Raw genomic sequence first — 53,716 nt, forward strand, 5'->3', positions numbered from 1 at the left:
TGTTGCAGAACTGTTGAAACGAGCGAACGCGATTATACCGCAGCGACCTTTTTTCCGCAGCGCACACAAACACCGCGCACGCAGCGAACACAGCCGTGAAGGCCGCTGGACGGGCGCGTGCGGCGCATGCGATGGCACCGTCGGCCTCGTCAAACATCGTGAAATCCTTTATGCTCAAACGCGATACCACTCCCGACGGCGGCGCCGTCCGGCCGGGCGCCTCGCCAAAGAGCGCAGCGCCACGAGCCGGTTCGAAGCCGCCGCTTGCGTTTCATGACCTCCAAGAAAATTCGCCACTATCTTCAGTTCAAGGATTTTTCGCTCGACGACTACGAGTACGTGCTCGAACGCGCGCGCATCCTGAAGCGCAAGTTCAAGAACTACGAGACCTATCATCCGCTGCACGACCGCACGCTCGCGATGATCTTCGAGAAGAGCTCCACGCGCACGCGCCTCTCGTTCGAAGCCGGCATCTTCCAGCTCGGCGGCCACGCGGTGTTCATGAACACGCGCGACACGCAACTCGGTCGCGGCGAGCCGATCGAGGATTCCGCGCAGGTCATCTCGCGCATGGTCGACATCATCATGATCCGCACCTTCGGCCAGGACATCATCGAGCGTTTCGCGGAAAGCTCGCGCGTGCCGGTCATCAACGGTCTCACCAACGAATACCATCCGTGCCAGGTGCTCGCGGACATCTTCACGTTCTACGAGCATCGCGGTCCGATTCACGGCAAGACCGTCGCGTGGGTCGGCGACGCGAACAACATGCTCTACACGTGGATCGAGGCCGCGCAGATTCTCGGCTTCAAGCTGCGGCTGTCGACGCCGGCAGGCTACAAGCTCGACGCCGCGCTGGTTTCGGAGGACAGCAAGCCGTTCTTCGAGGAATTCGACGATCCGAACGACGCCTGCACCGGCGCTCATCTGGTGACCACGGACGTGTGGACCAGCATGGGTTTCGAGGCGGAGAACGAAGCGCGCATGAAGGCGTTCGCGGACTATTGCGTCGATGCCGACATGATGGCGCGCGCCCAGCCCGACGCGCTGTTCATGCACTGCCTGCCCGCGCATCGCGGCGAGGAAGTGAGCGCGGACGTCATCGATGGTCCGCAGAGCGTCGTCTGGGATGAAGCGGAAAACCGTCTGCACGTGCAGAAGGCGCTGATGGAGTATCTGTTGCTCGGCAAGCTGAATCACTGAAGTCCAAAGCACGCTGAACGTAAAAAAACCCGCGCTGGCGGGTTTTTTCAATCTGCGAGCCACGCTTTTCAGAGCGTCACCGGTTCGATTTCCAGTTCCACGTCGAAGCGCGCCCGCACGTCGCGCTGAATGGCACCGGCCAGTTCGAGCACCTGCGCGCCCGTCGCGTCGCCGCGATTCACCAGCACGAGCGCCTGACGATTATGCACCGCCGCGCCGCCGATACCGCGCCCTTTCCACCCGCACTGGTCGATCAGCCAGCCCGCTGCGACCTTCACGCGGCCGTCGGCCTGCGGATAGGAGACGATGCCCGGCTCGCGCTGCTTGAGCGTGTCGAACGCCTGCGCGCTCACGACCGGATTCTTGAAGAAACTGCCCGCGTTGCCCAGCACAGTCCAGTCGGGCAGCTTGGCCCGCCGCACGGCGACCACGGCATCGAAAATGGCTTGCGCGTCGCAGGTCGAGGCGCCCTCGAGCACACGCGCGATGTCGGCGTAATCCGCGCGCGGCTGCCAGCGCTTCGGCAAGCGGAACACCACCGACGTAATCATGAAACGCCCGCGCCCTGCCCGCTTGAAGAAACTGTCGCGATAGCCGAACGCGCACTGGTCGCGATCGAACTCGACGCGCGTACCTGTATCCAGTTCCACGGCGCTGAGCCGCTCGAAGCGCTCGCCCATCTCCAGCCCGTATGCGCCGATGTTCTGAATCGGCGCGGCGCCGACCGTGCCCGGAATCAGCGCGAGATTTTCGAGTCCCGGCATGCCCTGCGCGAGCGTCCACGCAACGAAGCCATGCCAGTTCTCGCCCGCGCCGGCTTCGACTAGCCAAGTGCCGGCATCCTCGGCGATCACGCGCTTGCCCTCGATAGTCACAATCAGCGCAACGCCGTCGAAGTCGCGCGTCAGCACGAGATTGCTGCCGCCGCCGAGCACCAGTTGCGTCATCCCGGCGATACGGCCGTCGCGGCACAGCATCGACGCGGCTTCGACGCTGTCGATCTTCAGCGCATGGCGCGCGCGCACGTCGAAGCCGAACGTGTTGTGCGGGCGCAGCGAATAGGCGTTAAGAAGTTCGGGCGCGTGCGAGGCGTGAGGCATGGATGACCGCGTGGAAAATCGGGAGATTCAGGAGAATCGGCGCGGCCTTTGGGGAACTCGGCGCCGCGTCGGTAGAATGACGGGAGATCGAATTATAACCAATGCCATTATGCGAGCCGCGCCCAGCGCGCTTGCCTCAACGAAGGAGAAGGCACATGCCGTCGTTTGACGTCGTCAGCGAAGCAAACATGATCGAAGTGAAGAACGCCATCGAGCAGGCGAACAAGGAAATTTCCACGCGCTTCGACTTCAAGGGCTCGGATTCACGCGTCGAGCAGAAGGAGCGTGAACTCACGCTCTACGCCGACGACGACTTCAAACTCGGCCAGGTCAAGGACGTGCTGTTGAACAAGATGGCGAAGCGCGGCGTCGACGTGCGCTTCCTCGACTACGGCAAACAGGAAAAGATCGGCGGCGACAAGCTCAAGCAGGTCGTGACCGTGAAGAAAGGCGTGTCGGGCGATCTCGCGAAGAAGATCGTCAAGGTTGTGAAGGACAGCAAGATCAAGGTGCAGGCAAGCATTCAGGGCGACACGGTGCGCATACAGGGCACGAAGCGCGACGACCTGCAAAGCGCCATTGCACTGTTGAAGAAGGACGTGACGGATACGCCGCTCGACTTCAACAACTTCCGCGACTGACTTTTTGCGGGTTCGAGCTTTCGACAAAGCCGTTCCGGGTTGTACCGGAACGGCTTTTGTTTGATCGGCCGCTCTTTGACTTCCGATGCCTTCAAGTCCCCGTCGCGTAACGCCGGCAATGCTCCAGATAGCCGGCCTCGTGACTGCTTACCAGTTGAACGATGCTGTTCCAGAGCCACAACGGCGCGTCGATGGTTTTCGACCGGTTGCGTCGCAAGTCGGCTTGCCATTCCTTGCGCGTCGCCGCCTCCATTTGCCGCGCGTGCGCCTTCCCGACCACGGCGGCCAGATACTGCGCCACGTGCATCGCGTCGTCCTTGTTCAGTTGCTCGATTTCGAGCTTCATGTCCTGCGGCAGAAGTTCGCGAATGACCACGGCGCGATCGAGCAGACGCGCCGCCCGCATCCGGTCGCCGAGGAAAGGCGAGAGATGCCGCGCACCTTCGATGACGCGCAACGCGTTGTCGCGCGGCATCGTGACGTCCTTGTAGCGCGGAGCGGCCGCCTTCACGCCTTCCTTGATGTCGATGAGACACAGATCGTCGCCCTCGATGACGCCGCCATCCACATCGAGCAAGACCGCATAGCGCGTGCGGCCGAGTGAGCTACAGCCCTTGACCCAGTAGGCGGCGTCGAGCATCACGACGTCGCCGGCGTCATCGCGGCCGCGCAGGCCGGTCGCGAGACTGGCAATGTCCTTTTCCCGAAAGAGCGCTTCGATCTCGCGCCGTTCTACCTTGGTGAGCGGCCAGAACCGCTTGCCCAGCGGTATCGACGGATGAAGGTCTTCGATGCGCTCGCGCGCGAGGTTCTGCCACGAGCGCCGGACCGCCTCCTTCATCGTCAAGTGAACGGGTTCGGGACGCCGGGGCGCGATAGCCTGATTCGAGAAAGCTGATTCATAGCCGGCGGCCAGCGCCTCGATCATGCGGACGACATTCAGTCCGGACAGCGACGATCCTCGCGCGGCGGTTGCAAGCGACAGCCCGAGCCGCACCAGGTCATGAACCGGATTGCCGATGACGGTCTGATCCAGATCGCGAATCTGAATCTCGACTTTGCCTTTCGCGTTGGCGATCGGGCCCAGGTTGCCGGTGTGACAGTCGCCGCAGATCCAGACTGCGGGGCCATGCGGCAAGGCATCGCCGTTTGCCTCGATCACCCACTCGTAGAAGCGCTCCGTATTGCCCCTGACATAGGCGTGCGGGGAACGCGCCATCTTCCACCGACGTCGTTCCGTCAATACCGCCTGCCGGTCCTCGGCTGTGGGCAGCCCCTTCTTTGCTTTTGTGATTGTGCTCATGTGCCTTTGCGCTCGCGTTAGAACGCTCCGGGCGCAGAATGCGTGCCGCGGTCTTGCAGTCGTCTTACAGCGGGCATGCCGGATGCTCGTGTGCCTTGGACAACATAATCTTCAGACGATGCAGGCTAGGCTGGGCGCATCACGGCAAGCCACGCACTCGCACGGTCACGCAAGCATGGACAACTATTTCACGACACAGGAAGGCGCGATCCGACGGCTCGTCGGCATCAGGCGCGGCTCGGCGGGCACGGCCGAGCCGTCGATCATCGTCGGCAAGAGGAAGGACGGCGCCGAGGTCAACGGCATCGGCGAGGTCCTGTCCGCTGTGCGTGCAGGACGCATTGCGAGCTTCTTCTATTCGAGTCCGGCGGACAGGTACGTCGTCTTCGTCAGCTGACCAGTTGCGACGACTCCTTATTCCGCCCCTTCCGCCGCCTTCTTCTTGTCGCCGATACGGCTTTCCTTCCCCGCCAGCAGCTTCGAGATATTCGCGCGATGCCGCCAGATGAGAAGCAGGCTCATGGCCAGCACCGCGAGTGAAATACGGCTGGGACCGAACAGGAACACCTGGTAGAACGGCGCGAACACCGCCGCGACGAGCGCCGCCAGCGACGAATAGCGGAAGAAGAACGCAATGATGAGCCAGGTCAGCAGCGTGGCCAGACCGAGCACAGGATGAATGGCCAGCAGCACGCCCGCCGCCGTGGCCACGCCCTTGCCGCCCTGGAACCGGAAGAAGACCGGAAACAGATGCCCGAGGAACACGGCGATAGCCGCGAGCGCCGTGGCCGTGTTGATGACCGCCGGATCCCAGCCGAAGCTCGCGCCGAAATGCACGACGACCCACACCGGCAGCCAGCCCTTGAACGCATCGCCGATCAGCGTGAGGATCGCGGCCTTCTTGTTGCCGGTGCGCAGGACGTTGGTGGCGCCGGGGTTGCCGGAGCCGTAGGAACGCGGATCGGCAAGGCCCATTGCGTGGCTGACGACAACGGCAAATGAAATCGAGCCGATCAGATAGGACACGACGGCGACGATCAAAGGAATCATGGTGTCTTTTCGGTGGTGACGAGAGCGGAGTGCATTCTAATCGACGCTTGCGCACTGCACGGGCGTGGCATGCAGCAGGCGCGTCAGGACTTCCGGGGCGAGGCTGACGAGATAACCGCGCCGCCCGCCGTTCAGATAGATGCGATCCAGTTCGAGGATGCTGGCTTCGACATACACCGGCATGGCCTTCTTCGTGCCGAACGGCGACGTGCCGCCCACCAGGAACCCCGAATGGCGGTTCGCGACTTCCGGCTTGCACGGCTCGATGCGCTTCGCCCCCGTCTGCCGCGCGAGGTTCTTGGTGGACACCGTGCGGTCCCCGTGCATGAGCACGATGAGCGGCCTGGCGTGTTCGTCTTCCATCACCAGCGTCTTGACGACGCGATGCTCGTCCACGCCGAGCTGGCGCGCGGACTCCTCGGTGCCGCCGTGCTCGACGTACTCATACGGATGCTCGCCGAACGCGACCTGATGACGGCGCAGGAACTGCGTCGCGGGCGTTTCGGATACGTGTTTGCTTTTCGACATGGACGCATTGTAGCGGCGCGTCCGGCGCGTCACCATTGGCCGAATGGCCGAGTGTGCGCACCCCGGCAACTGTGGCACGATCGTTTTCCAGCACAAGGAGAATGCAATGATCCGCGACCCAGACATCCAGACCCTGCTCGAAGACACCATTCGCCGCTTCGTGCGCGAACAGCTCGTTCCGCGCGAGCGTGAAGTCGACGAAACCGACGAAATCCCTGCGGACCTCATCGGCGCCATGCGCGAGATCGGCCTGTTCGGGCTGACCATTCCCGAAGCCTACGGCGGTCTCGGCGTCACCATGGAAGAGGAAGTGCGCATCGCGTTCGAACTTGGGCAGACGTCGCCGGCGTTCCGCTCGGTGATCGGCACGAACAACGGCATCGGCTCCATCGGTATCGTGCTGGACGGCACCGAGGCGCAGAAGTCGCACTATCTGCCGAAGCTTGCTTCCGGGGAATGGATCGGCTCGTTCTGTCTCACTGAACCGGATGCCGGCTCGGACGCGGCCTCGCTCAAGACCAGCGCGCGCAAGGACGGCGAGTTCTACGTGCTCAACGGCACCAAGCGTTTCATCACCAACGCGCCCGAGGCCGGCCTGTACACCGTCATGGCGCGCACCGGCGACCCCCAGGAACACAAGGGCGCGAGCGGCATCTCGGCGTTCATCATCGAGCGCGGCACGCCGGGGCTCGCCATCGGCAAGCCGGATCGCAAGATGGGGCAGCGCGGCGCGCATACCGCCGACGTCATCTTCGAGGATTGCCGCGTGCCGGTGAGTCAGCTGATCGGCGGCGTGGAAGGCGTGGGCTTCAAGACGGCAATGAAGACGCTCGACAAAGGCCGCATCCATATCGCCGCCATTGCGGTGGGCGCGGCCCGGCGCATGCTGCGCGACGCCGTCGCCTATGCACAGGAGCGCCGCCAGTTCGGCCAGCCCATCGGGGAGTTCCAGCTGGTGCAAGGCATGCTCGCCGACAGCAAGGCCGAGCTTTACGCCGCCGAATGCATGGTGCTGGACGTGGCGCGCCGCCGCGACGAAGGACGCGACGTATCGGTGGAAGCGTCATGCGCAAAGTATTTTGCCACCGAGATGTGCGGACGCGTTGCGGACCGCGCGGTGCAGGTGCATGGCGGCGCGGGGTATGTCGCCGAGTACGCCATTGAACGCTTCTACCGCGACGTGCGGCTTTTCAGGCTGTATGAAGGCACGTCGCAGATCCAGCAGGTGATCATCGCGCGCGGACTCATGCGCGGCGCGGAAATCTGAAGCGCTTCCAAGGTTCGGGCCTACCCGCGCGGATGATGCTCGCGATGCAGCTTGTGCAGCCGCTCGCGCGCCACGTGCGTGTAGATCTGCGTCGTCGAGATGTCGGAGTGGCCGAGCAGCAGTTGCACGACGCGCAGGTCCGCGCCGTGGTTGAGCAGATGGGTGGCGAACGCGTGCCGCAAGGTGTGCGGCGACAGCGGTGCATGCACGCCGCCGTTCAGCGCGTGACGTTTGATGATGTTCCAGAACTGCTGGCGCGTCATGCCCTCGCCACGCGAGGTGACGAACAGCGCATCGGCGGCGCGCGGGCCGAGCAGCGCCGGGCGCGATTCGCGCAGATAACGCTCGATCCATTCGTGCGCCTGCTCGCCGAACGGAACCAGGCGTTCCTTCGAACCCTTGCCCATCACGCGCACCACGCCCTCGTTCAGGCCCAGTTCGACCGTCTTCAGCGTGACGAGCTCGGTCACGCGCAGGCCGCTCGCGTACATCAGTTCGAGCATGGTGCGGTCGCGCAGGCCGCGCGGCGTGTCGGTGTCGGGGGCATGGAGCAGCGCCTCGACCTGCGCTTCGTTCAAGGTGGAGGGAAAGCGCGGCGGCTGCTTGGCGGAGCGCAGCTTGAGCGTGGGATCCGCCGCGGTGCGGTGTTCGCGCATCGCCCACGCGTAGTAGCGGCGGAAGACCGACAGACGCCGGTTCGCCGAGGTCGCCTTGTCGCCGCGCCGGGCCGCCATGTAGCCGTTCAAGTCGTTCTCGACGGCGGCATCGACTGACGCCCCGCGCGTCTTGCCGAGCCATTCGGCAAAGAGCTTCAGGTCGCGCCGGTAGGCTTCGAGCGAATTTTTGGCAAGGCCGTGTTCGAGCCAGAGCGCGTCGCAGAACAGGTCGATGGCATCCAGGCTCGCGGCCAGCCCGGGCGCGTGGACCGCGTCGGTCGATGCGTCCGTTGCAGTCGTTGCGTCCTTTGCGCTGGATGCGTCCGCGGCGGCCGTGGCCCTGGTTGCCTTGGTTGCCTTGGTTGCCTTGGTTGCCTTGGTTGCCTTGGTTGCCTTGGTGGCGTCGCTTGCCTTGGTGGCGTCGCTTGCCTTGGTGGCGTCGCTTGCCTTGGTGGCGTCGCTTGCCTTGGTGGCGTCGCTTGCCTTGGTGGCGTCGCTTGCCTTAGTGGCGTCGCTTGCCTTGGTGGCGTCGCTTGCCTCGGTGGCGTCGCTTGGCTTGGTGGCGTCGCTTGCCTTGGTGTCCTCGCTTCCCTCGGTTGCCGTCGTTGCGCTCGTCATGCGATGGATACACCTTCATGCGCCAGCAGCCAGCGCTTCACGTTGCGATAGAAACCGTCGCCGGGATGATGCGCGAATCCGCCGATTCCGCTCGCCGCCACGACCCGGTGGCACGGTATCACGATCGGCAGCGGATTGGAGCCGCACGCCTGCCCGACCGCGCGCGGCACGCTGCCAATCTCCCGCGCCAGTTGCCCGTAGGTCCACACCTGTCCCGGCTCGATGCCGCTGATGCCCTGCCACACGCGCCGCTGAAACGCCGTCCCGCCGATACCGAGCGGCAATTGGAAGCGCATCGCCGGCGTATCGAAGTAACAACGAATCTGCCCGGCCGCTTCGCGCGCGAGCGGCCCGCGCGGCTCGACGCCATCCACTTCATCGGGCAAATAGACGATCTCGCGCACGCACGCTTCGTCGGCACGGATGCCCACCTTGCCGAACGGCGCGTCGATCACGGCATCGAATGGCTTCATGTCTGTCTCCCCTGTTGCCCTTGCCCGAGCGCCCACTGCACGTGCTCGCGAACCAGCGCGGAAGCATCGTTCACGCGCGCTTCCAGTGCGGCGATGATCGTTTCGCGCTCGCGAGCATCAAGCGCGGATGTGCCCAACGCATTGCCCATCGCCACCGCAATATTGCGCAGCCAGCGTTCGTGCCCGATGCGGCGAATCGCGCTGCCTTGCATGCGCGTGTCGAAATCGTCCGCGCTCCACGCGAACAGCTCGACGAGCGTCGCGCGATCCAGCCCGTGGCGCACGTCGAAATCCGCGACCGGCGCGGCCTGCGCGAACTTGTTCCACGGGCAGACCAGCTGACAGTCGTCGCACCCATAAACGCGGTTGCCAATCAACGGGCGCAGTTCTTCGGGAATGCTGCCATGCAGTTCGATCGTCAGATACGAGATGCAGCGCCGCGCATCCACGCGATACGGCGCGACGATCGCCCCCGTCGGACAGGCGTCGATGCAGCGCGTGCATTGCCCGCAGTGCGCGCCGTCGTGCTCGGGATCCGGATCCACGGGCAGCGGCACGTCCACGAAAATTTCGCCGAGAAAGAACAGCGAACCCGCGTCGCGATCGAGCAGCAAGGTGTGCTTGCCGCGCCAGCCGTTGCCCGCCTTCTGCGCCAGCGCCACCTCCAGCACCGGCGCGGAATCCGTGAACGCGCGATACCCGAAGGCGCCGATCTCCCCTTCAATGCGCTCGGCGAGCTGCTGGAGCCGCTGTCGCATGACCTTGTGATAATCGCGGCCGCGCGCGTAGATCGAGACCATCGCCTGGGTAGGCTGCGCGAGCCGCGACCATTCGATGGCACGCCAGTCGTTCTTCTGACCGTCGCCTGTCGCGACGCTTTCAGTACCCGTCTGCGTAAGCGTCGCGGCGGGCAGATAGGCCATGCGTGCGGTGATGACGCGTCGCGTGCCGGCCACAAGCTCGGCCGGCCGCGCGCGTTTCATCCCATGTTTGGCCATATAATCCATGTCGCCGTGATAGCCTGCTTCGAGCCAGTCAGCAAGGCCTTGCTCGGCATCCGCCAGGTCGATATCGCTGATGCCGACCGCACCGAATCCCAACTCGCGCCCCCAAGCCTTGATGCGCTGCGCGAGTTCCGCAAGCGCAGTCTCCTCCATGCGAGTCGAGGCGCGCGACACTGAGACGGACTCAGCGGCGGCGTCGCTGGACGCGGTCGTGATTTCAACGGAATGTTCCGGCAATCGGTTCATCACGATATTTTACGAGCAATGCCCGAAAGCCCCGACCGCATCACGCCTGATTCTTCTTCCGCGCTGCTCGAACGTCGCTTCGACCTGCGCGACGAAACGGCCACGCTCGCGTTCGGCGCGCGCTTCGCGCAGGCCATCGACGCTACCCGCCAGCTCATTTCGCCTGAACGTTTCGCGGGCCTGCAAGTCCAGTTGATCGGGGATCTGGGCGCGGGCAAGACCACGCTCGTGCGCGCGACCTTGCGCGCGCTCGGGCACGAGGGCCGCGTGAAGAGTCCGACCTACACGCTCGTCGAGCCGTACTCGCTCGCGACCCGCAGCGGTCCGCTCGACGTCTATCACTTCGATCTCTACCGCTTCGTCGATCCGGCCGAATGGGCCGATGCCGGCTTTCGCGAGTATTTCGACCGGGGCGCGGTGTGCCTCGTCGAGTGGCCGCAGCAGGCCGGCGGACTGCTCGGCGTGCCGGATCTCGTGTTCCAGCTATCGCTGCCGGGCGAGCATGATGCGCCCGGCGATTCGAACGAAGAAGAAGGCCGCGTGCTGACCGCGCGGGCGTTTAGCGAAACAGGAAAGACATGTCTCGAAAGATGTTGATCAAGCCGTTCCATTCGATCGAATCGAGCGCCACCGCGCCGCACAACTGGCGTCGCCGCCAGGTGCTGCGCGCAGGCGCTTCGACGCTCGTGCTCGCGCTCGTCGCGCCGAAGCTCGCGCATGCCAGCTCGGTGCTCGGCGTGCGCGTGTGGCCCGCGCGCGACTACACCCGCGTGACGATCGAATCGGACCAGCCGCTGCAAAATGCCAACCAGATGCTGCAGGGACCGGACCGGCTCGTCGTGGATCTCTCCGGCATCGATCTCGATCAGGCGCTGCGCGACCTCGTCTCGAAGATCGCGCCGAACGATCCGCAGATCCAGTCCGTGCGCATCGGGCAGTATCAGCCGCATGTGGTGCGCATGGTGTTCGACCTGAAGGGCTCGGTGAAGCCGCAGGTGTTCACGCTGGGGCCGATCGGCAGCTACAAGTACCGGCTCGTGTTCGACCTGTATCCGGCCGTCGCGCCGGACCCGCTGATGGAACTGCTCGCGCAAACCGAGCGCAAGCAGGAGGCGCTCGACCGCGCCAACCCGAATCCGTCCGCGCCGCCGCCCGCCACGTTGTCCGGCCCGACGACCGCGCAGAAGCCCGGCGCGTCCGATTCGACCGATGAGTTCTTCCAGAAATACGCGCAGAACGACGCCGCGCCCGCCGCACCGGCGATCCCCGTGCCCAGGCCCGCGCCGAAACCGCGCGTGCCGTCCGCGCCGCCGGTCATCGCCCAGAAGGACGACGACGATCAATACACCTTCTCCGCGCCGAAGCAGGGCGCCGGCACGACGCGCCTGCTGACCGTCGCGATCGATCCGGGACATGGCGGCGAGGATCCGGGCGCAATCGGCGGCCAGGGCACGTACGAGAAGCACATCGCCCTCGACATCGCGAAGAAGCTGCGCGCGAAAATCGACGCTCAGCCGAACATGCGCGCGATGATGACCCGCGACGCCGACTTCTTCGTGCCGCTCAACGTGCGCGTGCAGAAGGCCCAGCGCGTCTCCGCCGACCTGTTCGTGTCGATTCACGCCGACGCCTTCACCTCGCCCGACGCGCGCGGCTCGTCGGTGTTCGCGTTGTCGGACCATGGTGCGTCGAGCGCGGCTGCGCGCTGGATGGCGAACAAGGAAAACGCGTCGGACCAGGTGGGCGGCATCAACGTGAAGTCGCAGGATGCCAGCGTGAACCGCGCGCTGTTCGACATGTCGACGACCGCGCAGATCCGCGATTCCATGCGCTACGGAAGCTTCGTGCTGAACGAGATTGGCGGTATCAACAAGCTGCACAAGGGCTCGGTTGAACAGGCCGGCTTCGCCGTGCTGAAGGCGCCGGACATTCCGTCGATCCTCGTGGAAACGGCCTTCATCAGCAACCCGGACGAGGAAACGCGCCTCAACGACGACGCTTACCGTGACAAGATGGCCAGCGCCATTCTCAAGGGCATCAAGCGCTACTTCGCGGCCAATCCGCCGCTCGCGAAGAGCCGCATGACGTAAAACCCGTGCAAGGACTCGCTCAGCGCGCCGATGGCATGACGCGCTGAACGAGCCACTTGCCGAACACGTTCACCACGAGCCCCGCCATCACGAGCGCCGCGCCGGCGATCTGCGCGCCGCTCAGGTCTTCGCCGAGAAACACCGCCGCCGACACCAGTCCGATCACCGGCACGAGCAGCGAAAACGGCGCGACGCTCGCCGCCGGATAACGCGCGAGCAGCTTGCCCCACAGGCTATAGCCGACGATGGTCGCAACAAACGCGAGATAACCGATCGCGAGGACCGACACGAGCGGAATGGCGGCGAGACTGGATTCGATGCGCGCCGGTCCTTCGAAAATCAAGGACAGCGCGAGGAACGGCAACGGCGGAATCAGGCTGCCCCAGACGACCAGCGACAGCAAATCGACCTTGCCCATCGCCTTCGTGACGACGTTGCCGAGCGCCCACATCGCGGCGGCCGCGAGGGTGAAGAGGAAGCCGGTCAGGGTCATCGCGTGGCCGCCCTGGATGCCGATCAGCGCAAGGCCCGCTGCGGCGATCGCGAGCCCGACGAGATTGGCCGCGCGAATGCGCTCGCCGAGGAAGATCGCGGCGAAGAAAAGCGTGAAGAACGCCTGCGCCTGCAACACGAGCGAAGCAAGTCCAGCCGGCATGCCAACCGACATGCCATAGAACAGCAGCGCGAATTGTCCGAGCGAGATGGTGAGACCGTACGCGAAGAGCCAGCGCAGAGGGATTTGCGGGCGCTTGATGAAACACGCCGGCGTGGCGGCCAGTGCGAAACGCAGCGCGCCGAGCAGCATCGGCGGCACGCCGTGCAGGCCCAGCTTGATGACAACGAAGTTCACGCCCCACGCGAAAATGACCACCGTGGCGATCAGCAAGTCCCTTGGCGACATCGCCCTTCCCCTCGTGCCTGACGCAATGTTGTCGAGGCGCAAAGTGTAATCGAGCGACGCTTTATTGCGCTTGTCGGATCGTGCACGAAACAGCACGGCGCTCGTGCCGCCAAAGGAGCACGAGCGCCGGAACAGACTCGCAGCAGCGCGTGTTACTTGCTCTGGCCCGACTCGGCCGCAGCGTTGTTGCCGGTCGTTGCCTCAGGCGTCTTCTTGCCCGACGACGGATGCGCCATATGCTTGCGCGGCTTCTTGTGCTTGGTCATGCCGCTCGAGTTGTCCGTGGTCGCGGCGGTGGCGTCGTTGCCCATCGCCGCCGACGAATTGCCCGACGACGTCTGCGCGAATGCGCCGCCTGCGGCGGTCGCGGTGAAGACACCTGCGGCAATAGCCATCAACAGTTTGTTCTTGCTCATGTCTTTACTCCCCAGTCAGGTTGAATGACGTCGCGCGCGGCTGCGCGCCTGTTCGAGAACGCGACGGCAGAAGATGACAGCCCGGAAGCCGATCTGCGTCCCACGGCGCCGGCCGGTAGAATCGAAAGTTCCGCGAGCGCCATTCCGGCCCTCCCATCACCGCCGCTTCCGTCCATGCCCTCGACTCCGCGCACGCTGCTCAAGCCTCACCAACACGACGTCGGCGGCCTGACGGTGCGACGCGTGCTGCCCGCGTTGGCCGCCCGGACAGTCGGGCCGTTCATCTTCTTCGACCACATTGGTCCCGCAACGCTCGTGCCCGGCAAGGGACTCGACGTGCGTCCGCACCCGCATATCGGGCTTGCAACGGTCACCTATCTGTTCGAGGGCGCGATCATGCATCGCGACAGTGTTGGCTCGGTGCAGAAGATCGTGCCCGGCGACGTCAACTGGATGACCGCCGGACGCGGCATCGTCCATTCGGAACGCACGCCCGACGCGGAGCGCGCCGCCGGCCAGACGATGCACGGCATCCAGACGTGGGTAGCCCTGCCGGTGGCGAGCGAGGACGTGGAGCCGTCGTTCGAGCATCACAGCGCTGGCGCGCTGCCGCAGATCGAACGCGACGGCGTCACGCTGCGCGTGATTGCCGGCAGTGCGTTCGGCGTGACTGCGCCCACGCGGACCTTCTCGCCGACGCTCTACGTCGCCGCGCAGTTCGCCCCCGGCAGCGCGATCACGCTCGACACCGAGCACGAAGAACGCGGCATCTATCTGGTCAGCGGCGACCTGAGTCTCGACGGCGAAGCGCTGCCCGAGCAGCAGATGGCCGTGCTCGCACCCGGTGCCGACGTGCAGCTCACGAGCGCCGGCGGCGCCGTCGCGATGCTGCTGGGCGGCGCGCCGCTCGACGGTACGCGCTTCATCGAATGGAATTTCGTGTCGAGCGCGCGCGACAAGATTGCGGCGGCCAAGACGGCCTGGAGCGAGCAGCGCATGGGCCACGTGCCGGGCGAAAGCGAGTTCATTCCGTTGCCGCCGCAGCGCCGCGAGCCGCAAGCGCCGGAAGCCTGACGCGCAGCGGGACTTGAGAATCCGCGCATCGCCCCTATTTGATTGAGATTGCCTGCAGCACTTGGAGAACGCATGGAAACAACTCTCGCCACTTTCGAGAACGATGTCATCAACGCGTCGATGCTTGCGCCCGTGCTCGTCGATTTCTGGGCGCCGTGGTGCGGCCCGTGCAAGACGCTCGGACCGATGCTCGAAAAGCTCGAAGCCGAAGCCGCCGGGAAATGGAAGCTCGTCAAGGTGAACGTCGATGAGAACCAGGAGCTCGCCGGGCATTTTCAGGTGCGCAGCATTCCGCACGTGATCGCGTTCGCGGAAGGCCGTCCGGTCGACCAGTTCATCGGCGTGCTGCCGGAAGGCCAGCTGCGCGAGTTCCTGGACCGGCTCGTGCCGGCCGGTGCCGACGCCGAACGGCTCAGCGCGCAGGCCGCGTGGGCGGCGGGCAACCGCGAGTTCGCCATCGACACCATCAAGGCCGCGATCGCGCTCGATCCCGGCTATGACGACGCCCGCCTCGACCTGATCGAATGGCTGATCGCCGAGCGCCGTTACGACGAAGCGAAGGAAGAAGACAAGCTGCTGTCGCCGAAGACGACACAAGGCATCGACGCGCGCTACAACGCGCTGAAGACCGAACTGGACGCCGCCGACGCAGCCGCCGATCTCCCGCCCGCCGACGCGCTGTACGCCGCGGTCGCAGCCAACCCGGACGATCTCGACGCACGTTTCGCACTGGCCAACCGGCTGATCGCGGGCCGCGAATTCGACGGCGCGCTGGAGCATCTGCTGGAGATCGTCGTGCGCGACCGTGCCTTCATGGACGATGTCGGCCGCAAGACCATGCTCTCGGTCTTCGAACTGGCCGCGAATCAGCCGGATGTCGTTTCGCGCTGGCGGCGCAGGCTCAGCGCGGCGATGAATTGACCGTCCCGCCACTCAAAACGGCCAGCTCGATGCAGCTGGCCGTTTTGCTTTAAAAACGCGCGACGCTCAGCCCGCGCGTTTCGCCAGATCCCTCAGCACGCGCGCGGCGGCCGCGAATCCAAAGCTCGCCGTCACGCACACGCTCGAACCGAAGCCCGCGCAGTTGAGCCCGATCGGGCCCTGATGTCCGCCGCCGGTTTCCAGATGCTCGGCGCCCTCGCTCAGATCGCAGACGGGCGCTTCGGGATAGATCAGCGGCTCGTCCGAATACACCGCGTTCACCTTGAAACGCGCCTTCGGTCCGCGTGGAAATCCGTGCAGCTTGCGCAACTGGCCACGCACCTTGGACAGCAGCGGGTCCTGAATGGTCAGCGCGAGATCGTCGATCCGGATGCGCGTCGGGTCGAGTTGCCCGCCCGCCCCGCCCACCGTGATCAACGGCTGCCCATTCTTCACGCACCACGCGATCAGCGCGGTCTTCGTGCGCACGCTGTCGATGGCGTCGACCACGTAGTCGAAGCCGTTGCCGAGTACCGCATCGAAGTTGCCCGGCTCGATGAAGTCCTCGATCTCGCGCACTTCGCACGCAGGATCGATCAGCCGGATACGTTCGGCCATCGCCGTGACCTTGGCCTTGCCGTAGTTTCCATCGAGCGCATGAATCTGGCGGTTCGTATTGCTCTCGGCGACATTGTCCAGATCGATCAGCGTCAAGCGGCCAATCGCGCTGCGCGCCAGCGCCTCCGCCACCCACGAACCGACGCCGCCAATGCCGATCACCGCGACATGCGCGCGCTCGAACGCGGCCAGCGCGGGTGCGCCGTACAAGCGCGCAATGCCGCCGAAACGGCGCTCGCGGTCGGCGGCATCAGCGGGGAGAGAAGCGGGGGAAACGGAAGAAGCGTTCATATCGGACAAGGTAAAAGCACGCTGCATTGAAAGCAAATCTGAAGCCCGCAACAAGTCAGAACATGCCTGATGCTTGTGCTGCCTCAACGTTGACTTTCAAATGCCTGTCGGCGTTTCGTTCAGGGGTACGGATTCATGCAAAATACGGCCGGATTGCGTATTCTGCCTTATCGAAACCCGTGACGTGATAGCCGCTCACGATCCGCCCAGACCTCCGGAGTCGCGCCCGGGTAATCAGGGCAAGATCGTTTTACGTTGGCTATACTGTCGCGACTGTAGCGTTTGCATAAAAATGACGACTCTTGCAGATCTTCGCCAAAACTATTCGCGCGGTGCGCTGGACGCGGCCGACGTCGACTCGAACCCGGTCCGCCAGTTCGACACCTGGTTCGCACAAGCACTCGATGCGAAGTTGCCCGAACCGAACGCCATGACGCTCGCCACCGTCGACGCAGCGGGCCGGCCTTCCGCCCGCATCGTGCTCATCAAGGGCGTCGACGAACGCGGCTTCGTCTTCTTCACCAATTACGACAGCCGCAAGGGCCGCGAACTCGCCGCCAACTCCGCCGCGAGCCTGCTGTTCCACTGGATCGAACTCGAGCGCCAGGTGCGCATCGAGGGACGCGTCGAAAAGACCAGCGACGCGGAAAGCGATGCGTATTACGCCTCGCGTCCGCTCGGTTCACGGATCGGCGCGTGGGCCTCGCCGCAGAGCGAGCCGCTCGACAGCCGCGCGGAACTCGAAGCGCGCGAGCGCGAGATGATCGCCCGCTATGGCGACGCCCCGCCGCGTCCGCCGCACTGGGGCGGTTATCGCGTCGTGCCCGACACCATCGAATTCTGGCAGGGACGCCCCTCGCGCCTGCACGACCGCATCGTCTATACGCGGGATCGTGCGGACGACGCGTGGCGAATCACGAGACTCGCGCCCTGACGCGAGCACGACAGCAAGCGAGACGATAACGGCAACGAGCATGAAGGCGCACGCCTTCCCCTTGATTTTCTTAGCGCGGAGAAACAAGCATGTTCTGGGAGAAGAAGCTGACGCAATGGGTTGAGGAAGTGCGGGACCGGGCCAACCTGCCCGCGCGTCTCGTGCTGTGGGACGGCCAGCAGCATGACTTCGGCCAGTTCGCCGCGCCGCGCGTGACGCTGCATGTGAAGAGCGCGACGGCGCTGCAATACCTGCTCGAACCGACCCTCGACAATCTCGGTGAAGCCTATGTGAAGGGCAAGATCGACATCGAAGGGAAGCTGAGCGACATCATCAACATCAGCTATTCGCTCGCGAAGAACACGGTGACCAGCGCCAGCAAACTGGCCCGCGTGCGACGCTACTTCACGCACTCGAAGGCGTCGGACAAGAAGGCCATCCAGTACCACTACGACGTGTCGAACGAGTTCTACCAGCTCTGGCTCGACAAGAACATGGTCTATTCCTGCGCGTACTTCGAGAACGGCGACGAAGACATCGACACCGCGCAGCTCAAGAAGATCGACCACATCCTGACCAAGATCCAGGTGCAGCCGGGGCACACGCTGCTCGACATCGGCTGCGGCTGGGGCGCCCTCGTGATTCGCGCGGCGCAGAAGTTCGGCGCGAAGTGCGTGGGCGTCACGCTCTCGGAAAACCAGTTCAGGCTGGCAACCGAACGCGTCAAGGCGGCCGGTCTCGAAGACAGGGTCGAGATCCGCCTGCAGGATTACCGCGACATCCCGGGACAATTCGACCGCATCACGAGCGTCGGCATGTTCGAGCACGTCGGGCGCAAGAACCTGCCGGGCTACTTCGCGCGGATCCGCGAGTTGCTGGTCGACGACGGCGTCGCGATGAATCATGGCATCACCTCGTCGGACGCCGACAGCGGCGAGACTTCGCTCGGCGGCGGCGAGTTCATCGACAAATACGTGTTCCCGGACGGCGAGCTGCCGCACATCAGCCTCGCCTTGCAGACGATGCAGGAAGGCGGGCTGGAGGCGCTCGACGTCGAGAGCCTGCGCCGTCACTACGCGCACACGCTCGACGTCTGGGCCGAGCGCTTCGAGGCGAACGCCGAGGAAGCGAGGAAGCTCGTGGACGACGAGCATTTCCGCATCTGGCGCGTGTATCTGGCGGGCTGCGCGTATGCGTTCGAAAACGACGACGTGTCGATCTACCAGGTGATCTGCCGCAAGGCGGGACGCAGCGCGAAGACGCTGCCGTGGTCGCGGCGCTATATCTACGAGAAGGCGCTCTGAACCGCGATCTCACGCAGCATGACGCGGGCGGACCGGACGAGGAGACGCTCGACCTGTTCGGCGAGCCTGCGCCTGGGATGTCTGTGGTGAATGAAGCGCCAAAGTCACCCTCAAAGCTCAAGTCCACCCAAGCGCGCGGCGTCCTGCCCGCGCCGTCGCAGCCCGAACTCGAACTCCTCGCGCAGAGCCTTCCCGATTCGATCCATCTCGGCACCTCGACATGGTCGTTTCCGGGCTGGCGCGGCATCGTCTACGGCGACGACTACTCGAACACCAGGCTTTCACGCGACGGTCTCGCCGCGTATGGCGCGCATCCGCTGTTGCGAAGCGTATCGATCGACCGCTCGTTCTATGCGCCGCTGTCGCTCGCCGAATACGCACGCTATGCGTCGCAGGTGCCCGACCATTTCCGTTTCATCGTCAAGGCGCCCGCCTCCGTCACCGATGCCTTCGTGCGCGGCGAGCGCGGCGTGCCTGACGCGGACAATCCCGCGTTCCTGAATGCGCAGATCGCTATCGACGAGTTCGTGACGCCCTGCATCGGCGGACTCGGCGCGAAGGCCGGCGCGCTGGTGTTCCAGTTCTCGCCGCTGCCGGATGCGCTGGTGGTCGAGCCGGCGGTGTTCATCGACCGTCTCTCGGCGTTCCTGCAAGCGCTGCCGCCGCTCGAAGGCGACGCGTGCTACGCGGTGGAGATTCGCGACGCCGTCATGCTCACGCCGCGTTTCATCCGCGCGTTGCGGGAGGCGAAGGTGCGCTATTGCATCGGCGTGCACGCGCGCATGCCCGACGTGCGCCGTCAGGCGAAAGCGCTCGCACTGCTGGATGAAGACGGGATGGGACCGCTCGTGGTGCGCTGGAGCCTGCACAGCGGCTTCCGCTACGAACAGGCGAAGGCGAAGTACGAGCCGTTCGACCGGATCGTCGACGAGGATCTCGACACGCGCGAGGCTTTGGCCGAATTGGCCGCGCAATATGCGATCGCGGGCCAGCCGGTGGTGATCGCGGCGAACAACAAGGCGGAAGGCTCCGCGCCGCTCACGTGCTTCGAGCTGGCGCGGGGCATTGCGGCGGCGTGCGAACGAGTGCGCGCGTCGTAGGCGCGCTCACGCCTTTAGGCTTTGAGGCGATGCGCGAATTTCTTGCGGAACTTGGCGACCTTCGGCCCGACGACCGCCGCGCAATAGCCCTGCTCCGGATGCTGCGCGAAGAAGTTCTGGTGATAGGCCTCGGCCGGATAGTAGTTGCCGTCGAGCGCGCTGACTTCGGTGACGATCCTGCCGCCGTAGATGTCCTCGCGCTGGAGTTCCTCGATCACGTCTAGCGCAATCTTGCGCTGCTCGTCTGAATCCGTGAACACGACGGAGCGGTACTGCGTGCCGGTGTCGGCGCCCTGGCGGTTGAGCTGGGTCGGATCGTGGGTCGCGAAAAAGATTTCAAGCACTTCCCGATAGCCGATGACGGACGGATCGAACACGACCTTGACGACTTCGGCATGGCCGGTGTCGCCGCCGCAGACCTGTTCGTACGACGGATTCAGCGCCTTGCCGCCTGCGTAGCCCGATTCGACCGATACCACGCCCTGCACGGCCAGAAACACCGCTTCGGTACACCAGAAACAACCGCCGCCGAGCGTCGCGGTTTCGTATCCGGCCTGCTGATTCTGCTGAGTCATAAGGCGCAACTCCTCATCAAGTGCATGCGGCGCTTGCCGCGGATCATGCATATGGATGCGCCCGGCCGCTTCTTCAATGCATGCGCGGCCGGGATGCATTCATCGAGTTTATTGGGTTTGGACACGCGACGCTGGACAGCCTCACAGGCAGAAAACCTGCTTGCCTGGTACGGCCTTGAACGTCCGGCGACAGCCGATTCCGCTAGAATCGCAACACATCACCTGTTTTTACATGACTTCCGAAAAGTCTCACCGACTGAAGCGCGACGCGCGGCCGGCTCGGTAGCACACGGCAGACTCGACCGCCCCTCCGCACCATGACACGCGCCAAAGCCCCGAATTTCGACCCGTCAGCGTTTCGCGCCGCACTCGGCCAGTTCGCGACCGGTGTCACCGTCATCACGACGCTCACGCCGTCCGGCCAGCCCATCGGCATTACGGCCAGCTCGTTCAACTCCGTTTCCCTCGACCCGCCGCTCGTGCTGTGGAGCCTCGCGACCAAGTCGGCGTCCATGTCGGTCTTCCGCTCGAACAGTCACTACGTGGTCAACGTGCTGGCGGCGTCGCAACTGGACTTGTGCCGGCGCTTCGCGACGGTCAAGGGCGATCGTTTCGCAGGCGTATCGCATGCGGCCGGCGACACGGGCATGCCGGTGCTGGACGGGGCCATCGCCTGGTTCGAGTGTCACAACCGGAGTCGCTATGACGAAGGCGATCACGTGATCTTCGTCGGCGAAGTGGAACGTTGCGGCATGCGCGAAGACAACGACCCCGCCGCCCCGCTCGTGTTTCAGGCGGGTAGCTTCCATACGCTCGGACCGCTGGACTGATCCGGGACTTCGCCCGCTCAGGGCGTCCCTGAGGACACCGCGGAAGACGCCACCGAAGGCGCCCGCTCCACCCGCAATGCCGGCTGATCGATCAGCGCGACCGGCACGCCCGCGTCGTCTTTCATCGTTTGCAGCACGATGTTCGAACGGATGTCGATCACGCCAGGCGCCTTGTACAGCTTCGAGAGAATGAAGTCGGAATAGTGCTTGAGGTTGTGCGCGAGCACCCGCAGCACGTAGTGCGTGTCGCCGGTCACGACGAACGCGCCGACCACTTCCGGCCAGTCGCGCACGGCGGCGGCGAACTTCTCGTGCCAGTTTTCCTCGTCGTTGCGCATCGACACATGGACGAACGCTTCCAGTTCGATACCGAGGCGTTCGCGGTCGAGGCACGCGCGATAGCTCGCGATCACCCCTTCCTCTTCGAGCAGACGCATTCGGCGCAGGCACGCCGACGGCGAGAGCGAAATGCGCTCCGCCAGGTCCAGGTTGCTGATCCGTCCATCTTCCTGCAGTACCGCCAGAATTCGGCAATCCGTTGCATCGAGCGTGAAGCCGGTCATTTTTGAGTCCCCTAGGCCCGTTTCATCGAATTATGTTCTAAGCGCGACACTTTTGGGTATTTATTTCGCAAGCACCTTGCGAGACAACACGACTATGATTTGACGCATCTCCACGCTTTCTGCTAAGGCGCGTCATGACGCTGCTGGATATTTCCCCGCCCATCGAACCCGCTACGCCCGTCTGGCCGGGCGATACGCCCGTCGGCATCGAGCGCGTGTGGCGCATGGAAGCGGGCTCGCCGGTCAACGTCGCGCGGCTCACGCTGTCGCCGCACACCGGCGCGCACGCCGACGCGCCGCTCCACTACGACGAACACGGCGCGCCGATCGGCGCCGTCGCACTGGACACCTATCTCGGCGCGTGCCGGGTCGTGCATTGCGTAGGCGTCACGCCGCTCGTGCTGCCGGAGCATGTCGCCGGGCAGCTCGACGGCATACCGCCGCGGGTCCTGCTGCGCACCTACCGCAACGCGCCGCTCGACGCCTGGGACAGCGCCTTCACCGCGGTCGCGCCCGACACCATCGACCTGCTGGCCCGGCACGGCGTGAAGCTGATTGGCATCGATACGCCGTCGCTCGATCCGCAGGAATCGAAAACCATGGACGCGCACCGGCGCATCCGTGCGCATGGCATGGCGATCCTCGAAGGCCTGGTGCTCGATGCCGTCGCGCCGGGCGATTACGAACTGATCGCCCTGCCGCTCAAATTGTCCACGCTCGACGCGAGCCCGGTGCGCGCCGTCCTGCGTCCGCTGGCCTGATTCATAGTCATAGCCGATCTTTATTACAGAAATGGAATTTTCGATGCAACATCGTGACGAAGCTGCGGCGCTCGACCGCGACGACCCGCTGCATGGCCTGCGCGAACAGTTCGCCCTCGCCGACGGCGTGATCTATCTCGACGGCAATTCGCTGGGCGTACCGCCGAAGGCCGCTGCGGCGCGCGCGGCTGGCGTGATCGGCGCGGAATGGGGCGAAGGCCTGATCCGCAGCTGGAACACGGCCGGCTGGTTCGCGCTGCCGAAGCGCCTCGGCAACAAGCTCGCGCCGTTGATCGGCGCGGCCGAGGACGAAGTCGTCGTGACCGACACGATCTCGACGAATCTGTTCAAGGTCCTGTCCGCGGCGCTGAAGCTCGCGCACGAGCGCGATCCGAAACGCCGCGTGATCGTCTCCGAACGTTCGAACTTTCCGACTGACCTGTACATCGCGCAAGGTCTGATCGAACAACTGGACCGCGGCTACGAGCTGCGTCTGGTCGACGATCCGTCCGAGCTGCCCGCCGCCATCGACGAGCACACCGCGCTCGCGATGATCACGCACGTCAACTATCGCAGCGGCACCATGCACGACATGGCCGCGCTCACGCAGATGATCCAGCGCGCGGGCGCGCTGGCGGTGTGGGATCTGGCGCATTCGGCGGGGGCGGTGCCGGTCGACCTGAACGGTGTCGGCGCGGATTACGCGGTCGGTTGCACCTACAAGTATCTGAATGGCGGCCCGGGTTCGCCGGCCTTCGTCTGGGTGCCGAAGCGGCATCAGAACGCGTTTTCGCAGCCGCTGTCCGGCTGGTGGGGCCACAAGAGGCCGTTCGAAATGAACCCGGTCTATCGTCCGGACGACGGCATCGGGCGCTTCCTGTGCGGCACGCAGCCGATCGTGTCGATGGCGCTGGTCGAATGCGGTCTCGATGTCTTCCTGCAAACCGACATGCAGGCGCTGCGCCGTAAGTCGCTCGCGCTGAGCGATCTGTTCATTCAGCTGGTCGAGGCGCGCTGCGGTGAATTTCCGCTCTCGCTCGCCACGCCGCGTGACCACGCGCAACGCGGTTCGCAGGCGAGCTTCGAGCATCCGAACGGTTACGAGGTGATGCAGGCGCTGATCGCGCGGGGCGTGATCGGCGATTATCGCGAACCGCGGATTCTGCGTTTCGGCTTCACGCCGCTCTATACCCGCTTCGTCGACGTGTGGGATGCTGTGGAGATCCTGCGCGACGTGCTCGCGACCGAAAGCTGGCGGGCGCCCGAGTTCGCCGAGCGGGCGTCGGTGACCTGAGCGAGCAATCATCATGAACCCCACACAAGGCTGCCCGTTCGGGCATGGCGCGACTCACACGACCGACACGGACGACGCCGCCGGCGCCGATCAGAAGGAAGGCTGGCACGAAGCCAAGCTCGATTTCACCGACTCGATGAGCTACGGCGACTACCTCGGCCTCGATGCGATCCTGAGCGCACAGCATCCGCTCTCGCCGGATCACAACGAGATGCTGTTCATCGTGCAGCATCAGACGAGCGAGCTCTGGATGAAGCTCGCGCTCTACGAACTGCGCGCGGCGCTGGCGGCGGTGCATCGCGACGAACTGCCGCCCGCGTTCAAGATGCTCGCGCGCGTGTCGCGCATCTTCGAGCAGCTGGTGCAGGCGTGGAACGTACTCGCGACGATGACGCCCTCCGAATACACCGCGATGCGCCCGTACCTCGGGCAATCGTCGGGATTCCAGTCGCATCAGTACCGGCAGATCGAATTCATGCTCGGCAACAAGAACGAGCAGATGCTGAAGCCGCACGCGCATCGGCCGGACATTCACGCGCAGGTGCGGGAAGCGCTCGAAACGCCTTCCTTCTACGACGAAGTGATTCGCCTGCTGGCCCGGCGCGGCTTCGAGATCGATCCCGCGCGCCTGAACCGCGACTGGTCGCAGCCGACGACCCACGACGCGTCGGTCGAAGCGGCCTGGCTCGCGGTGTATCGCGATCCGTCGCAGTACTGGGATCTGTACGAGATGGCGGAAGAATTGGTCGACCTGGAAGACGCGTTCCGGCAATGGCGCTTCCGGCATGTGACGACGGTCGAGCGCATCATCGGTTTCAAGGGCGGCACGGGCGGCACGGCGGGCGCGTCCTATCTGCGCAAAATGCTCGACGTTGTGCTGTTTCCGGAGCTGTGGCACGTCCGGACGGTCTTGTAAGCGTTCAGGCCAGCCGCGCCGCCAGCGCCTTCAGACGCGGGCCGATGGTCTCGCGGAAATACGCCTCGCCCATCGATGACGCCGGCCCGCTGCTCGACAGCACCAGCCAACGCCCGTTACGCAGGTCGCGAAACGGCGCGGCGACGGCATTGACGTCGTCGTGCCATTCGCGGAACGAGTAGCAGCAGCCTTCGCGCGCAAATTCGTCGAGCGCGATGCGCGCGGCATCGACCTTGTCGGCGCCCTCGTTGCGGCCGAGCTCCTCCAGCAACGCCTCGCGCGCCGCCGGCTCCTGCACGGCGAGCCAGGCACGGCCCATCGAGCTTGTCAGCATCGACAGACGCGAGCCGGGCGCGAGGCCCAGCGTCAGCGCCGTCTCGCTGCGGATGGTGTCGAGATAGATCATGTCGAGCCCGTCGCGGCAGCCCAGCGATACCGCCGCGCCAATCTCCCTCGCCAGCGCCCGCAGGTGCGGACGCGCCAGTTCGAGCGTGTCCGACTCCGCCAGCAACGTGAAACCCAACGACAGCACGCCGGTGTCGAGCGCATATTTGCCGGCGGATTCGTCGAAACGCAGATAGCCGAGTATCGTCAGCGTGTAGGCTAGGCGGTTGACCGTTGCCTTCGGCAAGCCAGTGCGCTCGACGAAATCACGATTGCCGAGCAGCGTGTCGCCAGGACGGAACGCGCGCAGCAGATCGAGCCCGCGCGCCAGCGCAACGACAAACTTGCGCTCGTCGAGGTCTTCCGGCGTGACATGGCGCAATGAAGCGGCCGTGGAATTACGGGTGGAGTCGGCTGACATCGGATGCTAGACTCGGGACTGATTTGCAAAACATTGTTTCGCCTAGCGGAACGCATGTCAAGCGCGCGTGCTCGGGTTCTTGAATCGACAGTTGAGTCCGAGGCGACGCTTTTCACTGAAATCTGGAGATCGCACATGGCTGAAGCCGCCCGTTTCAACTGGGAAGATCCGCTGCTGCTGGATCAACAACTGAGCGAAGACGAACGCATGGTGCGTGATGCCGCACGCGCGTACGCGCAGGACAAGCTTCAGCCGCGCGTGATGCAGGCGTTCCGCGAGGAAAAGACGGATCCGTCGATCTTCCGCGAGATGGGCGAGCTCGGTCTGCTCGGACCGACCATTCCGGAACAGTACGGCGGCCCGGGCCTCAACTATGTGTGCTACGGCTTGATCGCGCGTGAAGTCGAGCGCGTGGATTCGGGCTATCGCTCGATGATGTCCGTGCAGTCGTCGCTCGTCATGGTGCCGATCAACACCTTCGGCAGCGACGCGCAGAAGGAAAAGTATCTGCCGAAACTGGCGCGCGGCGAGTGGATCGGCTGCTTCGGCCTGACCGAACCGAACGCCGGCTCCGACCCGGCCGGCATGACGACCCGCGCGAAAAAAGTGCAGGACGGCTATTCCCTTTCCGGCACGAAGATGTGGATCTCGAATTCGCCCATCGCGGACGTCTTCGTGGTCTGGGCCAAGCTGGAGGAAGACGGCCGTGACGACATCCGCGGCTTCATTCTCGAAAAGGGCTGGAAGGGACTGTCCGCTCCGGCGATCCACGGCAAGGTAGGACTGCGCGCGTCGATCACGGGTGAGATCGTGATGGACGAAGTGTTCGTGCCTGAAGAAAACCTGCTGCCGGACGTGCGCGGCCTGAAGGGTCCATTCACGTGCCTGAACTCGGCGCGGTATGGCATTTCATGGGGCGCGCTCGGCGCCGCCGAGGCGTGCTGGCATATGGCCCGGCAATACACGCTGGATCGCAAGCAGTTCGGCCGGCCGCTCGCCGCGAACCAGTTGATCCAGAAAAAGCTCGCCGACATGCAGACGGAAATCACGCTGGGTCTGCAAGGCGTGCTGCGTCTCGGGCGCATGAAAGACGAAGGCACGGCGGCGGTAGAGATCACGTCCATCATGAAGCGCAATTCGTGCGGCAAGGCGCTGGATATCGCCCGCCTTGCGCGCGACATGCTCGGCGGCAACGGCATCTCCGATGAATTCGGCGTCGCGCGGCATCTGGTGAATCTGGAAGTGGTGAACACCTATGAAGGCACGCACGATATTCACGCGCTGATTCTGGGACGCGCGCAGACGGGCATTCAAGCGTTTTTCTGACGGTCTGCGTGGCTTCGCTGACGTGAGAGAGCCGGCACTTGCCGGCTCTTCGCGTTTTGGAGCCGCAAGCCTTTGTAACTTTCGATGCACCGCTGAAACTTTTACGGGACAGATCGTATCAATTCGAGATGATGTCGAAGCTTTGACCAGCTACAGCGCCGCGGACCGCGTCAGCGAGCAGGTTGCGGAACTGGAATGAAACCTGCGTCACCTGGCCCGCGAGAGTCAGCCTCCTCGTCAGCGACCCCATCTTTGGTTACGATTCGCGTAGCCTCATCGATTGGAGCCTTTAATGTCAGAAATCAACAAGGAGCGATTCATGTCGGATATCAAAACCGTACTCGCTGACGCCGAAGACCTTTTGAAGCAAGCGGCTACCGCCACCGGTGAACGCGCCTCCGAGCTGCGCGAGACCGCGCTTGCCCGCCTCAAGCAGGCGAAGGAAAAAGCCGCCGACGCGCAAGTCGTGGTCATCGAGCGAGGCAAGAAAGCGGCACGCGCCACCGATGACTACGTGCATGAACATCCGTGGGCGTCCATCGGCATTGCGGCCGGCCTTGGCATGGTGATCGGCCTGCTCATCAATCGAAAGTAGAGGACGCGCGGGCCGGTCTCGCTGCCGAGGCAATGGCCCGTTGTTTGCTGAACGTGAATCCGTCGGGGCCCCAACTGGACTGAACCGTGCGCGCCTTGCCCGGGCGCGCGGCTCGACCGCTTCTCGACATTCGTACCGGTCGGCCGCTTCAAGCGGCGGACCGGAAGCACACCAAGCGGCACCAACGCGCTTCTCGCATTCAAGCCATGACGACAGAACGGCCACCGCAGCAATCGTCCCCCGGACCGTTGCGACGCATCATGACCTCCGCCTTCGCCATCTTCGAGACGCGCCTTGAACTGATCGGCATCGAGCTCCAGGAGGAGAAGGAACGTCTGATCGGCGTCCTGTTCCTCGGACTTACCGCCATGATGCTCGCGATGATGGCGCTCATCTCGCTGACGGTCCTGATCGCAATTTTCTTCTGGGACACCTACCGCTGGCAGGCGCTGGGCGGCATCACGCTGCTGTACGCGCTGATCGCCATCGCATGCGGCCTGCGGGCACGCAGCAACCTGCGCGACGCGCCGAACCTGTTCGACGACACACTCGCCGAGTTCCGCAAGGACCGCGACATGTTTCGCTGATCCCCGATCCGCGCACCTGAATCCGCCATGAGCCAACAAGACGACACCTTTAAGACGCCGAAGCGAGACAAGATGCAGAAGCTGCGCACGCCGCATATGCGCGCGCTGCGCAAGGAACTGCTGATTGCCCGCGCGGACGTCGAACGCATGGAAATGCGCCAGGCGACGCACGACCTGCGCTCGTCCATCACGCATTTCAGCTTTTTGCGCTTCCTGATTCCGGGCGGCGGCACCAGCCGCTGGAGCAAACGCGGCCGTGGCGCGTCGGCGGGCGGCGTCGGCGGGATGCTGGGATCGCTGCTCGGTTCGGCGAACGTCGGCGCGCTGTTCAAGCAGTATCCGATCATCGGCTCCGTCGCCTCGCTCGTGCTCACCAAGACGGTGCGGACCAAGCTCCTGAGCGGCGCCAAGCCGCTGCTCAAGTGGGGTGGCTTGGGACTTGCCGGCTGGGAAGCCTGGCGCATCTATCAGCAGATGAAGCCGAACACGCCTGAGACTTCGAACGACGCCGTCGATCCGACGGTATTCTGACTCGCCCCAGCGCACTACATTCTCCCCGCCCAGCAGGCAACCGACTGCGCCGTGTCCAGCGGCGTGGTCGCACCGGGCGCGTGATTCCAGCGCAGTCCGGTTGCATCGACGATGAAAACGCCGCACGTGTCATCCTGCATCGCACCGGAGGTGACCGGCGTGGCTTCGATCCCATAGCCGCCATTGGTGGCGTTTTCGGGCAGCACGCTGAGGCGGTAGACTGCCCTGCCGCTCGATGGCGCCTGATCGAAACCCGCGCTCAGGATGATGGCATCGCCGCTGGCCGCGACTTGCGCGAGCCGCGCCGTTTCGACGAACTGGACCGCCTTGAGCGCTGCGGTGGCGGCATCCACGCGATGCGCCTTGGTCACATGACTTCGATAAGCCGGTACGGCAAATGCCGCCATCACCGCGGCGACGGCGAGCGCGATCATCAATTCGAGCAGACTGAACGCTGCGGTTCTCCTTGATTCGACGGATTTCATGGGCGCCTCTCAGAACGGGCGAGCGACGACGCGCCGCCAATGCTGCGCGCTGACGTCCTCGGCGACGTCGATGCGCAACTGCAGCCACGTTTCCGAGTCCAGCGTGGCGCCGAAACCGCGCGCGGTGATCAGGTAGGAGACTTGGGCCGTGCCAGCCGGATGCGCCCACGCTTCGATCAGGCATTGCGGCGCGCGATAGGCATACGGCCAGGTGTCGAACGGCTTGACGGCGAGGGTCGCCGCGCCTTCGAACGAGGCCTTCGAGCGCCAGCGCGAAGGCTCGCTGTTCGTCGCCGGCAGAGCGGCCGCCAGCATGTCGCTGCAGCGGCGCAGTGCGCCGTCCGCCGCGTGAAATGCCTGGGCTCGGTCCCGCGTTGCAAGCGTCGAGCGCGCCGTGACGAGCGAGGTTTGCAGCCAGGCGCTCGCGGTGACCAGCATCATCGCGGCGAGCATCAGGACGATGGGCAACGTGGCGCCACGAGAACGGGCCCGGGAACGTGAGGGTGCTTTCATGGCTCAACCCGCATCGCGCGTGGACAGAAGCGGCGCATTGCGCAGCGCGACGCGCCGCCAGAAGGCTTGTCTCGCGCGACCGTCATCGCTGTAGGCGGGCGCGCCGTCGCAATCGACATGATTCACGCGGCGTTTCGCCTGTGCCGTGAAACCGCGCACGAGGACGCAGACATCCACGGCATAAACCTCCTTCCAGCGCGCGCGAGCGATACCCGAAGCGGCCAGCGCGGCGGACGCGCCCGGCAGCCAGTACAGGGCGCGAATGCGCTCGATGCCCTCGACGATCGGCTGCGCCTGCTTGCCGTTGCCTTCGCAATAAAGTTCCGGCTCGCCAGTGGAGGTGCTGGCCTTCGCATGGAAGCGATTGGTGGCGTAGGCGTCGGGGACCGCCTGGCCGAGGCAGTCGGTGGGCGCCCCGCCGGAAGTCGGCCATGTGGCAATGGCGTCGGCCGCGTAGCGGACCTGCACGCCGTCTGAGCGGCTCGCGAGCGTCTCGCAGGAAGCGGCCCCTTCCTCGCCGATCACGCGCCCTTGCGCACAACCGAAGAGGGGCGCGTCGAGCGCGGCGCGCGGGTCGAGGTCGCCGACGAATCCTGCCATCTGCAACTGCTGACCGAGCATATCCAGCGCGACCGACGCGGCTTCATGCATGCGCACAGCGTCTGCGGCACGCTCGAAAGCCGCACGCTGGGCGCGATAAAGCGAGAGACACGCGCTCACGATCGACAGGCCCAGCGCAAGTGCGATGCTCAGTTCGAGCAGCGTGTGTCCGGGTGAGCGTGAGCCTGTGAAACGGAGGCGCGGGTTCATCGTGCGAACGCCACGGCAATGCACGACGAGCGCGGCGGCGCCTGCGGCTCGGGACAGGCCTGCCCACCCTCCTCCGCGTGCCAGCTCACGGTGGCGACATGCACGCCGGCTGCGCGATCGAACACGGCGACATCGCCTGCGGGAAGCAGGGATGCCGCTCTCGTGCGCCATTGCGACAGGACTGCCGCGCTATCCGCCCCGCCCCGCATGCCTTCGGCAACGGAATCTGCAATCAATGCGGCGCGCTCGCGCAGCAGCGCCATGCGCTCGCCTCGTGCCAACGCGCTCTGCAGGCCGGTCAGCCCCAATGCGGTCACTGCTGTGAGCGAGAGCGCAATCATCACCTCGACGAGCGAGTCGCCCTGTTGAACACGCTTCATGCCGATGCTCCGCACGCGCCCTGCGTCATGCGGGCGCGCCCGCCCGCCGCGATGCGGATGCAGCGTCGCAACGCCGCGCTCGCGGATGGTTCGCCGCCGCGCGAAGCGAACTCGAAACTGCGAAACCCGCCGATGACCTGCCCCGAGGGCGGGGTGAACGACATGTCACTCGACGTTCCCGCGATGGAGACCGACGACATCGCCGCCTGCAGCCGCAACAACACCGGCGCACCCTCTCGTTCGACGAACAGCCCCCAGCCGCACGACCAGTCCACAGCGCCGCCCTCGCAGCTGCGCCCGGCCGCGAGGCAACGACGCGCGGCATCGATCCGGCACAGCGTGACGCGCACGCCACGCCGAATGGTTTCGGCGCGAGCGAGTGACAGCGTGGAAAAGAGCGCATGCGCGCGGGCATCGACCTGATCGCGGATCTGCCACGACACGAACGAAGGTGCGGCGAACATCGCAAGGATCGCCATGACGGCGAGCACGACGCACAGCTCGACGAGGGTGAAACCTGGAGGTACCCGGTGAAGCTTCTGGACCATCTGCATGCCTTATCGAGTGGAGTGAGCCGGAGAGCCCAATCTATCGACAAAACATGCTGGCCGCCATTAGCCGGATGGACGAGTGTTCACGCCGCCTGGCGCCCGGCACACTGCGCGGACGAACGGCTGGAAACCTGTCTGGGAGAAAGAGATGCGTGAAAAATCAGCGCTTGCGCGAAGTGGATTTCTTCGGCGCGGCGCGCCGGAATTCCTCGAGGACGTCTTCGAATTCGGAAACGTCTTCGAAACGCTTGTAAACGGAAGCGAAACGGACGTAGGCAATGGTGTCGAGCTGACGCAACTCGTTCATGACGAGTTCGCCGAGCCGCTCGCTCTGCACTTCACGCTCGCCGCTGCCGAGCAGCTGATACTCGATGCGCGCGACGGAAGCGTCCACCGCATCCGCCGCAACGGGCCGCTTTCTGAGCGCGAGCTGCATGCTGGAAACGATCTTGCGCCGGTCGAACTCCACGCGGCTGCCATCTTTCTTGACGACCGAAGGCAGCGCCAGCTCCACCCGTTCATACGTGGTGAAGCGCTTGTCGCACGCGGGACAGCGGCGCCGGCGCCGGATCGCCGCGCCGTCCTCCGACACGCGAGAATCCACGACCTGGGTGTCTTCGTGTCGGCAGAACGGGCAGCGCATGAGCGTCGGACTCGCAGATTAACGGTAGACCGGGAAACGCTTGGTCAGGTCGGACACTTGCGCGCGCACGCGCTCGAGGTTCGCCTGGTCTTCCGGGTTGTCGAGCACGTCGGCAATCAGATTGCCGACGATCTCGGCTTCCTTCGTGCCGAAGCCGCGCGTGGTCATGGCCGGCGAGCCGAGACGCACGCCGCTCGTGACGAACGGCTTTTCCGGATCGTTCGGGATGGCGTTCTTGTTGACCGTGATGCGCGCGGCGCCGAGCGCGGCTTCAGCAGCCTTGCCCGTGATGTTCTTCGCGCGCAGATCGACCAGCATCACGTGGCTTTCCGTGCGGCCCGAGACGATGCGCAGGCCACGCTTCACCAGCGTTTCCGCCAGCACGCGTGCATTCTCGACCACGGCTTGCTGATACGACTTGAACTCGGGCGAGAGCGCTTCCTTGAACGCAACGGCCTTTGCGGCAATCACGTGCATCAGCGGACCGCCCTGAATGCCCGGGAAAATCGCCGAGTTGATCTGCTTTTCGAACTCGGCCTTCATCAGGATCACGCCGCCGCGCGGGCCGCGCAAGCTCTTGTGTGTGGTCGTGGTGACGAAGTCCGCGTGCGGCACCGGGTTCGGATACACGCCGGCGGCAATCAGACCGGCATAGTGCGCCATGTCGACCATGAAGTAGGCGCCAACGCTCTCGGCGATCTTCGAAAGACGCTCGAAGTCGATCTTCAGCGCAAACGCCGAAGCGCCCGCGACGATCAGCTTCGGCTTGTGTTCCTTGGCAAGCGCTTCGGTCTTGTCGTAGTCGATGTCTTCGGCTTCGTTCAGGCCATAGCTCACGACGTTGAACCACTTGCCCGACATGTTCACGGGCGAGCCGTGCGTCAGGTGACCGCCTTCGGCGAGGCTCATGCCCATGATCGTGTCGCCCGGCTTGAGCACCGCGAAGAACACGCCCTGGTTGGCCTGCGAACCGGAGTTCGGCTGCACGTTTGCAGCCTCCGCGCCGAACAGTTGCTTCACGCGGTCGATGGCGAGCTGCTCCACCACATCCACGTACTCGCAGCCGCCGTAATAGCGCTTGCCCGGATAGCCTTCGGCGTATTTGTTGGTGAGTTGCGAACCCTGCGCGGCCATGACCGCCGGCGAGGTGTAGTTTTCCGACGCGATCAGCTCGATGTGATCTTCCTGGCGGCGGTTTTCCTGCTCGATCGCCTTGAGCAGTTCGGGATCGACGTTGGCGAGGGTACTTTCGGCTCTGTCAAACATACGTTTTCCGTGAGTTCAATACAGGTTGACCGGATCGCGCGCGCGCCATGTTCGAAGCGAACTTCGAAGCAGACGCAGGGGACGCTGAACACCGAGGATGTCCAGGCGCGACGGATGAGGGAAGAATCCGATTTCGCAAGGCGGACAGCCACCGGCAACGCAGCATTGGCGTGCGGATCTCAGCTGCCCAGGCGAACGGCAAAACGACGCTCCGCGCTTCCTGGTGGGTCGCTCCACCTTGAATCCGAAGATTCTATCGCCAGTCACGCGGGGTATGAGCGTTGTAGTGTAATGGGCGGCCCTGCTTTAGGCAACCAACTCCCCAAGGCCGCCGGATGGCGTGCGAGGGGCAATAAAGCACGATCGTTCGAACCCGCGATTGCTTGCCGCAATGCATCAATGGAAGTACCCTTTGCGCCGTTGCCGGACGCGCGTCCCTATCTGCTCCGGCTCTGCACAATCAAACTCATCCGGAGTCCGCCCATGATCGTCTTCGTTACCGGTGCATCCGCCGGCTTCGGCGCTGCCATTGCCCGCACTTTCGTCAAGGGCGGCCATCGTGTGATCGCCGCGGCGCGCCGCAAGGACAGGCTCGTCGCGCTGTCTAAGGAGCTCGGCGACGCCCTCCTGCCGCTCGAACTCGATGTCCGCGACGAAACCGCCGTCAGGAACGCCATTGCCTCTCTGCCCGACGCGTTCGCCCAGATCGACGTACTGGTCAACAATGCCGGCCTTGCGCTCGGCCTGGAGCCCGCCCAGCGCGCCAGTCTCGACGACTGGAAAAACATGATCGACACGAACTGCACGGGCCTCGTGACGATCACGCATGCGATCCTGCCCGGCATGGTCCAGCGCAATCGCGGGCACGTGTTCAACATGGGCTCGGTCGCGGGCACGTATCCCTATGCCGGCGGCAACGTCTACGGCGCGACCAAGGCGTTCGTGCGGCAATTCAGCCTGAACCTGCGCGCCGATGTCGCAGGCACCGCGCTGCGCGTCACCGACATCGAGCCGGGACTCGTGGGCGGCACCGAGTTCTCGAACGTGCGCTTCAAGGGCGACGATGCGAAGGCGGACACTGTATACAAGAACACGCAGGCGCTCACGCCCGAGGACATCGCCGACTCCATTTACTGGATCGCCACGCGTCCCGCGCATGTGAACGTCAACGCAATCGAGATCATGCCGATCGCGCAAAGCTTCGCACCGTTGCAAATTCACCGCGCCTGAATCGGGGATCTGCCTAAGGATTTGGCGGTGTCGCGTCCGCTTCCGGTAAAATGCCGCCGATGAATATTTGTCAAAAAGCGAGCCGGGGCGGTCTGACGCGCCACGGCGCGTGCAAGGCAGCACACAGGTGAGTGATCCGTTGACCTTCGAGTGGCCGATTCGGGTGTATTACGAGGACACCGACGCCGGCGGCATCGTCTTCTACGCGAACTACCTGAAGTTCTTCGAGCGGGCGCGCACCGAATGGCTGCGCGCGTGCGCCATCGACCAGCAGGTTCTCGCCGAGTCCGAAGGCATCGTGTTCGTCGTGAGGCGCACGGCCGTCGAATACGCGTCGCCGGCCCGGCTGGACGATGTCATCCGGGTCGAGAGCCGTATCGAACGACTCGGACGCGCGTCGGTGGATTTTCATCAGGAAGCGTGGCGCGACGGCGTGCTGCTCGCAACCGGCGACATTCGCGTCGCGTCGGTGGCGCGCGCCTCGATCCGTCCGGTCGCGATTCCCGAAGCGGTGCTCGACGGACTGAAGCGCGGCCCGCACGCAGCCGGGCGCTGCACCCTTCCTGACCGAATCTGACCTGACCCATGAACTTGTCGCACCTCCGGACGGTCGATGCACCGTGCAACAGAGGAAGCACTACTGAACACGAGCCGGCCACGACGCGGCTTTCGTTTTATTCACATTCGTTTCACGAAAGCATGACGATTTGACCGGACGCCCCGTTCGGGACGTTACAGCGGACCTTTATGAACAATACTCAAGACCTGTCGATCGTTTCTCTCGTCATTCACGCGAGCCTGCTCGCACAGGCCGTGATGGCGCTGCTCCTGCTGCTGTCGCTCCTGTCCTGGACTTTCATCTTCCGCAAATGGTTTGCCATTCGCCGCGCGCGTGCGCAGACCGAGCGTTTCGAGCGCGATTTCTGGTCGGGCGGCGACCTGCAGGCGCTTTATCAGAGCGCGGCCAACAATCGCCACACCATCGGGGCGCTGGAGCGTATCTTTGAATCCGGCATGCGCGAATTCCTGAAAGGCAAGGAGCGCCGCATCACCGATCCGGGCGCGATCCTCGACGGTTCCCGCCGCGCCATGCGCGCCGCCTTCCAGCGTGAAATGGACGTGCTCGAAGCGAATCTCGCGTTCCTCGCGTCGGTCGGTTCGGTGAGTCCGTATATCGGTCTGTTCGGCACGGTCTGGGGGATCATGAACTCGTTCCGCGGCTTGGCCAACGTGCAGCAGGCCACGCTCGCGAACGTGGCGCCCGGTATTGCCGAAGCGCTCGTCGCAACCGCCATCGGCCTGTTCGCCGCCATTCCGGCCGTCGTCGCCTACAACCGCTACGCGCATGACATCGACCGTCTGGCAATCCGCTTCGAGACCTTCATCGAAGAGTTCTCGAACATCCTGCAGCGTCAGGCGCACTGAAAAAGGAGTCCGCGATGGCAGGCCCGATTCGTTCCAGCATGCGCGGCAGTTCGCGCCGCGCCATGGCCGACATCAATGTCGTGCCGTACATCGACGTGATGCTCGTGCTGCTCGTCATCTTCATGGTGACGGCGCCGCTCGTTTCGCCTTCGATCATCAATCTGCCGACCGTCGGCAACGCGCAGCCGCAGGAACAGCAGCCGCCCGTCGTCATCAACATCAAGGCTGACGGCAGCATGAACGTCCGCTACAAGAACGACGACGGCGCCACGCAAGAGCAGAAGATGACCAAGGACGATCTCAACACGTTCGTGCTGAACCGGCAGGAGTCGCATCCTGATCAGCCCGTCGTGATCGCCGCCGACAAGACGGTGAAGTACGAGGTCGTCATGAACGTGATGTCCGATATGAAGTCGCGCGGCGTGAAGCGCGTCGGCTTGCTCGTCAAATCGCAATGACCGCTTCGCAGAACACGCATCAGCCCGCGCGCGGCGCGTCCGCGCGGCCTCTCCGCCCGCCGCGCGAGCGCGGCACGGGCCGCGCGTTCGCGCTGGCCGCGGTGATGCATCTGCTGCTCATCTGGCTGCTGTATCACGGCATCAACTGGCAGAACAACACGCCCGCCGGCGCCGAGGCCGAAATCTGGACCGAGCTCCCCGACACGCCCGCGCCGACACCCCGGCCTACCCCCACGCCGCCCGTCCCGCAAGTGAAGGCGCCGCCGGCGCCGCCGCCCGCGAAGGACGAAGACGCCGACATCGCGCTGCAGGAAAAGAAACGCAAGCAACAGGAAGCCGCCGCGCGCGAAGCGCAACTTGCCGAGCAGCGCCGCCAGCAGGAACAGGCTCAGCAGGAAGCCGAGGCGAAGCGCGCGCAACAGGCCGCGCAAGCCGCCGCCGCGGCCGCGCAACAGAAAGCGATGCAGGACAAGCAGAAGCAGATCGAGCAGCAGCGTCAGGCCGAACTGCAGAAGCAGCAGCAACAGAAGGCGCAGCAGGACAAGCAGCGTCAGCAGCAAGCCGAAGCGCAGAAGCAGGAACAGAAGCAGGAGCAGTTGAAGGAACAGCAGGAAGCCAAGGCGAAGGCTGACGCCCAAGCCAAGGCCAAGGCTGAAAGCGACGCGAAGGCCAAGGCCGCCGCCGATGCGAAAGCCAAGGCTGCGGCCGAAGCAAAAGCCAAGCTTGACGCGGAGCGCAAGTCGCGCCTCGCGCAGCTGCAGGGTCAGCTGGGCGGCGGTACGGCGTCGAGCGGCGACGGGCTCGCGAAGAGCGGCACCGGCAAGGGCGCGGGCGGCAATGCGACCTCGCCGGGCTATGCGGAGAAGGTGCAGCGCCGCGTGCGGCCGAACATCGTGTGGGCGGGTGAGACCGCCGGGCTGGAGACGGTCGTATCGGTGCGCTGCTCGGCGTCGGGCACGCTGCTGTCGGCGAGCATCACGCGCTCGAGCGGCAACGAGCAATGGGATCAGGCGGCATTGCGCGCGGTGCAACGATCGGATCCGATGCCTGTCGACACCGATGGCAAGGCCCCCGATCACTTCACGATAACGCTGCGCCCGGCTGGAAGCTGATGACGGAAGACACGCGATGCCTTGCCAACAGTAGACAAGGCGCGTTGAAAGCCTGCATTAAGCAGCGGGAACGAATCGTGCGACCGCGGGTCTGTTCTGCAGTCCGCGGACACTTGAAAACGCTTTTTTCTGGAACCTATACAGCATGAGTTTGATGACGAAGCTTGGCCTGAGAACGCTGGTCGCGTCCTGCCTGATCGCAGCCGGCACTGCCGCACACGCCCAGTTGAACGTACTCGTGACCGGCGTCGGCTCCACACAATTCCCGATCGCCACGGCCAACTTCGCGAACGAAGCGAGTTCGCCGCAGCAGGTCAGCGCCATCATCCGCCAGGATCTGCAGCGCAGCGGCAAGTTCACGAACATCGACGCGGGCAGCACGCCGGTTGCGGAAGGCGACTCCGTCGATCTCGGCGCCTGGAAGGCCAAAGGCGCGGATGCATTCGTATCGGGCAGCGTGAACAAGCTGCCGAACGGCCAATACGAAGTGCGCTTCCGTCTGTACGACACGGTCAAACAGCAGAACCTCGGCGGCCTGTCGCTCGTCAGCGCCGAAAGCGGCCTGCGCATGAGCGCGCACAAGATTGCCGACTACATCTACGCCAAGCTGCTGGGCGGCCGCGGTGTATTCGCCACGCGTCTGTCCTATGTCATCCAGACGGGCGGCCGCTACCAGTTGCAGATTTCCGATTCGGACGGTCAGGACGCGAAAATCGCCCTCTCCAGCCCCGAGCCGATCATCTCTCCGGCATGGTCGCCGGACGGCACGAAGGTCGCGTACGTGTCGTTCGAGCGCAAGAAGCCGGTGGTGTACATCCACGACCTGCCGACAGGACGTCGCGTGGTCGTGTCGAACCAGAAGGGCAACAACAGTGCCCCGGCGTGGTCGCCTGACGGCCGCAAGCTCGCGGTCGCGCTCTCGCGCACCGGCAACACGCAGATTTTCGAAGTCAATGCAGACGGCTCTGGCCTGCGCCGTCTGACCCAGGGCAGCTCGATCGACACCGAGCCGTTCTACTCTCCTGATGGCAACTCGATTTATTTCACGAGCGATCGCGGCGGCCAGCCGCAGATCTACAAGATGCCGGCGGCAGGTGAAAGCGCCGGCGCGGCCCAGCGGGTCACGTTCACCGGCTCGTACAACACGAGCCCGCGCGTGAGCCCGGACGGCAAGCAACTCGCGTACATTTCGCGCACTGGCGGCGGCTTCAAGCTGTACTTGCTGGACCTCGCGTCCGGCACGGCAACGGGGCTGACCGACACGACGCATGACGAATCGCCGAGCTTCGCGGCGAATGGTCAGTACATCCTCTACGCCACCCAAGTGAACGGACGTGGCGTGTTGGCAGCCGTATCGACCGATGGTCGCACGCGGCAAGTCTTGTCAGTACAGGGCGGTGCGGTGCGCGAGCCGTCCTGGGGTCCGTTCATGCAATAAGTCCAGCAATAACGTTCACATACAACGTTCAGCTACAACACAAGGAGAGGTACCATGATGTCGAAACTTCGTATCGGCCTGGCAGTTGCGATGGTCGGCGCATTGGCGGCTTGTCACTCGGGCGTGAAGCTCGATGAAGGCCAGAACAAGGGTGCAGTCGGCACGCAGCCGAACCCGACGGACGTGAAGCAGGTCAACATCGACCCGCTGAACGACCCGAACAGCCCGCTCGCCAAGCGCAGCATTTTCTTCGACTTCGACAGCTACGCCGTGAAGGACGACTATCAGCCGCTGCTGCAACAACACTCGTCGTATCTGAAGAGCCATCCGGAACGTCACGTCCTGATCCAGGGCAACACCGACGAACGCGGCACGAGCGAGTACAACCTGGCGCTCGGCCAGAAGCGTGCGGAAGCCGTGCGTCGCGCGATGTCGCTGATGGGCGTGGCCGACTCGCAGATGGAAGCCGTGAGCCTCGGCAAGGAAAAGCCGATGGCAACGGGCCACGACGAAGCGTCGTACGCGCAGAACCGCCGTGCGGATCTCGCATACCAGCAGTAATCACGTAACGTAACCTGTCACGGGTGAGTCGCACTATGTTGTATCGCTTTCCCTTGCTGCGCGCTGCCGCAGCCGCTTGCGTGGTGGGTTCGACGATGTTCGGCGTGCCTGCGCACGCCGGCGTCTTCGACGACAACGAAGCGCGCAAGGCCGTGCTCGACCTGCGCACGAAAGCCGACAGTCTGTCGAATCAGCTGCAGGCCGCGCAACGTACGATCCTCGATCAGCAGAACCGTCTCGACCAGTTGAATCAACAGGTCGCCACGGTTCGCGGACAGAACGAGGATCTGACCAACCAGGTCGTGACGCTGCAAAAGCAGCAGAAGGATTATTACGCCGATCTCGACTCGCGCCTCAAGAAATTCGAGCCGCAGCAGGAGACGATCGACGGCGTATCCGGTGCGGTGCAGCCTGGCGAGACGGAAGCGTTCAACGCGGCGTCGACTCAATTCCGTAGCGGCGATTACAAGAACGCCGCGGCGTCGTTCAAGACGTTCGTGGCGAAGTATCCGCAGAGCCCGTATCAGCCCACGGCGCAGTACTGGCTCGGCAACGCGCTCTATGCCCAGCGCGACTACAAGGGATCGACTGCGGTCTGGCAGAACCTGGTGAAGAGTTATCCGACGCATCCGCGAGCACCCGAAGCGCTGCTTGCGATCGCGAACAACCAGATCGAGCAAGGCCAGAAAGCGGCTGCGAAGCAGACGCTGCAGCAGATCATCTCGCAGTACTCCGGTACGGAAGTCGCGACGACGGCGCAGAGCAAGATGTCGCAGGTGAAGTGAGCCAAAGGTGAACCAGGCCTGCTGCACGGATGATGAGAACGCCTGCGGCAAGTCACGCTGCAGGCGTTTTTTCTGAGGCCATTGGCCGGTTTGCGATGCGGTTTGGTTGACAAAAAGCCAATTCGCAGATTATAATTTCGCCTCTTTTGGGTCGTTAGCTCAGCTGGTAGAGCAGCGGACTTTTAATCCGTTGGTCACAGGTTCGAATCCCGTACGGCCTACCAAAAGATTCGAAGGGCTCAGCGCACGCTGAGCCCTTTTCTTTTGTGCGATCTCTTCTGCCCGCCCTCACTCCCTCAGCATGCTCAACCGCGGCGTCATTTCCAGCTCGGTGACCGCGTCGAACATCGCATTCGCTTCGGCTAACGAACGATCCGCCGCTGCCTTGCGTTTCCGGTAGGTCAGAAGCTGTCTCACCCCTGCCGCATACACCATCGCGCCCAGCAGCGCCCATTGCCACGCGACGAACGCCATCAGCACGAGCGCCGTGCCCCAGAACACAACGGGCCCATGCTTCGGCTTGTCCGGCACGGTGCGCAACGCCACGCCGATACGCGCCACCGCCGTCTCCAGTCCTTCCACCGTGCCCACGCGCTCCGCAAGCCGGGCTTCGATTTCATACACGGCGCGCATCGACTTTTCCTTCGACGCCAACGACAGCGAACCGATATCCGACAGCAGGCTGATCGCCTCGTTGACCTGCGCAAAGCACGGCGTCAGAGCGGCGAATGTGGCTTCATGCTCGGGCAGGCGCATCGCCTTTCGAATCTCGAAACGGCTCACACAGATGCCGTGCGAGAAAAAATACTGCTGGACGGCACGCGCTGTCCGGCCTTTGAGCCGCTCCAGGAATTCCTCGTTGGCTTGATCGCGCTTGATCATGATGTCGCTCCTCAATAGCAAACCGGCTCCTCACTCATGAGCCGACCGGGCGCAGCTATTCTTTCCGCTTCTGTCGAGCGGCGTCACCAGAACAATCTGAATTCGACGCACAACGAGCAGAGCCGGAGCATCAGGACACAATCCGTCCCGGTGCTTCTTATAATCGAGCGCGGTTCCCAACTCGCCCAAACACTCGCGCAAGCACTCGCCCAAGCCATGACCAACAGCCTCGACGAAGCCATCCTCCGCGTGTTGCCAACCGAACGGGACGCCACCGCCTGGCTCCCAACACCGGAGATCCGCCGCCGTCTGGAGGAGCGCGGACACCGCGTCGGCTATACGAAGAAAGTGCAACGCCATCTGACGGCGCTCGAAGCGGACGGCCGCGTCGTCTCGATGCTCAACGGACGCGAACTGCTGTGGCAACGCAAGCCCTGGTTGCACGGCTTGCAGGAAGGCGTCGGACTGATGAGCGCATCGGAAGCCGTAGCGTTTCACATCCTCCAGCGCTTCGCCGGCAACAAGCTGCCGAACGCCGTGACGCGCGACATCGATCCGCTCTTCAAGGCCGCCGAAGCGCGGCTGTCGCAGGAGAAGGAGGACAGCCGCATCTATCGCGCGTGGGCGGACAAGATTGATTCCGTCGATGGCGCCTTCACGCTGATTCGCCCGAAGCTGCGTCCAGAGATCTTCCAGGCCGTCGCGACCGCGACCTTCTTCGAGCGCGAACTGCTCGTGCAATACCGGCCCGCCTATAAAAACGAAAGCGGCAGCCCGACCGATGAACCGAAGACCCGCACGCTCTGGCCGCTCGCGCTGGTGGAATCGGCGGGCGTGATGTACATGGTCGCGCAGGATCCGAAGCGCGCGCCGCGTCCGGAGAAGGGCGAAACCGAATGGATGCGCACGCTGTATCGGCTCGACCGGATTCGCTCGGTGACGGAATCCGGCGAGGCCTTCACGTATCCGGAGGACTTCAAGCTGCGCAAGTACATCGAGACGCAGCAGGTGTTCGATTTCCTCCCCGAGCCCGCCGTGCGTCTCGAACTCGCCTTCGAAGGCCACGCCGGCAATCAGCTGCGCGAATCGCCAATGTCGAAGGATCAGCAGATCGACACCTTGCCCGACGGCCGCACGAAAATCTCCGGCACTGTCACGCCGAGTCTGAAGCTGCGCTGGTGGCTGCGCGCCCTTGGTGCGGGCGTCGAGATTCTTGCGCCCCAGACTTTGCGCGATGAATTCGCGGAAGACTACCGCAAGCTCGCCAACCGTTATTCCGAAGGCACTGCGCCATGAACGACACCGCGCTGCTCGAACAAGCCGCCGCCTGGATCCGCGCCGCCGACGGTCTGCTCGTCACCGCCGGCGCCGGCATGGGCGTCGACTCGGGCTTGCCGGACTTTCGCGGACCGGAAGGCTTCTGGCGTGCGTATCCGGCACTGCGGCATCATGGCTTCTCGTTCGAGGACATGGCCAATCCCGATGGTTTCGTGCGCCATCCGCAACTGACCTGGGGCTTCTACGGGCATCGGCTGGCGCTGTATCGGGCAACGCAGCCGCATGAGGGCTTTCACGTGCTGAAGCGCTGGGCAGCACGCATGCCGCACGGCGCGTTCGTGTTCACGAGCAATGTGGACGGCCAGTTCCAGCGCGCGGGTTTCGCGCCGGAGCGCGTCGCCGAATGCCACGGCGCGATCGACACACTGCAATGCCTCGATGCCTGCACGCACGATCTCTGGTCCGCGGATGGCTTCGATCCCGTCGTCGATGAAGCGCGCTGTGAGCTCGTCAATGCGCCGCCGCGCTGTCCGCGTTGTGATGCGCTGGCGCGCCCGAACATCCTGATGTTCGGCGACTGGAACTGGATCGAGCGGCGCTCGGCGCAACAGGAACGCCGGCTGGCTGCGTGGCTGCATGGTGTCGAGCGGCTGGTGGTCGTCGAACTCGGCGCGGGACGTGCGCTGCCCACGGTCCGACGCTTCAGCGAACGCAACGGACCGCGCGTCATCCGCATCAATCCGCGTGAGCACGCCATTGCGCCGGACCGGGGTATCGGCATCGCGGACGGTGCGCGCGCCGCGCTGCTAAGCCTTGACGCCCTGCTGAAAGACGTGTGACGCAGGATATGCGTCAGCCCATGTAACGCACGTTGACCTGCGGCCCGAACACCTCGCGCACGATCTCCACAAGATGATCGTGATGGCTCAGAAAGATCACCTGAGTACGCTTCGCGAGTTGTGCGAGCACACGCAGACCGGCGCGGGCGCGGCCATCGTCGAAGTTGATGAAGAGATCGTCGGCGACGAACGGCAGCGAGGCCGCCCGTTCCCCATGTTCTTCCAGCGCCGCGAGCCGCAGCGCGAGATACAACTGGTCGCGCGTGCCCTCGCTCATTCCGCCGATCTCGACGTGCTCGCCGCTCACCCGCACCGCGGAGAGCGCCATCGGCTGGCGATCGTAGTCCACGACCAGCCGCGAGAAGTTGCCAAGCGTCAGTTCGGCGAAGATCGCACTGGCGCGCGACAGCATCGGGCCTTGACGGCGTTCGCGATAACGGTCGATGGCCCATTTCAGCAGCGTCGAGGCGGTTTCGACCTTGACGAACCGTTCGGCGGCCTCGGCCATGGATGCCAGCGCTTCCTGGCGTTTCGCCTCGGCGCGCGCGGCGTTGGCTTCGCCGGAGATGGCTGCGAGTTCGCGCCGTGCGGCCTCGAGCGCCGCCGCGATGTCGTGCGCCGCATTCACCGACTCCGACAACGCCGCCCCGATCCGCGACAGCTCCGCTTCCACGTTCGGCATGTCCGCGCCCTCCACTTCGGCAACGAGCTCGTCGAGCGTGAGGCCATCGCCGCCCTGGATGAGCGCGGCGCGCGCGTCGTCGGCGGCGGCCTTGAGCACGCCTTTCCTGTGCGATTGCGCGATCAGCGGCGCGAGCGCATCGGGCGTGTCCACCGCCGACAGTTCGTAGAGCGGCCGCAACGTGGCCTTCGCCTCCTCCACTTCGAGTCTCGCGTAACTCACCTGCGCATCCGCCGCCGCACGCTCCTTTTTCAGCCGTTCGCTGTCGAGCTGTGCGGCCACGGCCTGATCGAGCCGCGCCGACAATTCCGCTGCGATCCGCGGCGCGCCCGCAGCGGTCAGCGACGCGTCGAGTTCCTGCGCCAGTTGCGCTGCGTCGGCATCGAGCGCGGCAAGCGCGCGGCGCATGGCTTCAATCTGACCGCCACGAATGCCGTCCACTTGCGTCAGCTGCTCGCTGATCTGCTTCACGATGTCGAGCGCCGTTTCCGCCGCCGCCTGCGAATCCACGGCGCGTGCGAGGCCTGCCTTATCGAGCACCGCCGTCCAGTCCTGCTGCCAGCGCTCGAACGCTTCACGCGCCGCCTTCGCCGCGCCCTCGCGTGAGCCGCGTTCGGCCTGCGCTTCGTCGAGTTGCGCGTGGAGATTGCGCCGCGTCACGCCCGCTTCGTCGATGTCGGCGATGCGCGCCTCGGCGCTGTCGCACAGCGCATCAATACCGGCATGCAGGTCCTCCGCTGCGCCGGATGCATTCAACTGACGCGCGAGTTCATCGCGGCGTGCGGCGGCATCGGCGGCTTCGCGCGCCAGCTCCGCGCTGCGGGCGTGCAGCGCCTGTGCGGCCGTCAACACCGCATCGCGCGACGCCATCCACGCCGGCGCATCATCCAGCGGCATATCCGCGACGCCCGCCTGCGCGGCGAGCGCGCGCCAGTCGTCATCGAACTGCGTCAATGCCGTCGCGGCTTCGGCCACGCTTTCCTCGCGGCGCGCGAGCGTCGCTTCCGCGCTGACGATGCGCCGCTTGAGCGCCGTCAGTTGCGTCGCCTGCCCGACCGAGCCCAGCTGACGGTCCGCCAGTCCGTCCGATGCATGCACTGCCTGCTCGAAGCCCGGCGCGCCTGCGTCGAGCGCGACGTCGCCCGAGCGGATCGCGTGCCACGCGGCATCGCGCGTCGCACGGGCATCGCGCACTTCGGCGGCCGTCACGACGTCGTGTGTCTCGACCAGTTCGTCCAGCGCATGGCGAGCCGCGCGCAGATCATCGCGCGCCTCGTCCAGCCGATCCGCCGCGAGCGTCACACGCGATGCCCGCTCCTGTCGCTCGCGCCGCAACGTGGCGATGCGCTCCGGCGCGGGCAAGGTCATCGACTGCAACGCGTCGACCGGCCGCGTCCAGCGTCCGAGCGCGGCGAGGCCCGCGTCGAGCGACTGCTCGGCCTCGCGCTTTGCGTCTTCCAGACGCCGTTGCTCCGTACCCGAATCGCGATACTTCTGCGCAGCGCGCAAGGCCGCACGCAGAGCGGGCGACACCTCGCCATCGTCGATGCCCGCCAGCCGCGTCTTGAGCATGTCGATCTGCTTCGCGGCTTCGTCGGCGGCCTGCCCGGCGTTGCGCGCCGCATGTTGCAGTTCGCCACGCTCCAGCATCAGGCTCGATAAAGTCTGAAGCACCAGCGCGCCGGGCAGCGCGTGACGCGCGCCCGCTTCGTCCTGTGGCCAGCGGAGTTGCGCGCTGTGCTGCGCGACCTGGCGCAACCGAACGTCTACTTCGTTTTCCAGCCGCGCGATATCGCCGGCGTGATTCACCGTGCGCTCACGCGCGGCGTCGAGCGCACGAATGCGCGCCTGCGCCGCGAGCATCGTCCGGTCTGGCTGGATGGCGTCCGCCTGGGTCTGCAAGCGCGCCGCTTCAGCCACATGCAGTTCGACGGCCCGTTCGGCAGAAGCCAGCTGCGTCAGCGCATTTTGCAACGTCACCCCGGCGTTGGCCGGCAGTTCCCGGACCTCGCCCAGTTCGCGCAACTCGGCGCTCTTCTCGCGCCACACATTCAGATGCGGCGCCACGCGCCGCACGCGTTCGAGCCGGCCGCGCTGCACTTCGAGCGCCGCGCGCTGCGCATCCTGTTCGCGGCGCTTCTCCTCGGCCTCCTCGACGGCCCCCTGCGCGCGTCGCCATTGCGCCGTGCGCACGCTCGCCGTCTTCAGCTCGGCGCTGGCTTCGTCGAATTGCTTGAGACCGGCGTAATACGCACGATCGCCCGACTTGCGCTTGGCCCACAGCCGGTCCGCTTCGTCCGCGAGCCGCTGACGCACGTCGCCGAGACTCGCGATGCCCGCCGCCGACTGGAACAGCACCTGCCCGACATCGCTCGATGCATCGAGAATGGCGTCGCCGCCGCGCCGCAGCGCGTCGTGATTCAGGCAGTACATCTGCTCGAAGAAGTGCTTGTCGGCGGCGCCGAGGAACGGCGTGAGCGCGTCGGCGGCGAGCGGGTCACCGTTCGGCGCCGTGAGCGACGACTTGCGGCTCTTGGTCCGATGAAACGCAAACGCCGCGCCGTCCAGTTCGAGGGAAGCGCCGAGCCGCAGATCGCTCTGCGGATGCACGAAGGCGAGCGGCGAGCTGTGCGGCATGCCGAACAGCAACTCGGAGATGGCATTCCTGATGGTGGACTTGCCGGCCTCGTTCGGACCAACGACGAAATGAAAGTCATGCTCCGCCACCGGAAAATCCACCTCGTGTTCGGTGAATTTGCCGTAGCGGATGAGTTCGAGTCTACTGATGCGCATGGGCTTACTCCGCGTCCGCGAGTTGCGCGATGAGTCCGGAGCGCACCTCGCTCACGAGCGCCGCCAGCTCGCCGTTGCGCACCTGTTCAAGCTCGGGCACGGACTTCTGCAGTTCGCTCGGCGCCTGCGTCGCCAGCACGATCAGTCTTTCCTTGAGCATCTCCAGAAACTCCGGGTCGGATTCCGCTTCGATCAGGAGGCCGTGCAGGTCGGCGAGCGCGTCGCTGCGTCCGGCCGTAGGCACTTCCTGCAATAGCGGCCGGGTCGCGACTTTCACCTTCTCCAGCCAAAGCCGGTCATGGCTGATCGCTGCGATCTGCGCGAGCACTTCGGCGCGCAATTGCGTCGCGAGTCCGAACAGCTCGCCGTGCGCCTGGGTCGCACCGGTGATCGTCACGCGCACGGCATGCGGCACCGGCGACGCCGCGCCATCCGCCAGCGCTTCGAGCGCACGGCCGACCGCGCGCGCGACTTCATCGAGCGTCGCGGCCTGTGAGGCATCGACGCTCACCGCTTCCCAGCGCAGCACGTCGATGAACAGCCGCTCGACGCTCACCTCTTCCGCGTCCGACACCGTCACCAGCACGGCGCCGCGCCGCCCGGTCTCACGGATGTTGCGCCCTTGCAGATTGCCCGGAAACACGATGGTCGATGCGTCCTGCCAGATCGCATATTCATGCACGTGCCCGAGCGCCCAGTAGTGATACTGCTTCGCGTGCAGTTCCGCGACCGAGCACGGCGCGTAGTTCGCGTGCAGCGCCGCGCCTTCGAGCGCGGTATGCAGCACGCCGATGTTGAAGTAGCCCGCGACCGGCGCCGGATAGGCGGTGACGAGATTCGTCGTGACGGCCTTTTCCTTGAAGCTGTGGCCGTGCAGCGCGACCTTGAGCGCGTCGATGCGGAAGGTCTGCGGCTTTCGCGCCGAGAACGTGTGGACGTTGTCCGGCAACTGCAACTGGCTCGTCATCTCGCTTTCGGCGTCGTGATTGCCGAACAGCACATACACGGGAATGCCCGCGCGGCGCAGACGACCCATCTCGCGGCAGAAGAAGATGCCGGTGTTATGGTCGCGCCAGGTTCCGTCGTAGAGATCGCCGGCAATGATCATGAAGTCGACCTGCTCGTCCACCGCTACCGAAACAAGCTTCGAAAAGGCTTCGCGCGTGGCGTTGCGCAGCATGTCGGCGGGTGCGTCGGCGTAGGCGGACAGGCCGTGCAGAGGGCTGTCCAGATGGATGTCCGCCGCGTGTATGAAGCGCATGCGCTGTCTCCGTGATGAAAGGTTGCCACTGGCCCGCGGCGACCGGGCGGTCGATTCTGGCAGCCGCTCCGGACACATCGTGTCCAGCTTTGCCGTGAACGTTCGGGACGCCGGATGTCCCGCGCCGTCCGCACAATCAGCCGCTCGGAATCAACGCGACACGAGGCCAGAACGATGAACGAAACACTCGAACGACACGCCACGATCACGAGCCCGTACACGCCGGGCAATGTGGATGCCGCGATCAGGCATCTGGAACGCGTGCTCTCGGCGGAAGGCGCCAATTCGCTGTTCGGCCAGACTTACTGGCGCTGCCGCGTGCGCCAGGTGAGCGCAACGCGGGGACTGCAGCGCGAGCAACGTGCCAGGCTGGAACGCCTGATGAACCGGCTCGCCGATGCCGGCGCGCTTCAGTCCTGAATCCAGTCCTGATTTCAGGATTGCGCCCCGCGCGAGCGTTGCAGCGCCTGCGCCAGCGCGACGAATTCCGCGACCGGCACTTCCTCGGCGCGGCGGGTCAGATCGAAACCGAGCGCATCGAAATCGATCGACTCGCGGTAAGCGGACAGGTTGTTGCGCAAGACCTTGCGACGCTGTGCAAAGGCAGCCTTCACGACGTCCGAGAGCGCGTTCTCATCCACGTCGGGCAATTCGTGCGGCGCGAACGGAATCATGCGCACGATCGCGGAATTCACTTTCGGCGGCGGATTGAACGATTCGGGCGGCACGTCGAGCAGCTTGTCCATCACGTAGCGGTATTGCAGCATCACCGAAAGCCGGCCGTAGTCCTTGCTGGCGGGTTCGGCGATCATCCGGTCCACCACTTCGTCTTGCAACATGAAGTGCTGGTCGATCACCTGCGGCGCGAAACGCGTGAGATGAAACAGCAGCGGGCTTGAAATGTTGTACGGCAGATTGCCGACGATGCGCAGCGTGGGCTTGCCACTCTCCTCACCTTCGACACCAGCAAGCGCGCCGAAGTCGAATTCGAGGGCATCGGCGGAATGCACGACCAGACGCTCGCCAAAGCGCTTCTCCAGCCGCCCGATCAGATCGCGATCCAGTTCCACCGCATGCAGCGGCGACTCCGGCGTCGCCACTCTTTCGATCAGCGGTTCGGTCAGCGCGGCCAGTCCCGGCCCGATCTCGACCATGCGCTCGCCGCGGCGGGGCGCAATGGTGTCGACGATCGAGTCGATGATGCCCTGATCGACGAGGAAGTTCTGCCCGAAGCGCTTGCGCGCAAAATGGCCTTGATGTTTGGTCGGCATGTTCGTTTGAATGAAGCTCGCGCGGCGGCTTTCAGGCCGCGCGTTTGTGGCGCGCCATCGTGACGGCGGCGTCGATTGCGGCGATCATGCTGCCCGCGTCCGCGCGGCCCGTGCCGGCGAGATCGAGCGCGGTGCCGTGATCCACCGAAGTGCGGATGATCGGCAGGCCCAGCGTCACGTTGATGCCTTCGCCGAAGGTCGCGTATTTCAGCACCGGCAGGCCCTGGTCATGGAACATCGCCAGCACGCAGTCCGCGTCCTGCAGATAGCGCGGCTGGAACAGGGTGTCGGCGGGATACGGCCCCGGCGCGTCGATGCCAAGCGCACGGGCCTGTTCGAGCGCGGGCGCGATCACGTCGATTTCCTCGCGCCCCAGATAGCCGTTTTCGCCCGCGTGCGGGTTGAGGCCGGTGACGAGGATGCGCGGCGCGGCCAGGCCGAAATGCGCGCGCAGGTCGTGATGGATGATGCGCAAGGTCTCGACGAGGCCCTCCACGCTCAGCGCGGCCGACACGTCCTTCAGCGGCAGATGAGTGGTCGCCAGCGCGACCCGCAGCGGGCGCTCGCCCGACCCCGCCAGCATCATCACCACGCGCGGCGTGCGGGTGCGCTCCGCGAGATATTCGGTGTGGCCGGTGAAGGGCACGCCGGCGTCGTTGATCGTGCTCTTTTGCAGCGGCGCGGTGACGATGGCGTCGAAGCGGCCGGACACGGCGCCGTCGATGGCGGCATCGAGCAAACCGAGCACATAGCGCCCGTTGGCCGCGTTCAGCTTGCCCGCCTCGGCCGGTGCGGCCAGCGCGTGATGTTCCACTTCGACGGGTTCGCCCGCCGCCGGCCAGTCCGCGCCGGCACGCTCGGCAAGCAACGCGCGGTCGCCGAGCACCGTGAAGCGCGCCTGCGGCCAGCGCGTGCGGGCCTGCCCGAGCGCCGCCGCTGTCAGTTCCGGGCCGACGCCCCCCGGCTCGCCAGTCGTGATGGCGATGGCGAGCGGTCGGGTGTCGGCGGTGCTCATTGTGCTTACTGCTGCGCCTGGGCAGCGACGCCCTTGTACTGCACGTAGGCGGTGTCGCGGAGTTCGCGCAGCCAGTCGGAATAGGCCTGCTCCGCCTTGCGCTGGCCGATCGCCTGACGCGCGATGTCGAGCTGCTGCGTGGCCGAGCCTTCCGCTTCGCGACGGCCGAGCACCTGGATCAGGTGATAACCGTACTCGCTGCGCACCGGGTCGCTGACTGCGCCGTCCTGCAGGTTGTTCATCGCGCGCTCGAATTCGGGCACGGTTTCGCCCGGGCTGATCCAGCCGAGGTCGCCGCCCTGCGAGGCCGAGCCGTCCTGCGAATAGGTCCGCGCGAAGTTCGCGAAGTCGCCGCCCGCCAGCACTTGCTGCTTGATGTCGAGCAAACGCTGGCGCGCCGCCTGTTCCGACATGCCGTCCGTCACGCGCAGCAGGATGTGGCGCACGTGGGTCTGCGTGAGCTTCGGCGCGTCGGCGGCGGTGCCCTGGCTCGCGCGCCGGTCCACCAGCTTGATGACTTCGAAGCCGCCGCTGGTCCGCAGCAGCGTAGGCGCGACCTGACCCGGACGCAGCGTCGCCACCGCCGTCACGATGCCCGCCGGCAGCGAAGCCGGCGCACGGAAGCCGAGATCGCCGCCCTTGGAGGCGTCGGTATCCTGGGAGTTGTTCTTGGCGAGCTTGGCGAAGTCGTCGCCGTTGAGCGCCTGCTTCAGCACGGCGTCGGCCTTGCCCTGCGCCGCCGCGACGTCCGCCTCGGGCGCGTCCTGCGCGACCTTGAACATGATGTGCTGCAAATGCAGGTCGCTCGTGTTGCGGGCGCCCGGACCGCGCTGGCTGGCGATGTAGTTCGCCACTTCGCCGTCCGACACCGTGATCTTGCTGTCGACTTCCTTCTCGCGCAGCTTCGACAGCGTGAGCTCGGTGCGGGCGTCGCGCACGAAGGTGGTCCAGGGCACGCCCTGCGCCTCGATGCGCGAGCGGTAGACGTCGAGCGTCATCTGGTTCTGCTGGGCCAGGCGGGCGAGCGTGCGGTTCACGGTGGCGTCATCGATGTTGATGCCGTCGTCCTTCGCCTTCTGGAGCTGGATGCGTTCGAGCACCATCTGGTCGAGCACCTGGCGCTGCATCTGGTCCGCGGGCGGCACCGGCGCGTTCTGCTGCTGGAGACGCTTGGCGATCAGCGCGCTGCGCTCTTCGAGTTCGCGTTGCGTGATGACGCCGTCGTTCACGACCGCGACCACGGAATCCGCCACCTGCGCACTGCGGTTCGACAACGCCTGCGCGCCGGCCGGCGTACTCAGGATCAACGCAGCGGCGAGCGCGCCCGCCACGATGGCCGTCGATCTAAACAATTTCACGTTTGACACAGAGACTCCATCAAATTCCAGCTTCACCCGTTCGTGTGCTGCGTGTGTGGTGCGCGGCGCCATTGCCTGGCGCCACTTGCGTGCTGCTCGCGTGCTGCTTGCGTGTTTCCTGCCTGTTGCTCACCGCTCCGGCGTCACTCGTAGTCGCTGTAGCGGGCGAGCGGCGGCGCGGCCGGCGGCGGCGACTGATACCCCTGGACACTCGAGCGGAATGCGCTGACGAGACCGTTGTCGACGTTCGACAAGCCCTTGAACGTCAGTTGCGCCAGCACCCGCGTGCCCGCCGAAAGCTGGCCCGTGCTGTTGACGCCGTTGGCGTAGCGCTGCACGCCGAAGCCGAACGCCCAGCAGTCGGCATCGTACTGGAAGCCCACCAGCCCGTCGACGAGACGATGGCTCGCCATGTCGTAGTTGACGCGGCCGACCGCGTAGAGGCGGTTCGTGAGCGGCCATTCGCCGGACACCAGGATCTGGTTGATCGGCTCGTTCGACAAGGTGGTCTGGTTCGAACGCGTATAGCGGTAGCCGACGTTGATCACCTTGCGCGCGCCGGGACTGAACGCGAAACCAATGCTCGAACGCACGAGCTGGTTGTTGTCGACATTATATTGGAACGCGGTTTCCGAAGCGAAACCTGCCCCGAGCTTGATCGCCGCGCCCGCGATCAGGTCCGAGTGCTTGGCCTGGTCGGGCAGCTGGCCCGGCGTGATCGTGACGCGCTGGCTCTCGAAATAATACTGCTGCGCGATCACGAAACGCGCGCGTTCGTCGCCGGTCGCCGGGTTGATGAAGCGCGTGGTCAGGCCGGCGGTGATGCGGTTGGCGTCGGCGATGCGGTCGTTGCCGACGAAGGTGTTCGGCGTATAGATCTCGGCCAGTCCGAAGTCGGCTTCGGAAGTGTCGAAGATCGGCGCGAAATCCTGGTTGTGATACGGCGTATAGACGTAGTAGAGGCGCGGCTCCAGCGTCTGGATATAGTCCTGGCCGAACAGCCGCACCGAGCGCTCGAACACGAGCCCCGTGTCGAAGCTCAGGGTCGGGATCGACTCGGTGAAGTTCTTGGGCTGGCCCGCAACCGGCGGCGACGAACCCGCCACCTGTGACGTGGCAATGTGGCTCAGGTCATACGACGCGAAGTGCCACTGCACCTTCGGCGTGATGAAGTAGCCCGGCGCGTTGATGCCGTAGCTGAGGTACGGATTGAAGTACAGCCGATTGCCGTCGGTCGCGCCTTCCTGCGAGATCGTGAAGCGCGTGGCGTCCAGTTCCGCGCCGTAGTCGAAGCCGCCGACGTTGTACTTGTTGTACTGGACGTTGACCTGCGGCTCGCGCGCATACGGCGGAATGGACGGCTGCAGCGTCTGCCAGCGCTGCTCGCGAGCGAGCACCGTCCACGGGCCGTTGCTGTACGTAAGACCCGCTTCCTGCTGATACAGCAGTTGCGTGCCGTTCAGGAACTGGTTCGACGCATTGCCCAGGTCTTCGGGATACTGCGAGTCCGAAACCTTGTTGTAATTGACATAGCCGCCGAAGCCGTTGCCGAAGTTCTGCTGGTGCTGCCAGAAGATCGCGTAACGGTTGGTATGCGTCTCGCGGTCGTTCGGCAGATAGTTGACATCCAGCGAACCCGAATACGTGGGCGACAGGTAGCGGTAGTTCGCCTCGCCGAGCACGCCGCGGCGCGTCATGATGCGCGGCGTGATGGTGAGGTCGCGGTTCGGCGCGATGTTGAAGTAGTACGGGACCGTGACTTCGAAACCGGTCGTCGAACTGAGCGAGAACGTGGGCGGCAGCAGGCCGCTGCGGCGGTCGCCCGTCAGCGGGAACGACATCCACGGGCTCGCGAACACCGGCACGCCCTGGAAGAACAGCACGCCATTGTGCGCGATGCCCTCTTCCGCGCCGGTGTCGAAGTCGAACGACGTGCCCTTGATGTACCACGCCGGATCCGTCGAGCAGGCGCAGGCAGTATAGGTGCCGTGATCGACGCGCGCACGCTCGTTGTCGACCATGTCAATGCGCTCAGCGCTGCCGGAGCCGCCCGTCAGGTTGAAGTGGTACTTCGGGTTCGTCATGAACCCTTCGTTGGCCTCCACCTTCAGATGCGCTTCCGGACCGATGAACGACACGCCGTTGTTGATCAACCTGAC

57 protein-coding genes, 1 tRNA gene and 1 riboswitch (1 of these 59 running past the window's edge) are annotated in these 53,716 nt (G+C 64.9%); of the genes, 31 read left to right on the top strand and 27 right to left on the bottom strand.

Going from position 1 to position 53,716, the window contains the following annotated elements; genetic code table 11:
• The first annotated feature begins 273 nt into the window (after positions 1-273).
• Positions 274-1,203 carry an ornithine carbamoyltransferase gene (gene argF / locus QCE88_RS13720; RefSeq protein ID WP_309902690.1) on the top strand — a complete coding sequence of 310 codons (930 nt, stop codon included), beginning with the start codon at positions 274-276 and terminating at the stop codon, positions 1,201-1,203.
• A gap of 68 nt (positions 1,204-1,271) precedes the next feature.
• Here argF and murB read toward each other — a convergent pair whose 3' ends face one another.
• The gene (gene murB / locus QCE88_RS13725; protein WP_309902692.1) at positions 1,272-2,303 is read right to left on the bottom strand and encodes a UDP-N-acetylmuramate dehydrogenase; all 1,032 of its coding nucleotides are present in this window, start codon (positions 2,301-2,303) and stop codon (positions 1,272-1,274) included.
• A gap of 155 nt (positions 2,304-2,458) precedes the next feature.
• Between murB and QCE88_RS13730 the strand changes: the two genes are divergently transcribed.
• Positions 2,459-2,944, top strand: a complete 486-nt coding sequence (locus QCE88_RS13730; RefSeq protein WP_309902695.1) for a YajQ family cyclic di-GMP-binding protein — start codon at positions 2,459-2,461, stop codon at positions 2,942-2,944.
• 91 nt (positions 2,945-3,035) lie between these two features.
• Here QCE88_RS13730 and QCE88_RS13735 read toward each other — a convergent pair whose 3' ends face one another.
• A complete protein-coding gene (locus QCE88_RS13735; protein ID WP_309902697.1) occupies positions 3,036-4,247 on the bottom strand; it encodes a DUF2252 family protein in 1,212 nt (403 codons plus the stop codon).
• A 175-nt stretch (positions 4,248-4,422) separates the two neighbouring features.
• On the opposite strand from QCE88_RS13735, the gene QCE88_RS13740 reads away from it, so the two are divergent.
• The gene (locus tag QCE88_RS13740) at positions 4,423-4,644 is read left to right on the top strand and encodes a hypothetical protein (protein WP_309902699.1); all 222 of its coding nucleotides are present in this window, start codon (positions 4,423-4,425) and stop codon (positions 4,642-4,644) included.
• Between the two features lie 17 nt (positions 4,645-4,661).
• Here the strand turns inward: QCE88_RS13740 and plsY are convergent, their stop codons facing one another.
• Both plsY and ybaK read right to left on the bottom strand, forming a co-directional pair.
• Positions 4,662-5,297: a glycerol-3-phosphate 1-O-acyltransferase PlsY gene (gene plsY / locus QCE88_RS13745; protein ID WP_309902702.1), complete on the bottom strand. Its 636-nt coding sequence runs from the start codon at positions 5,295-5,297 to the stop codon at positions 4,662-4,664.
• Positions 5,298-5,333: 36 nt separating this feature from the next.
• Positions 5,334-5,825, bottom strand: a complete 492-nt coding sequence (ybaK, locus tag QCE88_RS13750) for a Cys-tRNA(Pro) deacylase (RefSeq protein WP_309902704.1) — start codon at positions 5,823-5,825, stop codon at positions 5,334-5,336.
• Between the two features lie 106 nt (positions 5,826-5,931).
• Between ybaK and QCE88_RS13755 the strand changes: the two genes are divergently transcribed.
• Complete coding sequence (locus tag QCE88_RS13755; protein ID WP_309902706.1) at positions 5,932-7,092, top strand: acyl-CoA dehydrogenase family protein; 1,161 nt, start codon at positions 5,932-5,934, stop codon at positions 7,090-7,092.
• A gap of 20 nt (positions 7,093-7,112) precedes the next feature.
• Here the strand turns inward: QCE88_RS13755 and xerD are convergent, their stop codons facing one another.
• The 3 genes from xerD to queG all read right to left on the bottom strand — a co-directional run bounded on the left by xerD (position 7,113) and on the right by queG (position 10,089).
• Positions 7,113-8,003 (bottom strand): site-specific tyrosine recombinase XerD, encoded by an 891-nt coding sequence (gene xerD / locus QCE88_RS13760; protein ID WP_309903588.1) that lies wholly within the window; start codon positions 8,001-8,003, stop codon positions 7,113-7,115.
• Between the two features lie 359 nt (positions 8,004-8,362).
• Positions 8,363-8,839 carry a methylated-DNA--[protein]-cysteine S-methyltransferase gene (locus tag QCE88_RS13765; RefSeq protein ID WP_309902707.1) on the bottom strand — a complete coding sequence of 159 codons (477 nt, stop codon included), beginning with the start codon at positions 8,837-8,839 and terminating at the stop codon, positions 8,363-8,365.
• On the bottom strand, positions 8,836-10,089 hold the full coding sequence (gene queG / locus QCE88_RS13770; protein WP_409018091.1) for a tRNA epoxyqueuosine(34) reductase QueG: 1,254 nt from the start codon (positions 10,087-10,089) through the stop codon (positions 8,836-8,838). Before queG ends, QCE88_RS13765 begins: the two co-directional genes overlap by 4 nt.
• An 18-nt stretch (positions 10,090-10,107) precedes the next feature.
• Between queG and tsaE the strand changes: the two genes are divergently transcribed.
• Positions 10,108-10,686, top strand: a complete 579-nt coding sequence (gene tsaE / locus QCE88_RS13775; RefSeq protein WP_309902711.1) for a tRNA (adenosine(37)-N6)-threonylcarbamoyltransferase complex ATPase subunit type 1 TsaE — start codon at positions 10,108-10,110, stop codon at positions 10,684-10,686.
• A complete protein-coding gene (locus QCE88_RS13780; protein ID WP_309902714.1) occupies positions 10,668-12,179 on the top strand; it encodes an N-acetylmuramoyl-L-alanine amidase in 1,512 nt (503 codons plus the stop codon). Before tsaE ends, QCE88_RS13780 begins: the two co-directional genes overlap by 19 nt.
• A gap of 19 nt (positions 12,180-12,198) precedes the next feature.
• Here QCE88_RS13780 and QCE88_RS13785 read toward each other — a convergent pair whose 3' ends face one another.
• Positions 12,199-13,080 carry an EamA family transporter gene (locus QCE88_RS13785; RefSeq protein ID WP_309902716.1) on the bottom strand — a complete coding sequence of 294 codons (882 nt, stop codon included), beginning with the start codon at positions 13,078-13,080 and terminating at the stop codon, positions 12,199-12,201.
• A 152-nt stretch (positions 13,081-13,232) separates the two neighbouring features.
• Positions 13,233-13,496 (bottom strand): hypothetical protein, encoded by a 264-nt coding sequence (locus QCE88_RS13790; RefSeq protein ID WP_309902717.1) that lies wholly within the window; start codon positions 13,494-13,496, stop codon positions 13,233-13,235.
• Positions 13,497-13,670: 174 nt separating this feature from the next.
• Between QCE88_RS13790 and QCE88_RS13795 the strand changes: the two genes are divergently transcribed.
• Positions 13,671-14,570: a pirin family protein gene (locus QCE88_RS13795; protein ID WP_309902719.1), complete on the top strand. Its 900-nt coding sequence runs from the start codon at positions 13,671-13,673 to the stop codon at positions 14,568-14,570.
• A gap of 72 nt (positions 14,571-14,642) precedes the next feature.
• Positions 14,643-15,491 carry a thioredoxin gene (trxA, locus tag QCE88_RS13800; RefSeq protein ID WP_309902721.1) on the top strand — a complete coding sequence of 283 codons (849 nt, stop codon included), beginning with the start codon at positions 14,643-14,645 and terminating at the stop codon, positions 15,489-15,491.
• Positions 15,492-15,557: 66 nt separating this feature from the next.
• On the opposite strand, the gene QCE88_RS13805 is transcribed toward trxA, so the two are convergent.
• Positions 15,558-16,400, bottom strand: coding sequence for a tRNA threonylcarbamoyladenosine dehydratase (locus tag QCE88_RS13805; protein ID WP_309903590.1), 843 nt, complete (start codon positions 16,398-16,400; stop codon positions 15,558-15,560).
• A 292-nt stretch (positions 16,401-16,692) separates the two neighbouring features.
• Between QCE88_RS13805 and pdxH the strand changes: the two genes are divergently transcribed.
• The 3 genes from pdxH to QCE88_RS13820 all read left to right on the top strand — a co-directional run bounded on the left by pdxH (position 16,693) and on the right by QCE88_RS13820 (position 19,738).
• Entirely contained in the window at positions 16,693-17,334 is a 642-nt protein-coding gene (gene pdxH / locus QCE88_RS13810) for a pyridoxamine 5'-phosphate oxidase (protein ID WP_309902723.1), read from the top strand.
• A gap of 89 nt (positions 17,335-17,423) precedes the next feature.
• On the top strand, positions 17,424-18,638 hold the full coding sequence (locus QCE88_RS13815) for a cyclopropane-fatty-acyl-phospholipid synthase family protein (protein WP_309902725.1): 1,215 nt from the start codon (positions 17,424-17,426) through the stop codon (positions 18,636-18,638).
• A 77-nt stretch (positions 18,639-18,715) separates the two neighbouring features.
• Complete coding sequence (locus tag QCE88_RS13820; protein WP_309903593.1) at positions 18,716-19,738, top strand: DUF72 domain-containing protein; 1,023 nt, start codon at positions 18,716-18,718, stop codon at positions 19,736-19,738.
• Positions 19,739-19,752: 14 nt separating this feature from the next.
• On the opposite strand, the gene msrA is transcribed toward QCE88_RS13820, so the two are convergent.
• Positions 19,753-20,313: a peptide-methionine (S)-S-oxide reductase MsrA gene (msrA, locus tag QCE88_RS13825; protein ID WP_309902728.1), complete on the bottom strand. Its 561-nt coding sequence runs from the start codon at positions 20,311-20,313 to the stop codon at positions 19,753-19,755.
• Between the two features lie 317 nt (positions 20,314-20,630).
• On the opposite strand from msrA, the gene QCE88_RS13830 reads away from it, so the two are divergent.
• A complete protein-coding gene (locus QCE88_RS13830; protein WP_309902731.1) occupies positions 20,631-21,143 on the top strand; it encodes a flavin reductase family protein in 513 nt (170 codons plus the stop codon).
• A gap of 17 nt (positions 21,144-21,160) precedes the next feature.
• Here QCE88_RS13830 and QCE88_RS13835 read toward each other — a convergent pair whose 3' ends face one another.
• Positions 21,161-21,706, bottom strand: coding sequence for an Lrp/AsnC family transcriptional regulator (locus QCE88_RS13835; protein ID WP_309902733.1), 546 nt, complete (start codon positions 21,704-21,706; stop codon positions 21,161-21,163).
• Between the two features lie 134 nt (positions 21,707-21,840).
• Here QCE88_RS13835 and kynB point away from each other — a divergent pair, with 134 nt between their 5' ends.
• From kynB to kynA, 3 genes are read left to right on the top strand one after another with little or no spacing between them, the layout of a single operon-like run.
• Positions 21,841-22,467: an arylformamidase gene (gene kynB / locus QCE88_RS13840; protein ID WP_309902735.1), complete on the top strand. Its 627-nt coding sequence runs from the start codon at positions 21,841-21,843 to the stop codon at positions 22,465-22,467.
• 43 nt (positions 22,468-22,510) lie between these two features.
• Positions 22,511-23,761 carry a kynureninase gene (kynU, locus tag QCE88_RS13845; RefSeq protein WP_309902737.1) on the top strand — a complete coding sequence of 417 codons (1,251 nt, stop codon included), beginning with the start codon at positions 22,511-22,513 and terminating at the stop codon, positions 23,759-23,761.
• Positions 23,762-23,774: 13 nt separating this feature from the next.
• The gene (kynA, locus tag QCE88_RS13850) at positions 23,775-24,677 is read left to right on the top strand and encodes a tryptophan 2,3-dioxygenase (protein WP_309902739.1); all 903 of its coding nucleotides are present in this window, start codon (positions 23,775-23,777) and stop codon (positions 24,675-24,677) included.
• A gap of 4 nt (positions 24,678-24,681) precedes the next feature.
• Here kynA and QCE88_RS13855 read toward each other — a convergent pair whose 3' ends face one another.
• Positions 24,682-25,482: an IclR family transcriptional regulator gene (locus QCE88_RS13855; RefSeq protein ID WP_309902742.1), complete on the bottom strand. Its 801-nt coding sequence runs from the start codon at positions 25,480-25,482 to the stop codon at positions 24,682-24,684.
• A 135-nt stretch (positions 25,483-25,617) separates the two neighbouring features.
• On the opposite strand from QCE88_RS13855, the gene QCE88_RS13860 reads away from it, so the two are divergent.
• The 4 genes from QCE88_RS13860 to QCE88_RS13875 all read left to right on the top strand — a co-directional run bounded on the left by QCE88_RS13860 (position 25,618) and on the right by QCE88_RS13875 (position 28,521).
• Positions 25,618-26,808, top strand: a complete 1,191-nt coding sequence (locus QCE88_RS13860) for an acyl-CoA dehydrogenase (protein WP_309902744.1) — start codon at positions 25,618-25,620, stop codon at positions 26,806-26,808.
• A 292-nt stretch (positions 26,809-27,100) separates the two neighbouring features.
• The gene (locus QCE88_RS13865; protein ID WP_309809675.1) at positions 27,101-27,403 is read left to right on the top strand and encodes a DUF883 family protein; all 303 of its coding nucleotides are present in this window, start codon (positions 27,101-27,103) and stop codon (positions 27,401-27,403) included.
• 206 nt (positions 27,404-27,609) lie between these two features.
• Positions 27,610-27,990, top strand: a complete 381-nt coding sequence (locus QCE88_RS13870; RefSeq protein ID WP_309833239.1) for a phage holin family protein — start codon at positions 27,610-27,612, stop codon at positions 27,988-27,990.
• A 27-nt stretch (positions 27,991-28,017) separates the two neighbouring features.
• Positions 28,018-28,521, top strand: a complete 504-nt coding sequence (locus QCE88_RS13875) for a DUF3318 domain-containing protein (RefSeq protein WP_309902746.1) — start codon at positions 28,018-28,020, stop codon at positions 28,519-28,521.
• A gap of 14 nt (positions 28,522-28,535) precedes the next feature.
• Here the strand turns inward: QCE88_RS13875 and QCE88_RS13880 are convergent, their stop codons facing one another.
• From QCE88_RS13880 to glyA, 7 genes are all read right to left on the bottom strand, one after another.
• A complete protein-coding gene (locus tag QCE88_RS13880) occupies positions 28,536-29,006 on the bottom strand; it encodes a type IV pilin protein (RefSeq protein ID WP_309902748.1) in 471 nt (156 codons plus the stop codon).
• Positions 29,007-29,015: 9 nt separating this feature from the next.
• On the bottom strand, positions 29,016-29,459 hold the full coding sequence (locus QCE88_RS13885) for a pilus assembly PilX N-terminal domain-containing protein (protein ID WP_309902750.1): 444 nt from the start codon (positions 29,457-29,459) through the stop codon (positions 29,016-29,018).
• Between the two features lie 63 nt (positions 29,460-29,522).
• The gene (locus QCE88_RS13890; RefSeq protein WP_309902752.1) at positions 29,523-30,329 is read right to left on the bottom strand and encodes a PilW family protein; all 807 of its coding nucleotides are present in this window, start codon (positions 30,327-30,329) and stop codon (positions 29,523-29,525) included.
• Positions 30,326-30,709 (bottom strand): prepilin-type cleavage/methylation domain-containing protein, encoded by a 384-nt coding sequence (locus QCE88_RS13895; protein WP_309902754.1) that lies wholly within the window; start codon positions 30,707-30,709, stop codon positions 30,326-30,328. The genes QCE88_RS13890 and QCE88_RS13895 overlap by 4 nt, the downstream gene beginning before the upstream one ends.
• On the bottom strand, positions 30,706-31,263 hold the full coding sequence (locus tag QCE88_RS13900; RefSeq protein WP_309902756.1) for a GspH/FimT family pseudopilin: 558 nt from the start codon (positions 31,261-31,263) through the stop codon (positions 30,706-30,708). Before QCE88_RS13900 ends, QCE88_RS13895 begins: the two co-directional genes overlap by 4 nt.
• Positions 31,264-31,420: 157 nt before the next feature.
• Positions 31,421-31,903 carry a transcriptional regulator NrdR gene (gene nrdR / locus QCE88_RS13905; RefSeq protein ID WP_309833259.1) on the bottom strand — a complete coding sequence of 161 codons (483 nt, stop codon included), beginning with the start codon at positions 31,901-31,903 and terminating at the stop codon, positions 31,421-31,423.
• A gap of 18 nt (positions 31,904-31,921) precedes the next feature.
• Entirely contained in the window at positions 31,922-33,169 is a 1,248-nt protein-coding gene (gene glyA / locus QCE88_RS13910; protein ID WP_309902759.1) for a serine hydroxymethyltransferase, read from the bottom strand.
• Between the two features lie 178 nt (positions 33,170-33,347).
• Positions 33,348-33,446: riboswitch (ZMP/ZTP riboswitch) on the bottom strand.
• A 206-nt stretch (positions 33,447-33,652) separates the two neighbouring features.
• Between glyA and ydfG the strand changes: the two genes are divergently transcribed.
• The 9 genes from ydfG (at position 33,653) to QCE88_RS13955 (ending at position 40,402) form a co-directional block, all read left to right on the top strand.
• Positions 33,653-34,399 carry a bifunctional NADP-dependent 3-hydroxy acid dehydrogenase/3-hydroxypropionate dehydrogenase YdfG gene (ydfG, locus tag QCE88_RS13915; protein ID WP_309902761.1) on the top strand — a complete coding sequence of 249 codons (747 nt, stop codon included), beginning with the start codon at positions 33,653-33,655 and terminating at the stop codon, positions 34,397-34,399.
• Positions 34,400-34,526: 127 nt separating this feature from the next.
• Complete coding sequence (ybgC, locus tag QCE88_RS13920; protein ID WP_309902764.1) at positions 34,527-34,976, top strand: tol-pal system-associated acyl-CoA thioesterase; 450 nt, start codon at positions 34,527-34,529, stop codon at positions 34,974-34,976.
• Between the two features lie 170 nt (positions 34,977-35,146).
• The gene (gene tolQ / locus QCE88_RS13925) at positions 35,147-35,824 is read left to right on the top strand and encodes a protein TolQ (RefSeq protein WP_016346195.1); all 678 of its coding nucleotides are present in this window, start codon (positions 35,147-35,149) and stop codon (positions 35,822-35,824) included.
• 14 nt (positions 35,825-35,838) lie between these two features.
• Positions 35,839-36,282 carry a protein TolR gene (tolR, locus tag QCE88_RS13930; RefSeq protein WP_309809701.1) on the top strand — a complete coding sequence of 148 codons (444 nt, stop codon included), beginning with the start codon at positions 35,839-35,841 and terminating at the stop codon, positions 36,280-36,282.
• Positions 36,279-37,394, top strand: a complete 1,116-nt coding sequence (tolA, locus tag QCE88_RS13935) for a cell envelope integrity protein TolA (RefSeq protein WP_309902766.1) — start codon at positions 36,279-36,281, stop codon at positions 37,392-37,394. Before tolR ends, tolA begins: the two co-directional genes overlap by 4 nt.
• 145 nt (positions 37,395-37,539) lie before the next feature.
• Positions 37,540-38,832, top strand: coding sequence for a Tol-Pal system beta propeller repeat protein TolB (gene tolB, locus QCE88_RS13940; RefSeq protein WP_309902768.1), 1,293 nt, complete (start codon positions 37,540-37,542; stop codon positions 38,830-38,832).
• Between the two features lie 54 nt (positions 38,833-38,886).
• Positions 38,887-39,393 carry a peptidoglycan-associated lipoprotein Pal gene (pal, locus tag QCE88_RS13945; RefSeq protein ID WP_309809705.1) on the top strand — a complete coding sequence of 169 codons (507 nt, stop codon included), beginning with the start codon at positions 38,887-38,889 and terminating at the stop codon, positions 39,391-39,393.
• Between the two features lie 35 nt (positions 39,394-39,428).
• On the top strand, positions 39,429-40,178 hold the full coding sequence (gene ybgF / locus QCE88_RS13950) for a tol-pal system protein YbgF (RefSeq protein WP_309833276.1): 750 nt from the start codon (positions 39,429-39,431) through the stop codon (positions 40,176-40,178).
• 148 nt (positions 40,179-40,326) lie between these two features.
• Positions 40,327-40,402, top strand: a tRNA-Lys gene (locus QCE88_RS13955).
• Between the two features lie 64 nt (positions 40,403-40,466).
• Here QCE88_RS13955 and QCE88_RS13960 read toward each other — a convergent pair.
• The gene (locus QCE88_RS13960) at positions 40,467-41,060 is read right to left on the bottom strand and encodes a hypothetical protein (protein ID WP_309902770.1); all 594 of its coding nucleotides are present in this window, start codon (positions 41,058-41,060) and stop codon (positions 40,467-40,469) included.
• Between the two features lie 216 nt (positions 41,061-41,276).
• Here QCE88_RS13960 and QCE88_RS13965 point away from each other — a divergent pair, with 216 nt between their 5' ends.
• Positions 41,277-42,356: a WYL domain-containing protein gene (locus tag QCE88_RS13965; RefSeq protein WP_309903595.1), complete on the top strand. Its 1,080-nt coding sequence runs from the start codon at positions 41,277-41,279 to the stop codon at positions 42,354-42,356.
• The gene (locus QCE88_RS13970; RefSeq protein ID WP_309902772.1) at positions 42,353-43,177 is read left to right on the top strand and encodes a Sir2 family NAD-dependent protein deacetylase; all 825 of its coding nucleotides are present in this window, start codon (positions 42,353-42,355) and stop codon (positions 43,175-43,177) included. The genes QCE88_RS13965 and QCE88_RS13970 overlap by 4 nt, the downstream gene beginning before the upstream one ends.
• A 13-nt stretch (positions 43,178-43,190) precedes the next feature.
• On the opposite strand, the gene QCE88_RS13975 is transcribed toward QCE88_RS13970, so the two are convergent.
• A complete protein-coding gene (locus tag QCE88_RS13975) occupies positions 43,191-46,652 on the bottom strand; it encodes an AAA family ATPase (RefSeq protein WP_309902774.1) in 3,462 nt (1,153 codons plus the stop codon).
• 4 nt (positions 46,653-46,656) lie between these two features.
• A complete protein-coding gene (locus QCE88_RS13980; RefSeq protein ID WP_309902776.1) occupies positions 46,657-47,913 on the bottom strand; it encodes a DNA repair exonuclease in 1,257 nt (418 codons plus the stop codon).
• 174 nt (positions 47,914-48,087) lie between these two features.
• On the opposite strand from QCE88_RS13980, the gene QCE88_RS13985 reads away from it, so the two are divergent.
• Entirely contained in the window at positions 48,088-48,333 is a 246-nt protein-coding gene (locus QCE88_RS13985) for a hypothetical protein (RefSeq protein ID WP_309902778.1), read from the top strand.
• 14 nt (positions 48,334-48,347) lie between these two features.
• Here the strand turns inward: QCE88_RS13985 and rsmA are convergent, their stop codons facing one another.
• The 4 genes from rsmA to QCE88_RS14005 all read right to left on the bottom strand — a co-directional run.
• Positions 48,348-49,184, bottom strand: coding sequence for a 16S rRNA (adenine(1518)-N(6)/adenine(1519)-N(6))-dimethyltransferase RsmA (rsmA, locus tag QCE88_RS13990; protein ID WP_309902781.1), 837 nt, complete (start codon positions 49,182-49,184; stop codon positions 48,348-48,350).
• Positions 49,185-49,215: 31 nt separating this feature from the next.
• Complete coding sequence (pdxA, locus tag QCE88_RS13995; RefSeq protein WP_309902783.1) at positions 49,216-50,199, bottom strand: 4-hydroxythreonine-4-phosphate dehydrogenase PdxA; 984 nt, start codon at positions 50,197-50,199, stop codon at positions 49,216-49,218.
• 5 nt (positions 50,200-50,204) lie between these two features.
• A complete protein-coding gene (locus QCE88_RS14000; protein ID WP_309902785.1) occupies positions 50,205-51,566 on the bottom strand; it encodes a peptidylprolyl isomerase in 1,362 nt (453 codons plus the stop codon).
• Positions 51,567-51,700: 134 nt separating this feature from the next.
• Positions 51,701-53,716 carry the 3' portion of an LPS-assembly protein LptD gene (locus tag QCE88_RS14005; RefSeq protein WP_309902787.1) on the bottom strand. Its footprint extends 375 nt past the window's final position, so the window shows 2,016 of its 2,391 coding nt (coding positions 376-2,391); its start codon lies beyond the right edge, outside the window; it ends in the stop codon at positions 51,701-51,703.

Origin of the sequence: Caballeronia sp. LZ035, from assembly GCF_031451175.1 — a bacterium.
Lineage (GTDB): Bacteria > Pseudomonadota > Gammaproteobacteria > Burkholderiales > Burkholderiaceae > Caballeronia.

Excerpts from the sequence above, each read along its gene's own strand:
- argF (WP_309902690.1), top strand. The coding sequence starts at position 274 with ATGACCTCCAAGAAAATTCGCCACTATCTTCAGTTCAAGGATTTTTCG.
- murB (WP_309902692.1), bottom strand. The coding sequence starts at position 2,303 with ATGCCTCACGCCTCGCACGCGCCCGAACTTCTTAACGCCTATTCGCTG.
- QCE88_RS13730 (WP_309902695.1), top strand. The coding sequence starts at position 2,459 with ATGCCGTCGTTTGACGTCGTCAGCGAAGCAAACATGATCGAAGTGAAG.
- QCE88_RS13735 (WP_309902697.1), bottom strand. The coding sequence starts at position 4,247 with ATGAGCACAATCACAAAAGCAAAGAAGGGGCTGCCCACAGCCGAGGAC.
- QCE88_RS13740 (WP_309902699.1), top strand. The coding sequence starts at position 4,423 with ATGGACAACTATTTCACGACACAGGAAGGCGCGATCCGACGGCTCGTC.
- plsY (WP_309902702.1), bottom strand. The coding sequence starts at position 5,297 with ATGATTCCTTTGATCGTCGCCGTCGTGTCCTATCTGATCGGCTCGATT.
- ybaK (WP_309902704.1), bottom strand. The coding sequence starts at position 5,825 with ATGTCGAAAAGCAAACACGTATCCGAAACGCCCGCGACGCAGTTCCTG.
- QCE88_RS13755 (WP_309902706.1), top strand. The coding sequence starts at position 5,932 with ATGATCCGCGACCCAGACATCCAGACCCTGCTCGAAGACACCATTCGC.
- QCE88_RS13765 (WP_309902707.1), bottom strand. The coding sequence starts at position 8,839 with ATGAAGCCATTCGATGCCGTGATCGACGCGCCGTTCGGCAAGGTGGGC.
- queG (WP_409018091.1), bottom strand. The coding sequence starts at position 10,089 with ATGAACCGATTGCCGGAACATTCCGTTGAAATCACGACCGCGTCCAGC.
- tsaE (WP_309902711.1), top strand. The coding sequence starts at position 10,108 with ATGCCCGAAAGCCCCGACCGCATCACGCCTGATTCTTCTTCCGCGCTG.
- QCE88_RS13780 (WP_309902714.1), top strand. The coding sequence starts at position 10,668 with ATGTCTCGAAAGATGTTGATCAAGCCGTTCCATTCGATCGAATCGAGC.
- QCE88_RS13785 (WP_309902716.1), bottom strand. The coding sequence starts at position 13,080 with ATGTCGCCAAGGGACTTGCTGATCGCCACGGTGGTCATTTTCGCGTGG.
- QCE88_RS13790 (WP_309902717.1), bottom strand. The coding sequence starts at position 13,496 with ATGAGCAAGAACAAACTGTTGATGGCTATTGCCGCAGGTGTCTTCACC.
- QCE88_RS13795 (WP_309902719.1), top strand. The coding sequence starts at position 13,671 with ATGCCCTCGACTCCGCGCACGCTGCTCAAGCCTCACCAACACGACGTC.
- trxA (WP_309902721.1), top strand. The coding sequence starts at position 14,643 with ATGGAAACAACTCTCGCCACTTTCGAGAACGATGTCATCAACGCGTCG.
- QCE88_RS13805 (WP_309903590.1), bottom strand. The coding sequence starts at position 16,400 with ATGAACGCTTCTTCCGTTTCCCCCGCTTCTCTCCCCGCTGATGCCGCC.
- pdxH (WP_309902723.1), top strand. The coding sequence starts at position 16,693 with ATGACGACTCTTGCAGATCTTCGCCAAAACTATTCGCGCGGTGCGCTG.
- QCE88_RS13815 (WP_309902725.1), top strand. The coding sequence starts at position 17,424 with ATGTTCTGGGAGAAGAAGCTGACGCAATGGGTTGAGGAAGTGCGGGAC.
- QCE88_RS13820 (WP_309903593.1), top strand. The coding sequence starts at position 18,716 with ATGTCTGTGGTGAATGAAGCGCCAAAGTCACCCTCAAAGCTCAAGTCC.
- msrA (WP_309902728.1), bottom strand. The coding sequence starts at position 20,313 with ATGACTCAGCAGAATCAGCAGGCCGGATACGAAACCGCGACGCTCGGC.
- QCE88_RS13830 (WP_309902731.1), top strand. The coding sequence starts at position 20,631 with ATGACACGCGCCAAAGCCCCGAATTTCGACCCGTCAGCGTTTCGCGCC.
- QCE88_RS13835 (WP_309902733.1), bottom strand. The coding sequence starts at position 21,706 with ATGACCGGCTTCACGCTCGATGCAACGGATTGCCGAATTCTGGCGGTA.
- kynB (WP_309902735.1), top strand. The coding sequence starts at position 21,841 with ATGACGCTGCTGGATATTTCCCCGCCCATCGAACCCGCTACGCCCGTC.
- kynU (WP_309902737.1), top strand. The coding sequence starts at position 22,511 with ATGCAACATCGTGACGAAGCTGCGGCGCTCGACCGCGACGACCCGCTG.
- kynA (WP_309902739.1), top strand. The coding sequence starts at position 23,775 with ATGAACCCCACACAAGGCTGCCCGTTCGGGCATGGCGCGACTCACACG.
- QCE88_RS13855 (WP_309902742.1), bottom strand. The coding sequence starts at position 25,482 with ATGTCAGCCGACTCCACCCGTAATTCCACGGCCGCTTCATTGCGCCAT.
- QCE88_RS13860 (WP_309902744.1), top strand. The coding sequence starts at position 25,618 with ATGGCTGAAGCCGCCCGTTTCAACTGGGAAGATCCGCTGCTGCTGGAT.
- QCE88_RS13865 (WP_309809675.1), top strand. The coding sequence starts at position 27,101 with ATGTCAGAAATCAACAAGGAGCGATTCATGTCGGATATCAAAACCGTA.
- QCE88_RS13870 (WP_309833239.1), top strand. The coding sequence starts at position 27,610 with ATGACGACAGAACGGCCACCGCAGCAATCGTCCCCCGGACCGTTGCGA.
- QCE88_RS13875 (WP_309902746.1), top strand. The coding sequence starts at position 28,018 with ATGAGCCAACAAGACGACACCTTTAAGACGCCGAAGCGAGACAAGATG.
- QCE88_RS13880 (WP_309902748.1), bottom strand. The coding sequence starts at position 29,006 with ATGAAATCCGTCGAATCAAGGAGAACCGCAGCGTTCAGTCTGCTCGAA.
- QCE88_RS13885 (WP_309902750.1), bottom strand. The coding sequence starts at position 29,459 with ATGCTCGCCGCGATGATGCTGGTCACCGCGAGCGCCTGGCTGCAAACC.
- QCE88_RS13890 (WP_309902752.1), bottom strand. The coding sequence starts at position 30,329 with ATGAACCCGCGCCTCCGTTTCACAGGCTCACGCTCACCCGGACACACG.
- QCE88_RS13895 (WP_309902754.1), bottom strand. The coding sequence starts at position 30,709 with ATGAAGCGTGTTCAACAGGGCGACTCGCTCGTCGAGGTGATGATTGCG.
- QCE88_RS13900 (WP_309902756.1), bottom strand. The coding sequence starts at position 31,263 with ATGCAGATGGTCCAGAAGCTTCACCGGGTACCTCCAGGTTTCACCCTC.
- nrdR (WP_309833259.1), bottom strand. The coding sequence starts at position 31,903 with ATGCGCTGCCCGTTCTGCCGACACGAAGACACCCAGGTCGTGGATTCT.
- glyA (WP_309902759.1), bottom strand. The coding sequence starts at position 33,169 with ATGTTTGACAGAGCCGAAAGTACCCTCGCCAACGTCGATCCCGAACTG.
- ydfG (WP_309902761.1), top strand. The coding sequence starts at position 33,653 with ATGATCGTCTTCGTTACCGGTGCATCCGCCGGCTTCGGCGCTGCCATT.
- tolQ (WP_016346195.1), top strand. The coding sequence starts at position 35,147 with ATGAACAATACTCAAGACCTGTCGATCGTTTCTCTCGTCATTCACGCG.
- tolR (WP_309809701.1), top strand. The coding sequence starts at position 35,839 with ATGGCAGGCCCGATTCGTTCCAGCATGCGCGGCAGTTCGCGCCGCGCC.
- tolA (WP_309902766.1), top strand. The coding sequence starts at position 36,279 with ATGACCGCTTCGCAGAACACGCATCAGCCCGCGCGCGGCGCGTCCGCG.
- tolB (WP_309902768.1), top strand. The coding sequence starts at position 37,540 with ATGAGTTTGATGACGAAGCTTGGCCTGAGAACGCTGGTCGCGTCCTGC.
- pal (WP_309809705.1), top strand. The coding sequence starts at position 38,887 with ATGATGTCGAAACTTCGTATCGGCCTGGCAGTTGCGATGGTCGGCGCA.
- ybgF (WP_309833276.1), top strand. The coding sequence starts at position 39,429 with ATGTTGTATCGCTTTCCCTTGCTGCGCGCTGCCGCAGCCGCTTGCGTG.
- QCE88_RS13960 (WP_309902770.1), bottom strand. The coding sequence starts at position 41,060 with ATGATCAAGCGCGATCAAGCCAACGAGGAATTCCTGGAGCGGCTCAAA.
- QCE88_RS13965 (WP_309903595.1), top strand. The coding sequence starts at position 41,277 with ATGACCAACAGCCTCGACGAAGCCATCCTCCGCGTGTTGCCAACCGAA.
- QCE88_RS13970 (WP_309902772.1), top strand. The coding sequence starts at position 42,353 with ATGAACGACACCGCGCTGCTCGAACAAGCCGCCGCCTGGATCCGCGCC.
- QCE88_RS13975 (WP_309902774.1), bottom strand. The coding sequence starts at position 46,652 with ATGCGCATCAGTAGACTCGAACTCATCCGCTACGGCAAATTCACCGAA.
- QCE88_RS13980 (WP_309902776.1), bottom strand. The coding sequence starts at position 47,913 with ATGCGCTTCATACACGCGGCGGACATCCATCTGGACAGCCCTCTGCAC.
- QCE88_RS13985 (WP_309902778.1), top strand. The coding sequence starts at position 48,088 with ATGAACGAAACACTCGAACGACACGCCACGATCACGAGCCCGTACACG.
- rsmA (WP_309902781.1), bottom strand. The coding sequence starts at position 49,184 with ATGCCGACCAAACATCAAGGCCATTTTGCGCGCAAGCGCTTCGGGCAG.
- pdxA (WP_309902783.1), bottom strand. The coding sequence starts at position 50,199 with ATGAGCACCGCCGACACCCGACCGCTCGCCATCGCCATCACGACTGGC.